The 57,517-nt window shown below is 65.8% G+C and carries 49 protein-coding genes (2 of these 49 running past the window's edge); 30 read left to right on the top strand and 19 right to left on the bottom strand.

Annotated elements, in window-relative coordinates; genetic code table 11:
• A protein-coding gene (locus ACOOF5_RS03835; protein ID WP_420436794.1) for a HipA domain-containing protein crosses the window boundary here: on the top strand, positions 1-1,229 show its 3' portion. It extends 112 nt beyond the left edge of the window; only the last 1,229 of its 1,341 coding nucleotides appear in the window; its start codon lies beyond the left edge, outside the window; it ends in the stop codon at positions 1,227-1,229.
• A gap of 141 nt (positions 1,230-1,370) precedes the next feature.
• Here the strand turns inward: ACOOF5_RS03835 and ACOOF5_RS03830 are convergent, their stop codons facing one another.
• The 4 genes from ACOOF5_RS03830 to ACOOF5_RS03815 form a co-directional block, all read right to left on the bottom strand.
• Positions 1,371-4,706 (bottom strand): helicase-related protein, encoded by a 3,336-nt coding sequence (locus ACOOF5_RS03830; RefSeq protein WP_420436792.1) that lies wholly within the window; start codon positions 4,704-4,706, stop codon positions 1,371-1,373.
• 5 nt (positions 4,707-4,711) lie between these two features.
• Complete coding sequence (locus tag ACOOF5_RS03825) at positions 4,712-6,598, bottom strand: Eco57I restriction-modification methylase domain-containing protein (protein WP_420440875.1); 1,887 nt, start codon at positions 6,596-6,598, stop codon at positions 4,712-4,714.
• Positions 6,561-8,087 (bottom strand): hypothetical protein, encoded by a 1,527-nt coding sequence (locus tag ACOOF5_RS03820; RefSeq protein ID WP_420436790.1) that lies wholly within the window; start codon positions 8,085-8,087, stop codon positions 6,561-6,563. The genes ACOOF5_RS03825 and ACOOF5_RS03820 overlap by 38 nt, the downstream gene beginning before the upstream one ends.
• Positions 8,088-8,297: 210 nt before the next feature.
• A complete protein-coding gene (locus ACOOF5_RS03815) occupies positions 8,298-8,957 on the bottom strand; it encodes an NYN domain-containing protein (RefSeq protein WP_420436788.1) in 660 nt (219 codons plus the stop codon).
• 273 nt (positions 8,958-9,230) lie between these two features.
• On the opposite strand from ACOOF5_RS03815, the gene ACOOF5_RS03810 reads away from it, so the two are divergent.
• The 4 genes from ACOOF5_RS03810 to ACOOF5_RS03795 all read left to right on the top strand — a co-directional run bounded on the left by ACOOF5_RS03810 (position 9,231) and on the right by ACOOF5_RS03795 (position 17,931).
• On the top strand, positions 9,231-11,729 hold the full coding sequence (locus ACOOF5_RS03810) for a GcvT family protein (RefSeq protein WP_420436786.1): 2,499 nt from the start codon (positions 9,231-9,233) through the stop codon (positions 11,727-11,729).
• Positions 11,730-11,824: 95 nt separating this feature from the next.
• Entirely contained in the window at positions 11,825-13,405 is a 1,581-nt protein-coding gene (locus ACOOF5_RS03805) for a trimethylamine methyltransferase family protein (RefSeq protein ID WP_420436784.1), read from the top strand.
• 147 nt (positions 13,406-13,552) lie between these two features.
• Positions 13,553-17,398 carry a Calx-beta domain-containing protein gene (locus ACOOF5_RS03800; RefSeq protein WP_420436782.1) on the top strand — a complete coding sequence of 1,282 codons (3,846 nt, stop codon included), beginning with the start codon at positions 13,553-13,555 and terminating at the stop codon, positions 17,396-17,398.
• Between the two features lie 11 nt (positions 17,399-17,409).
• A complete protein-coding gene (locus ACOOF5_RS03795; RefSeq protein WP_420436780.1) occupies positions 17,410-17,931 on the top strand; it encodes a shikimate kinase in 522 nt (173 codons plus the stop codon).
• A gap of 17 nt (positions 17,932-17,948) precedes the next feature.
• Here ACOOF5_RS03795 and ACOOF5_RS03790 read toward each other — a convergent pair whose 3' ends face one another.
• Positions 17,949-19,172 carry a CaiB/BaiF CoA transferase family protein gene (locus ACOOF5_RS03790; protein ID WP_420436778.1) on the bottom strand — a complete coding sequence of 408 codons (1,224 nt, stop codon included), beginning with the start codon at positions 19,170-19,172 and terminating at the stop codon, positions 17,949-17,951.
• A 114-nt stretch (positions 19,173-19,286) separates the two neighbouring features.
• Positions 19,287-20,369: a sucrase ferredoxin gene (locus ACOOF5_RS03785; RefSeq protein ID WP_420436776.1), complete on the bottom strand. Its 1,083-nt coding sequence runs from the start codon at positions 20,367-20,369 to the stop codon at positions 19,287-19,289.
• A gap of 139 nt (positions 20,370-20,508) precedes the next feature.
• Between ACOOF5_RS03785 and ACOOF5_RS03780 the strand changes: the two genes are divergently transcribed.
• From ACOOF5_RS03780 to ACOOF5_RS03765, 4 genes are all read left to right on the top strand, one after another.
• Positions 20,509-22,032: an FMN-binding glutamate synthase family protein gene (locus ACOOF5_RS03780; RefSeq protein ID WP_420436774.1), complete on the top strand. Its 1,524-nt coding sequence runs from the start codon at positions 20,509-20,511 to the stop codon at positions 22,030-22,032.
• A gap of 22 nt (positions 22,033-22,054) precedes the next feature.
• A complete protein-coding gene (locus tag ACOOF5_RS03775) occupies positions 22,055-22,888 on the top strand; it encodes a phytanoyl-CoA dioxygenase family protein (RefSeq protein ID WP_420436772.1) in 834 nt (277 codons plus the stop codon).
• 60 nt (positions 22,889-22,948) lie between these two features.
• Positions 22,949-23,533 carry a DUF4389 domain-containing protein gene (locus ACOOF5_RS03770; protein ID WP_420436770.1) on the top strand — a complete coding sequence of 195 codons (585 nt, stop codon included), beginning with the start codon at positions 22,949-22,951 and terminating at the stop codon, positions 23,531-23,533.
• A 100-nt stretch (positions 23,534-23,633) separates the two neighbouring features.
• Complete coding sequence (locus ACOOF5_RS03765; RefSeq protein WP_420436768.1) at positions 23,634-25,307, top strand: thiamine pyrophosphate-binding protein; 1,674 nt, start codon at positions 23,634-23,636, stop codon at positions 25,305-25,307.
• A gap of 89 nt (positions 25,308-25,396) precedes the next feature.
• Here the strand turns inward: ACOOF5_RS03765 and ACOOF5_RS03760 are convergent, their stop codons facing one another.
• The 5 genes from ACOOF5_RS03760 to ACOOF5_RS03740 form a co-directional block, all read right to left on the bottom strand.
• Positions 25,397-26,608 (bottom strand): acyl-CoA dehydrogenase family protein, encoded by a 1,212-nt coding sequence (locus ACOOF5_RS03760; RefSeq protein WP_420436766.1) that lies wholly within the window; start codon positions 26,606-26,608, stop codon positions 25,397-25,399.
• Positions 26,608-27,780: an Ldh family oxidoreductase gene (locus ACOOF5_RS03755; protein WP_420436764.1), complete on the bottom strand. Its 1,173-nt coding sequence runs from the start codon at positions 27,778-27,780 to the stop codon at positions 26,608-26,610. Before ACOOF5_RS03755 ends, ACOOF5_RS03760 begins: the two co-directional genes overlap by 1 nt.
• Before the next feature lie 66 nt (positions 27,781-27,846).
• Positions 27,847-28,902 carry an isocitrate/isopropylmalate dehydrogenase family protein gene (locus ACOOF5_RS03750; RefSeq protein WP_420436762.1) on the bottom strand — a complete coding sequence of 352 codons (1,056 nt, stop codon included), beginning with the start codon at positions 28,900-28,902 and terminating at the stop codon, positions 27,847-27,849.
• 233 nt (positions 28,903-29,135) lie between these two features.
• Positions 29,136-29,639: a DUF2269 family protein gene (locus ACOOF5_RS03745; protein ID WP_420436760.1), complete on the bottom strand. Its 504-nt coding sequence runs from the start codon at positions 29,637-29,639 to the stop codon at positions 29,136-29,138.
• A gap of 205 nt (positions 29,640-29,844) precedes the next feature.
• Positions 29,845-30,141: a hypothetical protein gene (locus ACOOF5_RS03740; protein WP_420436758.1), complete on the bottom strand. Its 297-nt coding sequence runs from the start codon at positions 30,139-30,141 to the stop codon at positions 29,845-29,847.
• Positions 30,142-30,357: 216 nt separating this feature from the next.
• Here ACOOF5_RS03740 and ACOOF5_RS03735 point away from each other — a divergent pair, with 216 nt between their 5' ends.
• The 12 genes from ACOOF5_RS03735 to ACOOF5_RS03680 all read left to right on the top strand — a co-directional run bounded on the left by ACOOF5_RS03735 (position 30,358) and on the right by ACOOF5_RS03680 (position 39,218).
• A complete protein-coding gene (locus ACOOF5_RS03735; protein WP_420436756.1) occupies positions 30,358-32,013 on the top strand; it encodes an HNH endonuclease in 1,656 nt (551 codons plus the stop codon).
• 130 nt (positions 32,014-32,143) lie between these two features.
• Positions 32,144-32,398: a hypothetical protein gene (locus ACOOF5_RS03730; protein WP_420436754.1), complete on the top strand. Its 255-nt coding sequence runs from the start codon at positions 32,144-32,146 to the stop codon at positions 32,396-32,398.
• Between the two features lie 3 nt (positions 32,399-32,401).
• Positions 32,402-33,277: an FAD binding domain-containing protein gene (locus ACOOF5_RS03725; RefSeq protein ID WP_420436752.1), complete on the top strand. Its 876-nt coding sequence runs from the start codon at positions 32,402-32,404 to the stop codon at positions 33,275-33,277.
• A gap of 1 nt (position 33,278) precedes the next feature.
• Positions 33,279-33,863 carry a (2Fe-2S)-binding protein gene (locus tag ACOOF5_RS03720; RefSeq protein ID WP_420436750.1) on the top strand — a complete coding sequence of 195 codons (585 nt, stop codon included), beginning with the start codon at positions 33,279-33,281 and terminating at the stop codon, positions 33,861-33,863.
• 1 nt (position 33,864) lies between these two features.
• Positions 33,865-36,246 carry an aerobic carbon-monoxide dehydrogenase large subunit gene (locus tag ACOOF5_RS03715; RefSeq protein ID WP_420436748.1) on the top strand — a complete coding sequence of 794 codons (2,382 nt, stop codon included), beginning with the start codon at positions 33,865-33,867 and terminating at the stop codon, positions 36,244-36,246.
• Positions 36,243-37,202 carry an XdhC family protein gene (locus ACOOF5_RS03710; RefSeq protein WP_420436746.1) on the top strand — a complete coding sequence of 320 codons (960 nt, stop codon included), beginning with the start codon at positions 36,243-36,245 and terminating at the stop codon, positions 37,200-37,202. Before ACOOF5_RS03715 ends, ACOOF5_RS03710 begins: the two co-directional genes overlap by 4 nt.
• Entirely contained in the window at positions 37,202-37,786 is a 585-nt protein-coding gene (locus ACOOF5_RS03705; RefSeq protein WP_420436744.1) for an SRPBCC family protein, read from the top strand. Before ACOOF5_RS03710 ends, ACOOF5_RS03705 begins: the two co-directional genes overlap by 1 nt.
• A gap of 10 nt (positions 37,787-37,796) precedes the next feature.
• Positions 37,797-38,048 carry a hypothetical protein gene (locus ACOOF5_RS03700; RefSeq protein WP_420436742.1) on the top strand — a complete coding sequence of 84 codons (252 nt, stop codon included), beginning with the start codon at positions 37,797-37,799 and terminating at the stop codon, positions 38,046-38,048.
• Positions 38,049-38,059: 11 nt separating this feature from the next.
• Positions 38,060-38,287, top strand: a complete 228-nt coding sequence (locus ACOOF5_RS03695; RefSeq protein WP_420436740.1) for a hypothetical protein — start codon at positions 38,060-38,062, stop codon at positions 38,285-38,287.
• 16 nt (positions 38,288-38,303) lie between these two features.
• The gene (locus ACOOF5_RS03690; RefSeq protein WP_420436738.1) at positions 38,304-38,567 is read left to right on the top strand and encodes a hypothetical protein; all 264 of its coding nucleotides are present in this window, start codon (positions 38,304-38,306) and stop codon (positions 38,565-38,567) included.
• Position 38,568: 1 nt separating this feature from the next.
• Positions 38,569-38,859: a hypothetical protein gene (locus ACOOF5_RS03685; protein ID WP_420436737.1), complete on the top strand. Its 291-nt coding sequence runs from the start codon at positions 38,569-38,571 to the stop codon at positions 38,857-38,859.
• Positions 38,856-39,218 (top strand): hypothetical protein, encoded by a 363-nt coding sequence (locus ACOOF5_RS03680; RefSeq protein ID WP_420436735.1) that lies wholly within the window; start codon positions 38,856-38,858, stop codon positions 39,216-39,218. Before ACOOF5_RS03685 ends, ACOOF5_RS03680 begins: the two co-directional genes overlap by 4 nt.
• A 146-nt stretch (positions 39,219-39,364) precedes the next feature.
• Here the strand turns inward: ACOOF5_RS03680 and ACOOF5_RS03675 are convergent, their stop codons facing one another.
• The 5 genes from ACOOF5_RS03675 to ACOOF5_RS03655 form a co-directional block, all read right to left on the bottom strand.
• Positions 39,365-39,832, bottom strand: a complete 468-nt coding sequence (locus tag ACOOF5_RS03675; RefSeq protein WP_420436733.1) for a hypothetical protein — start codon at positions 39,830-39,832, stop codon at positions 39,365-39,367.
• Positions 39,833-39,870: 38 nt separating this feature from the next.
• Positions 39,871-40,185, bottom strand: a complete 315-nt coding sequence (locus ACOOF5_RS03670; RefSeq protein ID WP_420436731.1) for a hypothetical protein — start codon at positions 40,183-40,185, stop codon at positions 39,871-39,873.
• Positions 40,186-40,190: 5 nt separating this feature from the next.
• Positions 40,191-41,357 carry a vWA domain-containing protein gene (locus ACOOF5_RS03665; protein WP_420436729.1) on the bottom strand — a complete coding sequence of 389 codons (1,167 nt, stop codon included), beginning with the start codon at positions 41,355-41,357 and terminating at the stop codon, positions 40,191-40,193.
• Between the two features lie 75 nt (positions 41,358-41,432).
• A complete protein-coding gene (locus tag ACOOF5_RS03660) occupies positions 41,433-42,326 on the bottom strand; it encodes an AAA family ATPase (RefSeq protein WP_420436727.1) in 894 nt (297 codons plus the stop codon).
• A 27-nt stretch (positions 42,327-42,353) separates the two neighbouring features.
• A complete protein-coding gene (locus ACOOF5_RS03655) occupies positions 42,354-42,635 on the bottom strand; it encodes a hypothetical protein (protein WP_420436725.1) in 282 nt (93 codons plus the stop codon).
• Positions 42,636-42,906: 271 nt separating this feature from the next.
• On the opposite strand from ACOOF5_RS03655, the gene ACOOF5_RS03650 reads away from it, so the two are divergent.
• The 4 genes from ACOOF5_RS03650 (at position 42,907) to ACOOF5_RS03635 (ending at position 48,151) form a co-directional block, all read left to right on the top strand.
• Positions 42,907-44,280 (top strand): MFS transporter, encoded by a 1,374-nt coding sequence (locus ACOOF5_RS03650; RefSeq protein ID WP_420436723.1) that lies wholly within the window; start codon positions 42,907-42,909, stop codon positions 44,278-44,280.
• A gap of 193 nt (positions 44,281-44,473) precedes the next feature.
• Positions 44,474-45,565: a Zn-dependent alcohol dehydrogenase gene (locus ACOOF5_RS03645; protein ID WP_420436721.1), complete on the top strand. Its 1,092-nt coding sequence runs from the start codon at positions 44,474-44,476 to the stop codon at positions 45,563-45,565.
• 72 nt (positions 45,566-45,637) lie between these two features.
• Positions 45,638-46,462, top strand: coding sequence for an SDR family NAD(P)-dependent oxidoreductase (locus ACOOF5_RS03640; RefSeq protein WP_420436719.1), 825 nt, complete (start codon positions 45,638-45,640; stop codon positions 46,460-46,462).
• 141 nt (positions 46,463-46,603) lie between these two features.
• On the top strand, positions 46,604-48,151 hold the full coding sequence (locus tag ACOOF5_RS03635; RefSeq protein WP_420436717.1) for an MFS transporter: 1,548 nt from the start codon (positions 46,604-46,606) through the stop codon (positions 48,149-48,151).
• A 46-nt stretch (positions 48,152-48,197) separates the two neighbouring features.
• Here the strand turns inward: ACOOF5_RS03635 and ACOOF5_RS03630 are convergent, their stop codons facing one another.
• A complete protein-coding gene (locus ACOOF5_RS03630; RefSeq protein ID WP_420436715.1) occupies positions 48,198-49,217 on the bottom strand; it encodes an alpha/beta fold hydrolase in 1,020 nt (339 codons plus the stop codon).
• A gap of 75 nt (positions 49,218-49,292) precedes the next feature.
• Here ACOOF5_RS03630 and ACOOF5_RS03625 point away from each other — a divergent pair, with 75 nt between their 5' ends.
• Positions 49,293-50,075, top strand: coding sequence for an enoyl-CoA hydratase/isomerase family protein (locus tag ACOOF5_RS03625; RefSeq protein WP_420436713.1), 783 nt, complete (start codon positions 49,293-49,295; stop codon positions 50,073-50,075).
• A gap of 56 nt (positions 50,076-50,131) precedes the next feature.
• Here the strand turns inward: ACOOF5_RS03625 and ACOOF5_RS03620 are convergent, their stop codons facing one another.
• Complete coding sequence (locus ACOOF5_RS03620; protein WP_420436711.1) at positions 50,132-50,998, bottom strand: carboxymuconolactone decarboxylase family protein; 867 nt, start codon at positions 50,996-50,998, stop codon at positions 50,132-50,134.
• 98 nt (positions 50,999-51,096) lie between these two features.
• Positions 51,097-51,861, bottom strand: coding sequence for a dodecin family protein (locus ACOOF5_RS03615; protein ID WP_420436709.1), 765 nt, complete (start codon positions 51,859-51,861; stop codon positions 51,097-51,099).
• 202 nt (positions 51,862-52,063) lie between these two features.
• On the opposite strand from ACOOF5_RS03615, the gene ACOOF5_RS03610 reads away from it, so the two are divergent.
• The 4 genes from ACOOF5_RS03610 to ACOOF5_RS03595 form a co-directional block, all read left to right on the top strand.
• Positions 52,064-52,273, top strand: a complete 210-nt coding sequence (locus ACOOF5_RS03610; protein WP_419840367.1) for a dodecin family protein — start codon at positions 52,064-52,066, stop codon at positions 52,271-52,273.
• 100 nt (positions 52,274-52,373) lie between these two features.
• Positions 52,374-54,806 (top strand): CaiB/BaiF CoA transferase family protein, encoded by a 2,433-nt coding sequence (locus tag ACOOF5_RS03605; RefSeq protein ID WP_420436707.1) that lies wholly within the window; start codon positions 52,374-52,376, stop codon positions 54,804-54,806.
• A 276-nt stretch (positions 54,807-55,082) separates the two neighbouring features.
• Positions 55,083-56,495, top strand: a complete 1,413-nt coding sequence (locus ACOOF5_RS03600; RefSeq protein ID WP_420436705.1) for a hypothetical protein — start codon at positions 55,083-55,085, stop codon at positions 56,493-56,495.
• A 154-nt stretch (positions 56,496-56,649) separates the two neighbouring features.
• A protein-coding gene (locus ACOOF5_RS03595) for a hypothetical protein (RefSeq protein ID WP_420436703.1) crosses the window boundary here: on the top strand, positions 56,650-57,517 show its 5' portion. 254 nt of this gene lie beyond the right edge of the window; only the first 868 of its 1,122 coding nucleotides appear in the window; its start codon is at positions 56,650-56,652; its stop codon lies off the right edge, out of view.

Here is a 57,517-nt window from a genome sequence, read left to right as displayed (position 1 = left end):
TGCCGCTCTCCGCGCGATTCCCGCTCAGCAGACGAGAGATCAAAGGCGCAGAAGTGCGAAGGTGGCTACTGAACCTCCTTCCCGACGACGACAACGTGCTGAATTATCTGAGATCCGAGCACGGGGCTTCCGGCCGCGACCCATTGAGACTGCTCGGGACGGCCATGGGATTCGACTGCGCCGGCGCCGTTCAGTTCTGCCTGCCAGATCGCATGGACGAGATGCTGTCCCGCGGCGGCGGCATCATGCCTGTCGCGCCCGAAGAGATCGCGGCATGGCTGAACGCATATCCCGTGCTGCCGTCGGTTATCGACCCGACCGGTGAAGAGTTCCCTGTCACGTTCAGCCTCGCCGGAATGCAGCCGAAGATCGCATTGAGGCGAACCGGCGACGGATCATGGGCGCGCACATGGGGGAGCCTGCCCACGACGCACATCTTCAAGGCGGCGCGTGCCGAATACCCCGACGAATGCGTCTTCGAACATCTCACGATGTCCGCGGCCGGCCGTCTCGGAATCCCGGCCGCGAGAACCGAAGCGGTCGACATCGACGGGACACAGGCGATCATCGTCGAACGGTTCGACCGAACCGACGACGGTCGGGCGCGCATTCACCAAGAGGACTCATGTCAGGCTCTCGGCAAGCCGCAGTCAGAGAAATACGAGAGCCTCGGTGGGCCCGGCGCGGCTGCTCTGCGGCAGATCGCGCAGAGCAGCGGAGCCGCGGCGTCGCGCAATGTCGACCGTTTGCGCGACATGCTCATCTACCGTTGGCTCGTCGTCGACAGCGACGCTCATGCGAAGAACTACAGCTGGCTGTTCGACGACGCCGGACAAGTTCATCTGGCGCCGCTCTACGACTCGTGCAGTTGGCTGCCGTACCGGCGCGGCATGAGGGTCGGGGACATCTCGCTTGCCATGCGCATGGGTTCTAGTGCTCGGATCGGAAGTTGTGACACGCCCGAAGCGCTCATGAGCCTCGCCGACAAGCTCCGTCGGCCGCGACCGGAGGTATGCGAACGGGCAGCGGAGCTGGCTGCTGCGCTGCCGGCGGCTGTCAGGGGCGCCGCGGAGGCTCTCCCGCCTATCCCGTTCGACTGGGGGCGCGTCGATGAGCATGTCGCAGAGCTGGACGTTCGGGCAAGCGAATGCGAACGAGTTGCGATGAAGGCATCGGAATCTCCTGCGGCGCGCACGGCCGGCAAGCCGGCTGACAGCGGCGATGCTTGACCAGGCCGAACGGTTCGTCGCGCCAGACGGGTCTTGATGACGGGGTTCGTCCGGCCTTCGGCTCGCGACCGGCCTGCTCCGGACGAGTCCAGCAACCCGAATCCCAACAATGACGAAGGCTCACCTACTTGGCAGCGGCGGTTAGTCGCCACGGTCTGACCGAAGGCCCATGCTGGCGACGATATTGGGTTCGACGTGGTCGCCTTGGGGGGCGGGGGGTACGCAGAGTCGGTCGTCGTTGTGGAGGTCGATGATGAGCGCGGCGAGGTCGTCGTCGCTGCGTTCTCGCAGTGCGCGAGCGAGCCGTTGGGTTGCCGACTCGGAGAGGGGGCGTGCGTTGATCGCGTCGAGCGCGGCTTCGAGGTCGGCTTTGGTGACCCAAAAGGTGTCGGTGAAGTTTTCGAGCTGGCCGTCGTAGCGGTTCCATATCTTGCTGCGAACGCCTTGCAGGGCGCTGCTGGTGCGGCCTGTCGGGGTGCGCAGCGCGCCGCTCAGCGCAGCTGCGACCAGATCGTGGTGTCCGTTGAGGCGTGGCGCCGACGGCGTGGACGGCTCGGACTCGGCGAGTCGCAGTGCTTCTTGGGGGGTGGCGCGCCGGCCGGTTCCGTTGGGACTTATGAACGCGAATGCGTCGGCGCCGGTGTGGGTCTGGGTGTGGATCACCACGCCGGGGCCCGCTTCGGCGGGACTGTCGTCGAGCGCTTTGGTCGCGTACACGACGTTGGGCAGCGAGGCGACTCTCTCCGCAAGGTCAGGGTGAGCGTCGACTGCGTGGCGCCAGATTTCGTATGCCATAGACACGGGGTCCACTTCGTCGACGCCGGCGCCGAGCCCGAAGCCCGACAATTCGTCGAAAACCCCTGAGATCATCTGCTGCTCGGAGTGGTGACCGAAGAACGCCTCGTCGGAGCCGAGCAGCTGCGCATTCTCTCCGAGCCGGCGCAGCACGCGCCCGCGCAGCTCTATCTCCTTCTCCACTGAGGCGTCAGGCATGAGCGACACCACCAGCACTTCAGCGGCGCGCTGCCCGATTCGGTCGACTCGTCCGGCGCGTTGCACCAGCTTGACGATCGCCCACGGCAGGTCGTAGTTGACCACGATGTGCGCGTCTTGGAGGTTCTGGCCTTCCGAGAGCACATCGGTCGACACCAGCACTCGCAGCTCGTCGCGCACCGGCTTTCCGTTGCCGCCGAAGCCGTTCGACACCGGCGAGAACCGTTGCGCTACTGAGGTGGGGTCTTCGGTGTCGCCGGTGACAAGCCCTGAGTCGCTGACACCGCGCCGGACGAGCTCTGACTGCACGTAGCGGGCGGTGTCGGCGGCCTCGGTGAAGATCAGCACTTTGGCGTCGGGGTGCTGCACGGTCAGCAAGTCCGTCAGAGCTGCGATCTTGCCGTCGCGATCTGCGTCCCAGTTTCCGAAGCGGTCCAGCAGGCTGCTGATGATGTCCGCATCGGCGCGCAGTTCGTGGATGAGATCGGTGCTGAACATGTGCGGCGGCGCCCAGCGGATCGCTTTGGGGTTCTTGGCGCTCAGCTTGTCGTATGCGCTCGCCGCGGTCTCTCCGCCGGCTCCGAAGAGCCCGGCACCGTCGCTGTCGTCGTCTTCGCCGCTGTCCTCGGGTTCTTGGTCGGTCTCGGCTGCCCACAGCGCGTTGTCCACGGACCCGATCGGCATGGGAAAGCCGTTCTCGAGCGCATAGGCCGCCACCAGGTTCCGCAGTCGATGACGCCGAAGGGTCGCCACGAACGCCGGCCCCGACGACGACAGCCGCTTGAACATCGTGATCCTGGTGAAGCCCGCCAGGTTGCCTTGCACCGAGTTCGCGAGGTCCTCGGCCAACTGCCGCTCGCCTTTGTCGCTGGGCACGAAGTCGTCGTCGATGTAGTAGCCGAGTTGGTAGCGGGGCAGCTTCAGGTCGCGGATCGCGTCGAGGGTGCGGTCCGAGGTCATCTCGAATGCCGGGTCTTCGGGGGTGAGGTCCCAGTCGACCGGCAGGGGTGTCCGCTTGGGGAAATAGAACGGCTTGCCCGTGCCGAACTCCAGATAGCGCCGGCCTCGCTCGTCGGTGAGCGCGTAGTTGTCCTCCACGAAGCGTCGCGTGCGGCGCACCATGTACTGCGACATGAGCGCTTGCCAGTCCTCCACATGCTCCGACCGTCTGAACGCAGCCAGCGAAGATGTCTGACCGTCGCACAGATAGGAGAAGTCGCCCTCGCCGATCTCGGCGATCGCCCGCTCGGGCCGCACACCCAGATCGGCGTCGGGACGGATGAACAGCGACAGCTGCGACGCGAGATCGCCGAGCTGCTTGTTGTACGGGGTCGCGGTTAGCAGCAGCGTCCGCGAGTCGTTGTTGGTGACGTAGTCCTTGATGACCTGATGGTCCCGACGCTTGTCGCTTCTCAGATTGTGCGCCTCGTCGACGATGACCAGCCGGTAGCGGCGGGCGTCAGGCAGGTTCCGGTGAACCATTGACAACGACTCGACCTTGCCGCGCACCTCGTAGCGATGCAGGTATGACTCCCACATCTCGGTCAGGTTCTTCGGGCAGATCACCAGCGTCTCGAAGCCCTGTTCCTCTTGGAGCAGCCGGGCGATCGCGGTGCCCACGAGTGTCTTGCCGAGTCCGACCACGTCGCCGATCATCGCCCCGCCCTTGCCCATCACGATCCGGGCGGCGATCTTCACGGCAGCCGCCTGGAAGTCCAGAAGCTCGTTCTGCATCGACGCCGGCAAGCCGTACTCGACAAGCCCCTCGCGTGCCTCCCGCGACAGGTGGTAGGCCATCTTCAGATAGACCAGATACGGGTCGAGCGGCTCCTCCGAAACCCACGACTCCTTGAGAATCTCCGCAAGCTGAGGCGCTGCGTCGGCGCTGAGCGGGTCGTTCCAGCGATCGTCGAACCAACGAGCAAGCTTCTCGGTGGCGTCGCCGTCCACCACGTCCACATTCAGTTCGCCCTGCCCACGCAGCCCCGAGATCGTCAGATTCGACGACCCGACATACGCCACACGAGGCGCCGCGGTGTCGCCGCGATGGCAGAGATACAGCTTGGCGTGCAGCCGATGCGCCAGATGCACCTTGACCTCGACAGCTCCCGACTCGATCTGGCACAGCAACGTTCGCAGCGCTGCCTCGTCGCCATAGGTCGGCAAGCCGACCTGCAACTGCTCCCGGTACTCCCCGACCGTCTCATTCCTCAAGCGAGCAGCGCCCGCGTTGTCAATCGGATCGCCCCGCCCAACGCGAGCCAACCGGGCCATCTCATCGGCCGGTGCCTCGTGCATGCCGACAAGAATCCGCGCCTTCGGACCGTCAGCCCGGTCCGGCAGGGCATCTACGGCCGCGGCCAACAGTCCCCAGCCACGCAAATTGAAATAGCCGATCGCCGCATCCAACCGGTACGACGCCGACAGCGAATCAAGCAGCTCGCTCTCAGCATCAAGAACGATGTTGTCAACGATCTTCGGCACGACGCCTATTCCTTGTTGCCGAACACCATGCGGTCACGCAGATTCCCCGCAGCTTCGAACGCGTCCTCGATGCCCCACGCCTGCGCCAGCAACCAGTCAGCCCTATCGGTCAGATACCGCAGCTTGGCCATGTTGTAGCGGTAGACCTTGATTCCGGCGTTCAGCTTCCAGGCTAGGTGCTTCGGCATTTCGCTCTGAAGCGATCTTGACAAGCTCAGTAAACTGTCAAATTCCATGTCACCCGGGGCTGGATTGCCCGCATGAACCGCGTCGCGCGCAAGCCATTCAATGTCACCCGGAAACGCTGCAAGCGTGCCCCGGGTGACATTGAATTCGTCTCCGTACATCATCCACCAGAGATAGGCCCAACGCCCTACCAGCGTCACCAGTGCGATGCCTCTTCGGTGCTCATCTCGAAAATGGAGCACACCGTCATGTGGTGAGAACGTTTCGCTGCCGCTCTTGTCGACGATGGGCGGCCGGTCGACATACGCACTGAGGAAGTACTGAGCCACCTTTTTGAAGTAGAGGGGGTAGGGCGACGTGGCAACCAAAGCGTCATCCACAGGTCGACGTTCACTCAACGCGGCGAAGCTACGAGACATGACACTTGGGTCGGCGAGCGGCCATTGAGCGTCGCTCCGGCGAGCGAATAGATTCGAATCTGGCTGCCCGTATTCAAGCGAGTCGAAGAGTCGGCCGCGCGCCTCTGAGAGCCAACGACGGCACGACGATGTATGAAAGCCCGGCGTGACACTGACGACGCCTGTGAGAATGGAGTTTCTCACCCTGACGGACCCGCTGAATAGACCGTCGGGTATGCGCGAATACGACGACACCCATATCGAGCCGAACTCCGCTTCACAGAATCGGCGAAGGCTCGCAAAGTTCTGGCTGAAGGCGAGCGAGTGCATCACGATCATGGCGAACCGGCCACGTGAGTTGAGCAGGGTGGCTGCGCGTTCCATGCAGACGGCGTAGAGGTCGGGGCACTTTTGGGTCGCGTAGCCGAGCCAACGGTAGCTGGTGACTCTTGACGTCTTGATGTACGGCGGGTTGCCGATGATGACGTCGAACCCGCCTTTTCGCCACACGCTGGGGAACTCGACGAACCAGTGGAACGGCTGATGCGAGTTCACCCAGTCGTCGACGTCGCTGACTTCGTCTCGCATCGCGTGCAGCAGCGTGTCGGCCATGTTGCGGGCGTCCTGCAGTTGCGCTTGGAGTCCTCGTTTCGCGTCTGAGTGGTCGAGTTGGCCGGTGTCGTCCGCCTCGGCGGCGATGTAGGCGTCGAAAGCGTCAGCGATGTGCTGAGCCGTGTCCTCGACTTGCTGGAGCTGGGTCACATGGTCGAGCTTGTGGCTGAACAGGCGCCCCCCGGCGTCCTCGGAGTCGGCGATGCCCACGAGCAGATTGCCGCACTTGATGTTGAAGTCGAGGTCAGGCAGTGGTTCGAGGTGCTCGACGTCATCAATCTGGGCGGCGAGTTTCAAGAACAGCCGGAGCTTGGCGATCTCCGGCGCGTCACGCATCAGGTCGACGCCGAACAGGTTGTGCAGGCAGATCGTCTTCAGCAGCCAGTACCGGCTGCTGGGGTGCGTTCGTGCTTCGGCGAGGAATGACGGCACCGCTTCATTGCGCGCCTCGAGCTCGACGGCGCGTGCCAGCACTTCGCTGTAGAGCGGTTCGAGCACGTCGAGCGCTGCGAACAGAAACGCCCCCGAACCCACCGTCGGGTCGCAGATGGTCAGCGAGCGCAGCACCTCGAACGCTGTGTCGCACTCGGTGGCGCTCGACAGCTGGCTCAGGTAGTCGCGCAGCAGCTCCGGGAGATCGAGATTCTCGGTGATCGCGTCATCGACGGTCCATGTCCGCTGTGGGTCGGACAACATTTCGACTTGGTGCCGGTAGCGCTCCCGCCGGTGCACCACGTCGCACCAGCGTTCTCCGGGCAACGCAAGGTGCTCGCCGGGGGGCGGCAACTCCACGTACTCGGCTGGGTCGCCGCTGTGCCACTGCCACGGCCAAGTATCCCCGACAGGCGGCAGGTCGCCGACGCCGCGTCCGTGCGTCCGTCCGTCCGTGCGTCCGTCCGTCCGTCCGTCCGTCCGTCCGTCCGTCCGTCCGTCCGTCCGTCCGTCCGTCCGTCCGTCCGTCCGTCCGTCCGTCCGTCCGTCCCGAGGTGGGCAATTCTACGCCGTGAGCGTTGCTGTCATGAAGGTAATCGTCGTCGGAGCCGGACAGCAGGAGCGCCGGGTCGTCCATCCCTGCGGCGACAAGACGATCAGCGACCGCTGGCAGGATCGTCGATGCTGCCATGTAACCGGTCACGTCCGGCTTGGTGTAGTACGCCCCATTCTCCTTCTGGCCTGCATCTGTGAAGTTGATGTACTGCTCGAATATGAAGCCGAGGATGTCCGGGTTGATCTCGTCCGTCGCGCCGGTGGGGGACTCGTCGAGATGCCAGCGCCAAGCGTCGAAGAAGTCGAACAGGGACTCGAATGCGTCGTCCTTGATCTCGATTTCGTAGGTCTTCTCGAGTTCGTGAGGCTCGAAGATCCCACCGTTGACGTACGGCACATCACCGATGATGCGTTCGATCTCGGGGTCAATATCCGAGCGTGATTCGCGCGGGCTTCCGAGACCTACATGGAAGAGCGGCACGAGGAACTGCTTGTAGAACGCGAAGAACTGGTCGGCGCCGTAGTGCTGCCGCACCATCGCCAGGCGGCTGCGGAGATAGCCCCGATCGCTGTCGAGGAACCCCTTGCGCTGGATGAAATAGATGAACATGACCCGGTTCAGCAAGACCGACGCGTACCACCTGCGATCCTCGTCCGCATCAATCCCCTCAACCGTCGCGGCGAAGTTCTTGTGGTGCTTCTGGAACTCCCGATAGAACGACTTGGTCACCTTGTCCGCGTTGAACGAACGCCGAATCCGGGCGAGCACCGACGTGGCGGTCAGCCCGTCCTCCTCGTCAAGGCTGAAACTTGCTTGAACGAGCCGCTGCAGCAGCGCCTCGGTAGGCGCCTTGGGGTCGTATCCATAGTCCACAAGGCGGTGCCCGACACCGCTTGGCCGCTGCTCGGGCCACAGCCACAGGTGCTCATCCGGCGACACGAACACGACGAGCTGGTCGCGGCTGAACCGCTTGACCCGCCGTACAACGCGGTGCTGCTCCGAACGCTCCGGCATCCCAGCGGGGCACTCCACCAACCAGGCGGTCACGCCCCGCTTGTCGGCGACCGGCACCGGCCTCAGATCGCTGCCGTCCACATGCGCGGTCTCGATCGCGCCGGGGTTGCCCCACCCCATCCTGCGAAACAGCGCACCGAAGTCCCCGCGCCGCAGCAGCGCTGCCAACTCCTGCTCACTCACCGTCGGCACCGTAGTTCGTCGCCAAGTACTGGCCCGGCGCTGGATCGTTCGACATCGAGGTAGCCGGGCACCACCTCGGCGCCGCGGCCTCGATCCTCTCGAAGCCTGCGTGGTAGTCGATGTCACGCGTGTGGTATACCCTGCCGACATATCCCCCCAGCCGCTTCCGGTGGCTGGGTGCAGGGCCCGCTTCGGCGGGCCCTTGCGCGTTTACCAAGAAGCTGGCTTTCGTATGGTGCCGCGGTCGTCATGGAGCACGGCTGGCAGTTGGCACTGTGCCAGCACATTCGGCCGCAGCTGCTTGAAGAAGGTGCCTCGCAGCAGCTGCGAGCGGTACCTCGCCGGGTGTGGATTGATGATTCCTACCTTGACGCCGGCATCGATGCGCGCGATGCGGACGGCCTCGCGAAGGTCCGAATCGTTGCTCACTACGACGGCTGTCCCGCAGCGCCCCGTGAACGCATCGCGTAGCAAGTAAGCAGCCAAGTTGACGTCGGAGCCCTTCTCCTCCGTCTTGATCACCTCGACAGTCCGGGGCCCATTCGACGTCGGGCTAGTCAGCGGAAGTCTCACCTTTCGCTGTACAAAGTGCCCGAAGTGGATCTCCAACGACGGCAGCGTCGCGAGAGCCCGAAGGTAGGTGTCCTGGCGGTCAGCCTGCTGCGGGTCGTCCGGGCGAGCGCTCACGCGAGCCGTGAAATAGCGGATCTTGACGATGTTGTCTCGGGGCAGCAGTCGCTGGCACAGCGCAGTGAAGTCGAGCCACTTATGCGGCGTCCCTTTGACAGCGCCGTAGTAGAAGTTGAATCCGTCGATGTAGACGATGGTCTCGCCCGGTCGGCGTAGCTCGCTCGTTCCACGGTCGCTCATGGCTCATCCGAGGCTAAGGCTTCACCGCTGGGGCACACCGCCGCGGCGCTTGCCAGATTCGACACCGACGGGCAGCTGTAGGCCGGGCGTCTGCGAACGATCTGACCCGACGCTCGCGTGCAGGGCAGAATGCGCGCACCGGCGCGCGGTGGGGTGGTAATTTGCGCGCACCACGTCGGCATGCCACGGGGTCCGAACCGGGGGGTTCGGCTCACCGCTGGCCCGGATCAATGGGGACCTGTGTATGGCTGAGCAGGCCCGGCATGGCTGAGCATGCCTGAACAAGCGCGCTGCGTGATCGTCGGCGGCGGGGCGATGGGCGCCGGCCTGCTGTATGCCCTCGCGCACGAGGGCTGGACCGACACGATCCTCGTCGAGAAGGGCGAGCTGACGTCGGGTTCGACCTGGCACGCCGCGGGGCTGGTTCCGAACTTCATCGGCGATCTGAACATGGCCAAGGTCCACCAGGCGGCTGTCTCGCTGTACCCCCGCATCGAGGCCGAGACCGGGCTGTCCGCGGGGTGGCACGGCTGCGGTGCGATCCGGCTGGCCCGCACGTCCGAGGAGGTCAACTGGCACCTCTATGTACACGCCATGCTCACCCAGATCGGCGTGGAGTCGCACCTCATCGGCTGGCGCGAGATCGCGGAGCGGCACCCGCTGCTGAGCGACCTCGATGACGTCCAGCTCGGCTTCTACACGCCCCACGACGGCTGGACCGACCCGTCGAGCTGCACCAACACCATGGCCAAGGGCGCTCGCGATCTCGGATGCCGCATCATGCGTCACACGCTGGTGACCGACATGTGCCAGCGCCCCGACGGCAGCTGGGACGTCACCATCGTGCGCGGCGGCGCCGACCCGGCCCGCCGCCGCAACGGATCGAACGGCGACGACGATCGCGACACCATTCACTGCGAGCACGTCGTCAACGCGGCGGGGCACTACGCACCGCAGCTCGGCGCCATGATCGGGCTCGACGTGCCGATCGTGTCGGTCATCCACCAGTACCTGGTGACCGAGACGGTGCCCGCTGTGGAAGCACTCGATTTCGAATTGCCGGTCGTGCGCGACCCGCGGGCCTCCTGCTACTACCGCCAAGAGATCGACGGCTTGCTCATCGGCCCCTACGAGATGTCCGGTGCCCGGCCGTACGGCATCGACGGCATCGACTGGGATTTGCACTTCCACCTGCCCGGTCAGGATCTCGACGTCCTCGAGGAATGCCTCGACTTTGCGCAGCAGCGCATCGGCGCGCTGTCCGAGGCCGGCATCAAGCAGGTGGTGTCGGGGCCGATCACCCACACCCCCGACTCGGGCTATCTCATGGGGCCGGCGCCAGGCGTGCGCAACTACTGGCACTGCAACGGGGCGTCGATCGGCATCACCCAGGGTCCGGGCGCAGGGAAGTTCCTGGCGCAATGGATGGTCCACGGCCAGACCGAGATCAACGTGCGCGGCATGGACCCGCGCCGCTTCGGCGATCACACCGGCCCCAAGTCGCCATTCGCCTTCGAGAAGGCCATCGACGAGTACCACGAGATGTACCAAGTGCGGCTGCCGGGGGAGCAGCGCGCGGCAGGCAGACCGGTCAAGACCACGCCGCTGTGGGGCCGCTTCGACGCGATGGGCGCGCAATGGCAGGAGATCTACGGGTGGGAACGCCCGCAGTACTTCTCGCCTGACGGCAGCCCCGAGGCCCACTCGTTCCGCCGCTCCAATGCGCATGACGTGGTGGGCGCCGAGGTGCGGGGCGTGCGCGAGCGGGTCGGCGTGGCCGATCTCAGCGCATTTGCCAAGTTCGAGGTGACTGGCGCCGACGCCGGTGCCCTGCTGGATCGGCTGTCGGCCAACCGGATGCCCGGCCGCGACGGCGGCATCCGTCTGACGCACATGCTGACCGCCCTCGGCGGCATCGAGTGCGAGATGACCATTGCGCGCCTCGCGCAGGACCGATTCTGGCTGGCCTCAGCGATCATGGGCCAGAGCCACGATGTCGACTGGCTGCGCGACCACATCGCGCCCGGCGAGCGGGTCGAGGTGCGCGACGCCACCGACGACACGGCCATCTTGGGCGTGACCGGGCCGCGTGCACGCGACGTGCTGTCGCCGCTGACCGATGCCGACTTGGGCAATGACTCGTTCAGCTGGCTGACAGCCCAGGAGATCACGGTGGCAGGGGTGCCCGTGATTGCGCTGCGGGTCTCCTATGTCGGCGAATTGGGCTGGGAGCTGCACGGCCCGATGGGCGAAGTGGCCCGCGTCTACGACGCCGTCGCAGATGCAGGCGATCCCTACGGCTTGGTGCACTTTGGCAGCTACGCCATGAACGTCATGCGCATCGAGAAGGCGTACAAGGCGTGGGGCAGCGAACTGACCACCGAGATCACACCGGTCGAAGCCCGCCTCGGGCGCTTCGTGGACTACAGCCGCCCCTTCATCGGGCGCGACGCGGCGCTGGCCCGCCGCGAATCGGAGAAGCAAGGCGAGCCGCTTTCGATGGTGCTCGTGTACTGCGAGGTCGACGCGACCGACAACGACGTGCGCGGCAACGAACCCGCCTTTGCACCGGGCAGCGACGAGCCCATGGGCATCGGCACGAGCGGCGCTTGGGGACACTCGGTGGGCCGCAGTCTGGCGTTCGTGTACGTCGATCCCCGATTCGAGGCGCCCGGCAGCACCTTCGAGCTCGACCTGCTCGGCGAACGGCGCACCGCCACCGTGCTCGCCGAGGCCGCCTACGACCCCCGCAATGCAGCGCTGCGCGCATGAACGAATAGGCGCTGCGCGATCGCATCCCTGCCCCTGCGTTTTGAGAACCCAGGGCACACCGCTCCCCACAACACCGATTGCCAACCGAGGTGCTCATGTCTGACACCGCCGCACCGTCACCGGAGACTGCCGAGGCGCCCAGGCGGCGTCGCGGCGGCGGCCGGGCCGGCCGCATCGCCGTGCGCGAGGCAGTTCCTGATCGCGACCGGCGACCGGTGCGACCAGGCCTGCCCGCAGGCCGCTTCAAACCGCTCACCGACAGCGACATGGGGCAGGTGTACGACACGGCGCTTGGGCTGCTCGCCGATGTCGGCATGGGCGACCCGCTCGACGAGTTCATCGAAGCAGCGACGCCTCACGGCGGGTGGGTGGACGACAACGGCCGCCTCCGACTGCCCCGAGGCGTGGTCGAGGGTGCCATGGAGACCGCTGCCAAGGAATGGATCTGGCACGGCTTCGACGACGACCAGTCGGTGCACGTGGGCGGAGAGCACGTCTACTTCGGCACCTCCGGCGCCGCTGTGATGATGTACGACCACGCGACCGGCACGTTCCGCGACTCGCTGGCAACCGACGTGTACGACTGCGGCCGTCTGGTCGACACGCTCGACAACCTGCACTTCTACGTGCGCACGGTGGTGGCCCGAGACATGGTCGAGACCCGCGACCTCGACATGACCACGGCATACGCCGTGATGGCCAGCACCACCAAGCCGGGCGGATCCTCGTGGTTCGAGCCTGAGTGGGTGTACGAGTCGGTCAAGATGTTCGACTTGGTGCTCGGCGGTGAGGGCGAATTCGCGAAGCGTCCGTTCATGGCGGCCAACAACACCTTCGTCGTCCCTCCGCTGCGTTTCGCCCACGACTCGGCGAGGTGCCTGGTTGCACAGGTGCGCACCGGCATGCCGATCAATCTGCTGTCGGCCCTGCAAGCCGGCGCCACCGCGCCTGCGGCGCTGGCCGGTGCGCTGGCCCAAGCGGTGGCGGAGTGCCTCGGCGGCTTGACCGTGGTGAACCTGCTGTCGCCGGGCCACCCGTGCCTGCTGGGCTTGTGGCCGTTCGTGTCGGATCTGCGCACGGGCGCCATGAGCGGGGGATCGGGCGAGGAAGGCATCCTCAACGCCGCTGCGGCCGAAGTCGGCCATTGGCTCGGGCTCCCTACCGGCGTCGCGGCCGGCATGACCGACTCCAAGGTGAACGACGCCCAGGCCGGTTACGAGAAAGGCCTGAACGTGGGACTCGCCGGGCACGCGGGCGCGAACATCGTCTATGAGTCGGCGGGGATGCTCGCGAGCCTGCTGGCGTGCTCGCATGAAGCGTTGGTGATCGACAACGACATGCTGGGCGCCATCAACCGCACCGTGCGCGGCATCGAGGTGAATGCCGACACGCTGTCGGCCGATCTCATCGCTGAAGTCATCGCAGGTCCAGGCCACTTCTTGGGCTCGCCGCAGACGCTCGAGCTGATGGAAACCGAGTACCTGTACCCGCTGGTGTCCAACCGGGATACGCCCGAAGACTGGACCGAGGCGGGCAGCCGGCCCGCCCACGACGTGGCGCACGACCACGTCGTTGCGACGCTCGAGAACCACTGGCCCTCACACATCAGCCGCGCCGTCGACGCCGCCATCCGCGACGCCTTTCCCATCGGTCTGCCGCCCCAAGGCCCCGCCTAGCCCCGACTTACGCGGGCGTTGCACACGGGCTCTCGAAATGGTCATCCACCCGCGAATTCGTGGCCTACGGTTCCGACACGCGGCCGGCGATCAGCCCAAATCTGTCGGCTCTGAGACACAGCATCTGCAACAGATCGGAGATTCCCCATGGCCCGTCACGTCGCTCGGATCTTCCCGCACCTGCGCTTGCGAATCTGGCGCTCCCTCGCGCTGGTCGCGATCATCACCTCCGCGCTGGTCGTCGCCCCCGCCTCATCGGGCGCCCAGCAGAACTCGGAGCAATCGATCGCCGACTGCATCTCGGACAGCCTGGTCGCAACGGTTCGCGGCTATTACGAGGCGAACAAGAACAAGCCTCCCGGCTACGGGGAGAACTGGAAGCGCGTCCTGATCGCTTTCGGCGATGTCTCCGATGGGAATCTGACTCCGTTCACCGAAGCTGAGGCACGCGCGGAAGTGCAACGCTGGTATGGCTGGAAGCCGGTGCAAGAGGCGCTCAAGTGCATCGAGACAGCGAATCCGCCGCCGCCCGATCCCGAGATCAGCATCGCTGCGGGCAGCGGTGTCACCGAGGGGACTGCTGCGTCGTTCACGCTCACGGCCAGCCCTTCGCCGGCGTCAGCCCTGACGGTCAGCGTCGCCGTCGCCCAGAGCGGCGATTTCGGCGTGACGACCGGGGCGCGGACCGTGACGATCCCCACCGGCGGCAGCTACACGCTGACGGTGGACACCACCGGTGACAGCACCGACGAGCCCGACGGGTCGGTGACAGTGTCGGTGAGCAGCGGCACGGGCTACACCGTCTCGTCGAGCAACAGCAGCGCCACGGTCTCAGTGTCTGATGACGACGACGCGCCTCCGCCACCCCCGCCGCCTGCGGATTGTGTTTCTGATGAGACGTTGGAGTCGGCGCGGGACTATTACGAGCTGCATCGTGATCGCGCTCCTGGTTATGGCCGCAACTGGCGTCGGGTGCTGATCGCGTTCGGCGATGTGGCCGACGATCAGTTGACTGCGTTCACTGCGGCTGAGGCGCTTGAGGGTGAGCAGCGATGGTTCGGGTGGAAGCCGTTCCGCGAAGCGTTGGAATGCATCGAGGCAGCATCGCAGAAGCCGCCGCCGGTGCCGGAGGTCAGCGTCACCGCGGGCATCGGCGTCACTGAGGGCTCGGCGGCGTCGTTCACCGTCACCGCATCACCGGTGCCGACTGCTGCTTTGACGGTCGATGTGACGGTGTCGCAGTCAGGCGATTTCGGTGTGGCGACTGGGGCGCGGACCGTGACGATTCCCACCGGCGGCAGTTACACCCTGGCTGTTACCACCACCGGTGACAGCACCGACGAGGCTGACGGGTCGGTGACAGTGTCGATCGACACCGGCACCGGCTACACGGTGTCGTCGAGTGCGGGATCGGCGATGGTCGCTGTTGCCGACAATGATCCAGCGGCGCAGCCGGCCCAGACAAATAGTCAGCCGACGGTCAGCATTGCCGATGCGTCGTCGAATGAGGGCGATGGCGTCGGCTTCGTGGTGTCGGTGAGCCCGGTGCAGAGCTCTGCGATCGCGCTCGACTACCAGACTGCCGACGGCACGGCAATCGCCCACTCCGATGTGGACGACTACACGGCTGCAAGCGGCACAGTGACGATCCCTGCAGGCAGCAGTTCCGCCACGATCACGATCTCGACGACCGAGGACTCCGACATCGAAATCGACGATGAGTTCACCGTCACCATCTCGAACCCCCCGGCTGGTGTCACCATCAGCGATGACACTGCGACAGGCACCATCCGAAATGACGACACAGGCAGCAAGGGTGCCGCGTATCACAGCGATAACAAGTACATCCGCTTGGATCTGGCGCAAGACATATTTCTCACAGTGTGGGAGGACGGTCAAAAAAAACCGTGGCAGTTTCGTCTGAAGGACCAACCGCCGCATGCGATCACCGTCCGACCAGTGATCCAAGGCGCCCGCAATGCACGATCTTTGGATATTTCACCCGACTATCTCGTGTTCACGCCGAGCAATTGGAACGAATACCAAACCATCAGGGTGCTTCACCTGGGAGACTGGGGCAGTATCATCGCCACGGCGCAAGTGTCGCTTGAGTTTGTCGAGTACCCCGGCTACGCGGCCATTTCCGACTTGTGGCTGAGCATGTACGGCGTCGACCGCAGCAATCCGATTACGCAGCGCAAGCCCAATCCGAATCTGTTGGCGGAAGGCGATCCCGCATCGTCGCTTACCTATCAGCTCAAGCTGGGCCGGATTCCCCGCAATCCCGTCACCGTGACCATCACCAACCCCGATCCGGGCGCGGTGACGGTGACCCCGACCAGTCTCGTCTTCAACCACGAAAATTACGACGAGTTCCAGGACGTAACCATCACTCCAGTTGCTGACAGCGACAACGACGACGAGGATGTGGTGATCACCGTCACGATCCCGGTGCCGCATCCGGAGAATGCTCAAGTGAAGGTTCGAGCTCTCACGGAGACGTTCCGTGTGGCAGTGGAGGATCGCTCGCCCGGCGTCCTCGTCGACCCGCAGAGCCTGACGGTCGACGAGGGCACGACAGCTCACTATGAAGTCTGGTTGAGAGCCGATCCCGGCAGTGGCAAGAGCGTGATCGTCACGCCGACGTTCACTGGCAGCGACGTCACCGTCAGCCCGACGACGCTCACCTTTACGGGCGGCTCGACCGGCAACTGGCAGACCCGCCAGCGCATCACCGTGACGGCGGTCCGGGACCCCGACGGCACCGACGAGATCGTCGCGGTCAGCCACGTCATCTCCGGTGACGGCGATGGCTACAGCGCCCAATCGCCGTCGCAGACGCTCACCGTGAATATCGATGATAACGAGGCAGTCGAGATGACATTGTCGGCGTCCACGGTGGCGGTCGATGAGCTGTCCTCGACGACATACGACCTCTCTCTGAATGCCGACCCGGGCGATGGCGCGAGCATCGTGATCACACCTGTGTCGAGCGACACCGACCGGCTGACGGTGAGCGGCCCGCTGACGTTTACCGGCGGCTCAAGCGGCAACTGGAACAGTGCGCAGACCGTCACCCTGAACGCGCCACTCGACGACAACTACATCAAAGACACCGTCACGATCACCCATGCAATCAGTGGTTTCGCTGGGGTGTCAGCGATGCCGAGCGTCACCGCGACCATCGCCGACGCCAGGCCCGTGTACGTCACCTGGACGCCCGATCCAGCAGGAGAGAAGATCGCCCCGAATTCCACGCTCAATCTCACCGAGGGCACACCCGGGGCTGTCTACCTGCACTTCGATCCGGCGCTGTTGAAAGAGGGGAAGTTCAAAGACGATTGGTTCGACCGGATGGCCAAGGGCTACCAAGGCCTGACCGGCGACGGCATCGGACCCTATATCGCGATCTGGGTAGGAGGGGTGAAAAATTTCTACTTCACAGCGGCTTCAGCTGGCGAGAACTGCGACGGCAAGTATCCGAGACCAAGATCGATCAACGCGAAATACTGCGACACCATTCCGGTCAAGAGCGACATCGACGCAGACACGAACGATGAGACCCGGTGGCTCGAGTTTCGTGTCGACAACTTCCCGGGCCTCAGCTACGCGGCGCCGCGGCGCTTGACCGTGAAGATCGAGGACACGTCGATCTCCATGCAGGCTTGGCCGTCCGCGCTGTTTCCCATCGAGGACGTAGCAGCAAGCCAGGACGTCTGGGTGCGGCTGCGGCAGAAGCCAGAGCCGGGCGTGACCGTCACTGTCCAGCCTGAGATCAAATCGTCCGACAGCACCAAGTTGAGCGTTGCGCCGGGCTCTTTGACGTTTGACGCGAGCGACTGGGATACGTTCAAGAAGTTCACGGTCACTGCATTGAGCGACGCGGACACCGCGAACGAGGACATCAGCTTCAAGCTGAAAGGCACCGCGTCCGACAGCAAAGTCGTCGTCCTTGACGCGAATATCGGGGTAACAGTCCTCGACGACGATTAGAGGCTGAACTCATGACGCGAGCCTCTGTCCGCAATATCGTGCTCACGGGCTTCATGGGTTCGGGCAAGACGACCGTGGGGAAGCTCGTTGCTCGCGAGCTCGGCTGGACGGTCGTCGACACCGACGACGTGATCGTGTCTCGGTACGGACCGATCGAGGAGATCTTTGCCGAGCGGGGCGAGGACGGGTTTCGGGCGCTTGAGCGGGAAGTCGCGGCCGAGGTAGCCGCAGGCCAGCGTCAGGTCGTCGCCACGGGCGGCCGGATGCTGCTTGACCCGGCGAACGCCGAGGCACTGTCTGGGGCAGGCCGGGTCTTTTGCCTGGTCGCCGATGTCGACGAGATCGTCCGGCGTTTGGAATCCGATGTCGAGGGCCCAGTGCGACCTCTGCTTGCGGGCGAGGACCCGGCGGCTGAGGTGGCCCAGCTACTGGCCGAGCGGGCAGAGGGCTACGCGCAGTTCGAGCAGGTACATACCGCGGGCCGAACGCCGCACGCCATAGCAGCGGACATCACCAGCCGCCTCGACGTCTGATCGGCATCGAGGGCGGCTCAGTCGCTGGCTACGACGCCGCGTTGGGTGAGATCGGCGATCTCGTCTGCGTCGAGACCGAGCAGGTCCGACAACACTGCGGCCGTGTGCTCGCCAGCACGAGGTGCGGGACCTCGCACGCCCACATCGGGGGAGTTGTGCATCCGGAAGGGCGCCGCAACCGTCTCGAATTCGCCGGCCTCGGGATGGTGGATGGTCTCGAAGGCGCCTGTTGCACGCACTTGCGGATCCTGGACCGCCGACGCGGTGTCGTTGATCGGCGCCCAGATGCACCGGTGCTCGTCCAGCCGGGGCATCCAGTACCCCGACGGCTTCGACTTCAACGTGTCCGCGATGTCGGCGACAAGGGCGCCCATCGCCCGGAACCGCTGCCGCCCGGTCTCGTAGTCGGGGTTCTCAAGCAAGTCATCACGCTCGATGGCCTTGCAGAATCGTTCCCACGCATTGCCCGTGTCGGGCATCGTGAAATGGATCCATCGGCCGTCGCCGCATTCGAACGCCTCGAGCATCGGAGAGAGCCCGCGATCCCGAGGGCGCTCGGTGTTGGGGCGCCCGTCGACCAGCGAGGTCGACAGGTCGATGGCAATCGTCCATGCCGCTGTGCGCAGCAGCGACGACTCCACGACTTGGCCTTCGCCGGAGACGTCTCGTGCCCGCAGCCCCGCCATGATCGCGCCGAAGAAGGCCAGGCTCGTGGTGTGATCGCCTTGGCCTGGTCGGGCGTGAGGTGGCAGACCGTCCGGCGGTGTGGATGCCCCGTACAACCCTGAGCGGGAGAAGAACGCAGTGACGTCGTAACCGGGCCGGTCGATCTCGTCGCCCACCTCGCCGTAGCCCGACAGCACGCCGATCACCAGGTCGGGCTTCAACGCCAGCAACTCGTTGGTGCTCAGGCCGAAGCGCTCACGGCGCTCAGGGAGCAGATTCATCACCACGACATCGGAAGCTGCGACCAGTCGCCGGGCGATGGCTGAGCCGTCGGGGTCCTCCAGGTTCAGCTGGATCGACTGCTTGCCCCGATTGATGAACTGAAATGCCACATCGGGGTTGTGCGCACCATCCGGCAGCTTCGCCTGCTTCATCAGCCCACGAATCGGATCGCCGCCGATGGCCTCGACCTTGATCACCTCGGCGCCGAGGTCGGCCATGATCGCAGCGGCCGACGGCGCCGCGGCGAAATTGGCGAACTCGACGACCCTGATGCCCTCCAGCGGTGATGTCATATTGGCTGCCCCTCGCTCGTCGTGATCCCGATGGTCCTGGTCTGGCAGATCACGACTCCGAAAGGCTAGATCGCACGGCTCACAGCTGTCCCGACGAAGGATCCGCCGGCGCCCTCAGTGCTCTCGAACGTCGGTGACGACGAACTCCGTCGACGGCTTGGCCGGCAGGCCTCCGAGTGCCCTGCACGAGATGGTCGGCACGGTCCGCCCTGCCTCCACCGACACTGTCCACGCTCGATTCGCCGCATCCGCCACGACCTCGACTGCCCAGCCTTTCGCCGCGGGTCGGAAGCTGACGGTGCGAGCTATGTCCTCGAGCGGCCATCCCACTTCTGCGAACACGGCGCGCTCGCCGACCTGCGCGGGACCCGTGGCGCCTCCCCACCATCCTCGACAGCGAGACGCCACCGCCGTTGCGTCGGCGGTGCGGTCCAGGATTGCGGCGATTTCCCCCGCCTCGATGTTGGCCCACATGCGGCCGTCGGGAAGCGTCATTGCAGTTGGAGCGAAACGGTGTCCCCCGGTGTGGCTGACGCGGTACACGGTGACATGCCCGCCTGCGGTCGGCGCACCGGCATATGGCTCGTTGACATCTGCAGTCCGGTAAGTGCGCATCACTGCCTCGAAGTCGGCGGCGAGGCGTGTGCCCTCGCTGCCGCAGCACACGTCGTGGCTGCCTTGAGTGCAGATGAGCACGACCCGCTCATCGGTGGCGAAACCGACCGGCACAAAGCCGGCGTCGTCGGGCTTGGGATCTGACGGCTGGCGCTGCGTGAGATGGGAGAACAGCTGCCGCAATCCAGCTGGGCCGTGTGCGTCGAAGTGTGCCGAGTGGGTGGTTGCGCCGACACGCCAGTGCAGCGCAACGGGAACTGTGTCGGCTCGGCCGCGTTCGCCTGGCGGCACGACGGCGAGCACCCGCGTGAATCCCACCTTCAACTCCATCATCGACGTGAAGCCTTCGAGCAGGCCGCTGGCGAAGACGGGCTTGGACCACGGCAGCGGCACTTCGACCAGCGCCACAGCGTCGGCGGCGATGGCGGTGCCGCCGGGATCGGTGCCGAGCGCGGTCGCGTGGGCCGAGCAGCGAGGTGCTTCGTGGGAGGCCGGCATGAGCGTGAGCACCTCGGGCGCGAGCGCGGGAATTCGGGCCGGCGGGGCCGTTGGGGGCGTATCGCCGTCGGGCACCGATGCCATCGGGCCAGCATAGGAAGCCCGTCGCGGCCGGGTCGCATGACACACGGCACCCTCCCCAGGGGAGGGCCTTGCGGGTCGCCGACGGCTCGCAGTCGGCCGCGGACATGGCGTGTCGCGTGCCCGCGGTAGTTTCGGGATCGTGCCGTGGTGGCTGTGGGGGTTGATCATCGTCGGGACATTTCTGGTGTTTGTGTTCATCCACGACAGCATCCAGAAGCGCCACTCGATCCTGCGCACGTATCCGGTCATCGGTCATCTCCGCTTTCTGCTGGAGAAGATCGGCCCTGAGCTGCGCCAATACATCGTCGCCCACAACGAAGAGGAGCGGCCCTTCAACCGCGATCAGCGTCGCTGGGTGTATTCGACGGCCAAGCAGCAGAACTCCTACTTCGGCTTCGGCACCGACGACGAGATCGAGAAACCGGGCCACATCACGTTCCGCCACAGCCCCTTCCCGCTCGGACGCTCTGTGCCCGATGATGCGCCGATCCCGTGCGGCAAGGTCATGGGCGCCTGGCGCAGCCGTGCCAAGGCCTTCCGCCCGGCGTCGATCGTCAACGTGTCTGCGATGAGTTACGGGTCGCTGTCTGGCCCCGCCATCGAAGCGCTGAACCGTGGGGCGAAAGCCGCCGGGTGCATGCACAACACCGGCGAGGGCGGCGTGTCGGCATTCCACCGCAACGGCGGCGACCTGGTGTTCCAGATGGGGACCGGATACTTCGGCTGCCGCAACCCTGACGGCACGTTCTCGATGGATCGCCTGCTGGAGACGATCGATTCCGCGCCGGTCCGCTCAATCGAGGTGAAGCTGTCCCAGGGCGCGAAACCGGGCGTCGGCGGTCTTTTGCCTGCGGCGAAGGTCAGCCCCGAGATTGCAGCTGCACGCGACGTCCCCGTCGGCCAGGACGTGGCGAGCCCCAGCCGTCACTCGGCTTTCGGCTCTGTTTCCGAGCTCGTGGATTTTGTGGAGGAGGTGGCGGGGGCTACCGGCCTCCCAGTCGGTATCAAGTCGGCGGTCGGTCAAGAGGCGTTCTGGACCGAGCTTGCGCAGCACATGGCCGACACCCATCGAGGCCCGGATTTTGTGACGGTCGACGGTGCCGAGGGCGGCACCGGAGCGGGACCGTTGGTATTCACTGACCACGTGGCGCTGCCGTTCTGGCGGGCGTTCGGCGTGGTGCATCACGCATTCGGCGAGGCCGGCCTCACCGACGACATCGTGATGATCGGTTCGGCCAAGCTCGGCTTTCCTGCCCCGGCAGCGCTGGCCTTCAACATCGGCGTCGACATGATCGGCGTCGCCCGCGAGCCGATGATGGCGATCGGCTGCATTCAGGCGCAGCGCTGCCATACCGATCACTGCCCGACAGGTGTGGCCACCCAGAACAAGTGGCTGGCGCGCGGGCTCGACCCGACCAACAAGAGCGTCCGGCTGGCGAACTACGTCATCGGCCTGCGCAAAGAGCTCTTCCGCCTCGCCGATGCGTGCGGGGCGGAGCATCCGGGGCTGATCGGCGCCGACAACGTGAACGTGATCAGCCCATTCGGCGATCTGGTGCCGGCCCATCACGCGTTCGGCGTGCAGCGCGAGCGCACCCACAGCCCGGCTCGCATAGCGGGCCTGCGAGAAGCCGTACGCGTCGGCGCAGGCGCCGACGGGTGACACAGCCAGACAGGGAGAACCGATGACCAAATCAACGTCCCATCACGCAGCCGACGCCATCACCGCGCAGCACAGGGCGGCGTACGAGGCTGACGGGGTGGTGAAGATCGCCGGGGCAGTGTCGGGGGATTGGATCGGCCGGGTCCTCGAGGTGGCCGACCAGCAGTTGAGAGATCCAGGCGAGTGGGTGTCCGACACCAACCCGGGCGCGTCCGAGAACCGGCTGTTCACCAGCCGCTACCGATGGGAGGTCGATCCGGTCATCGGCGAATTCGTCCGCAACTCGGGCACGGCGCAGATGGCGGCGGCGCTGATGGACTCAAAGACTGCCCGCCTCTATTTCGACCACCTGCTCATCAAGGAGCCGCTCACGGCCAACCCGACTCCGTGGCACCAGGACATCGGTTACTGGCCGTTCTTGGGCCGCCAGATCTGCTCGGCTTGGGTGGCGATGACCCCGGTCACGGTCGCGGAGAGCTCGCTCGAGTTCGTCCGCGGCTCGCACAGCTGGGACGCTTACTACGCGCCGGAGTCCTTCGACGGCAAGAAGGGCTTCATGGCCGACTTCGAGGGCGACAAGATGCCCGATGTCGAAGCCAACCGGGCCGACTACGACATCGTGGGCTTCGATGTCGAGCCCGGTGATGCGCTGTTCTTTTCCTCGTGGATCATCCACGGATCGCCGGGCAATGCGGGCGACCACCGGCGCGTGGCGCTGTCCACCCGATGGCTGGGCGACGACGCTGTCTGGTACCCACACCCTGGGTGCGATCCCATCATCACCGACGACGACACCGTCGCAGTGGCCGGTGAGTATCCTGCCGACGACGACCGGTTCCCGCTCGTCGCCGGGTAGCGCTTCGAGCGGCAATAGGATTGACCCGGTCTGCGACTGCCGACGCGATAGCGTCCGTGTATGGACTATCCGGCCTCCGCCTCCGTCGAAACCACTGATCGCATAGCCAATTGGCGACCGCTCGTGCATTGGATCATGTTGATCCCGCACATTGTGATCAATCTGGTGTTCATCTGCGTTTCGTGGGTGCTCACGATTCCGACCATGCTGGTGATTCTGTTCACCGGCAAATTGCCGGCTGGCATCGCGGGTTTCCAGATCATGCACATCCGCCACTACCAACGGATGCTCGCCTATCTGCACCTCATGCACGACCAGTACCCGCCGTTCGAATTCTCGATGTCGTCGCAAGACCCAGGCGGAACACCGATGGCGGTCAACGTGGAAGCGCAGCTGGAGAACCGCAATCGCTTGTCCGCACTGTTTCGCATGATCATCGGGCTGCCGCAGATCGTGTTCGTGCTCGTGTACTCGTACTCGGTCATCGTCGTGGTGACGATCGCCTACATCATCATCTTGTTCACAGGTCGCTGGCCCGCAGGCATGCGCAACTTCGTCATCGGGTTCTACCGGGCCCACACGCGGTATTTGGCCTTCATTCAGTTGCTCAACGACAAGCACCCGCCTCTCAGCGGGGCCGCGTAAAACTCCACCCCGCCTCTGGCGAATTTGCTGCCGCCGGTCGCACGCCCGGCCGCGGGGCTACGGTTCGGGCGATGAGCGATGCCCGGGGTGTGTGACGACGATGACTGAGATGACCGGCGGCGAGGCCGTTGCAGCGACGTTGGCGCGCTTGGGCGTACGGCATGTGTTCGGAATCGTCAGCGTGCACAACCTGCCGATCTACGAGGCGTTGTCGGTACGCGACGACATCGAGGTCGTCAAGGTCCGCCACGAGCAGGCTGCCGCGCATGCCGCCGACGCTTACTACCGAGCCACCGGGGAGATGGGCGTCCTGCTCACCTCCACCGGTCCTGGTGCGGCCAACGCGGTGGCGGGTCTGTATGAGGCGTCGTTCACGAGTTCGGCCGTGCTGATGGTGACCGGGCAGACCGAGTCGCGTTTCTACGGCAAGGGCAAGGGCTTTCTGCACGAGAACGACCAGCAGGCCGACATGCTGCGAACGGTGTGCCGCAGCGTGGCCTCCGTGCGGCATCCCAGCGAGATCTCGACCGAGATCGCCCGGGTCGCCGACGATGTGCGAACAGGTCGTCCACAGCCCGGCGCTGTGGAGATTCCGATCGACTTCCAGTACGCCAAGGTCGGCGATGCGCAGCTGGAGGGCTCGCCCGACGTGCCTCGGCTGCGCCCCGATGCAGCGCTGCTCGACGACGCAGCCGAGCGATTGACAAACGCTCAGCGTCCGCTGATCTGGGCCGGTGGCGGTGTCGTCAGCGCTGATGCGTCGGCGGAGCTGACTGCACTGGCCGAGCGACTTTCTGCTCCCGTCGTGACCACTATCGAAGGGCGCAGCGCCCTGAGCGAGCTGCATCCGCTGTCTTTGGGCTTCCGTTCCGACCGGCCGCAGATGGCAGATGTGTTCGCCGAAAGCGATCTGCTGCTCGCGGTCGGCACACGGTTCCAGAACTACGCCACACGGGTCTGGGCGCTGCGCCTGCCTGAAGAACTGATCCATCTCGATGTGGATCCTGGCGTGATCGGCCTGAACTACCCGGCGTCGCTGGCTGTCGTCGGAGACGCGAAGCTCAGCCTCGCGGGGCTGCTCGAACGGCTGGGCGACGGCCGTCCCACGATCGACGACGGCTTCGTGGAGCGGGCCCGCAAGCACCGTGTTGCTGACATTGAGGCGATGCGCGAAGAGATCGGCGCCGATCACGCAGCCATCTGCGACACGATTCGGCACATGCTGCCCGACGAGGCGCGCATCGTGCGCGACACCACCGTGCCGGGGTACATGTGGGGCAACCGGCTGTTGCCGATCGTGGCGCCGCGCACTTCCATCCGGGCGGCGAACGCGGCCATTGGCCCCGGCGTGCCGATGGCGGTCGGTGCGTCACTGGCCAGCGGGCAGCCGACGGTCGTGATCCAGGGCGACGGCGGCCTCATGCTGTCGATCGGCGAGATCTCGACGCTCGCCGAGCACGGCCTGCCGGTGATCGTGTGCGTCTTCAACGACGGCGGATATGGGGTGCTGCGCATCATTCAGGACGCCCTGTGGGACGAACACCACGGCACCGAGATCGGCGGCATCGACTTCGTCGGCGTCGCCGAGGCCATGGGCGTGCCGGCGCAGCGCGTGACCAGCGCTGCGGAGTTCGAAGGGGCGTTCGGCCGGGCCGTGGCTCGCGCCAGCGGCGAGTCCGGGCCGACGGGACCGACGCTCATCGACATCGATCTCACCGCGCTCATCCCGATCACCTTCCCGCTTCCCGCCCACCAACGCCGCCGCGAGAACTGAGCGTCGCGGCGGGCGTTTCACAGACCGAGGCGCACCGCAGCGGGCCGTCGATGTCGGCCGGCTGCGGCTGATGAGACAGAATCTGTCGGTTACAGGCCGGACGTGTCCGCGTCGGCGTCGAAGAATGTGCGGCCGGCCAGTTCCATGACCGGCATCGCCACCATGAAGTGGGCCGACGCGGTCTGCGCATCGCGCAGGTGGCGCTGCAGCGGCGACGCTTCGAACACGGCCGTGCCCCCGACGGCAGAGTTCATCGACTGCGCGACTCGCAAGCTTGCCTGCATGGCGTGGGTGGTGGCGGTGCGCAGGTTTCGCCGGATCTCCAGGTCTGCCAGCCCGTGCTGCGCTCGTTCCCACGCGGCGTCCATCTCCGCGTACAGCAGCGTGCGGGCGGCCCGCACCTCGGTGTCGGCAACTGCCACTGCCGAGTGGAGCGACGGCCGCCGGCCGAGCGTTCGGCGGGAGCCTTGTGGCACCTTCGAGGTGGCGACCTCGATGACCTCGTCGATGCAGGCGCGGGCCATGCCCAGGGCGATCGCACCGATCGGCAGCGCCAGCAGACCGAACAGCGGCATCCGATACAAAGGCTGGGCTGCGTACGGAGACTTCAGGATGGTGCGCTCATACGCAATGCGGTTGGCAGGAAGCCAGATGCCGTCGGCTTCGAAGGTGCTCGACCCCGAGCCTCGCAGCCCGTTGGTGTACCAATCGTCGTGGAGCACGATGTCCTCGGGACGGAAGAAGACCCGTCCCAGCGCCGGTTGCGCAGAATCGGTCGACTGGCTGGTGTCGATCTGCACACCGCCGGAAATCCACTCGGCGTTGTGAGAGCCCGACGCCCATGCCCAGCGGCCCTTCACGATGTACCCGTCAGCGCCGTCCGGCCCCGCGGCAGCGGTGGCTGTCCCCGAGGGCGCGAACACTCCGGCGGTGATGACGTCGGGGTTTGCCAGAACCTCCGCAAGCTGGGCGGACTCCAACGCAGCGAACATGATCTGCGACGTCGAACCGATAAAGGTGCACCACGCCGCCGACGCGTTGCCCATCGCCAGTATTTCGCTGATGTTTGCGACAACCGGTGGGGCGAGGCCCATTCCGCCGAGTTCTGGCGGCACCAGGGTCCGGTAGAAGCCGTCAGCTGCGAGCGCCCCCGCCAGGTCTTGGGGGAGTTGCCGCAGCCGGTCGATCTCGACGCTTCGCTCGGTCAGCGTGGGAATCCACTCCGCTGCGAGCGACAGCATCTTGTGGCCCTGATCAGCCGGCACCAGCTCGTCAACCCGGTCTGGGTCGGCGCCGCTCATCACGAGCTTTCTGCGGACTCGGCAGAGGGGCCGACTGCGGGGCTGGCGTCTAGCACGGCATCGCACTCGAACGGCACGCCGAGCTCGTCGCCGACTCGGCTCAGCGAGCGGACCACCGACGCCGGGTAGCTCACCGTGCCGGCGGCGCTGCGCCGGTCCATCTCGCGCTGTTCCAGCTCGCCCGGCAGGTACACGGTCTGGCCTGGCAGCACGTCCTCTTCCCCGGCGGCGCGGATCTGGGCGACCATGTCCTCGATGTCGTCGTAGTACTCGTCGCGGTTGCGGAACACGCCGGGGTCCATCAGCAAGAAGAACTGCCCCCGCCGTCCCACAGCCACATCGCCTGTGTGCGCCGAGCCAGCGAGGATGCCCGCTGCGATGTTGGAAGCTGTGATCATGCCGATGCCCTTGTAGCCGCCGATTGCGGGCACGATGCCGCGCATCGCCACGTCGGGATCGACCGTCGGGTTGCCGTCACGGTCCAAGAACCCCCATTCGACGGGAATGTCCCTTCCCTCCGAGCGGGCGCGCAGCACCTTGCCGAGCGCGACGGGTGTGATCGCCATGTCGAGCACGATCGGGGGCTGGTCTCGGCGCGGGAACGTCCACACGATGGGGTTGTTGCCGAACAGCTTGCGACGGCTGCCGAACGGTGCCAGGTTCGGCACCGAGGTGGTCGTTCCGTAACAGACGAAGCCGGCTTCGGCGGCGTGATAGGGGTAGTTCGCCCCGCAACCCCAGTCATTGGAATTCCGGATCACCCCGACCACCAAGCCGCTTTCGGCGGCGGCCTCGATGAGCTGCTCCATGAAGCGGGTGATGACGAGCTGGCCGAGTCCGTGGTGCCCGTCGGCCACCAGCACCGACGGCGTTCGGGTGACGATCTCGCACTGGGCCGTCGGGTCGGTGGTGCCGTCGCGGATCCAGTTCACGTACCAGCTCACCCGCTGGAAGCCGTGCGTGTCGACGCCCCGCCGGTCCGACCAGAGCTGGTTGTCGACGACAGTCTCTGCGTCGTCGGCAGCCATGCCGGCGGCCACGTACGCAGCGATGCCCCAGGGCCGCAGCTCGTCGAGCCGAAACGACACCGATGCACTGTCGTCGCCGTCCGCGGGCCGATCATCAGGTATGCCCCGCGGCAGTGTCTCTTGGGGTCTGCTTTGTTCGCTCATGTCTGTTCGCTCACCGTTCCGCTGAGTTCGATGCGTTTGTCTATCTGCCGTGGCGCCGGGCGTCCGCTAGAGGGCCTCGATGACTGCGGTTGCGAAGTCTTCGGTGGCTGCGGCGCCTCCCTGGTCGGCCGTGAGGTGTTCGCCGTCCTCGTAGACCCGGGCCAAGGCACGCTCAAGACGGTCGGCCGACGCGTCGAGCTCGAGGTAGCGCAGCATCATCTCGGTTGACTCCAGCGTGGCCGTGGGGTTGATGATGCCCAATCCGGCGATGTCGGGCGCCGTGCCGTGCGCCGACTCGAAATAGGCCCAGTCGTCGCCATAGCAGCCCGACGGTGCCAGGCCCATGCCGCCGATGGTTCCCGCGCCCAGATCGGAGAGGACATCGCCGTAGAGGTTCGGCAACAGCAGTACGTCCAACTCGTGGGGCCGCACCACCAGCCGGTGCGCCATGTCGTCGACGATGAACTGCTCGTACTCCAGGCCCGGGTATTCCGAAGCCACTTCGCGGGCGATGTCGCAGAACCAGCGATCAGTCGCAGGAAGCATGTTCGTCTTGGCCGAGACGGTCAGTTTGCCGCCGCGGCTCAGCGCCAGCTCCGCGGCGAAGCGGGTGACCTGCTCGGTACCGGGCCGGGTGATGATCTTCGCCGCGAATCGGCCCTCGGCGGCGTCGGGCGGCACGCGCGAGCGGCCCTCTGTCAGCCCCGCATCCACCAATGCCTTGGCAGGGCCCATCACGCCGACGTACATGTCTTCGAGGTTCTCCCGCACGATCACGTAGTCGATGCCTTCGGGTCGAGCCATCGGCGAGGCATAGCCGGGCCGCCAGCGAACGGGACGCACATTCGCGTAGGTGCGCTTGCCCCAGCGCATGTGGAGCGCGCCGGGCGTGGTGCCATTGGAGGCGCCGAACAGCACGGTGTCGGCAGCATCGATGCGCTCGCCGACCTGTGTTGTCCGCTCGTCGGGCGTGAGCGCCGCCAGCTCATCGCCGGCTGGCACATGGTCCCAGTCGATGGGCAGGTCCAACGCGTCGAGCACTCGTAGCGACGCCGCCATGGCCTCAGGTGCAGCGTCATCGCCGGGGATCACGCACACCCGGTGCCGCCGTTGGTCGGTCATGCGCGCTGACGCTACGTGGCTGGGTCGGCAGCCGCGTAGCGTCGCCCAAAAGAGTCGGAAAATGTGGCGGGAAACTGCGACGGCTGCGTGATGATGTGACCATGAGTTCGGCGTCAGCGGTCGGATCCGTTCAGCTCCGTCTCAGCGGGATGTCGCCAGACCCCTTGCTGGATCCAGTATTTCTGCGTCTCGAACGCCGATTCGACCGGCTTCGGGCCGAGTGGTCGAGCGAGCTACAGGCTGGGCTTGGTCACCATCACGGCGATGGCGGCCACGATGACCAGGTTGCTAACCATGGACCACAGCTCGGCCCGCTTGCGCAACCGTTGCGCGTCGGCGGACAGTTCGGGTTCCGCGTCCAAGGCTTCGGCCAGCTTGGCGCCGGTCGGACGCAGAGCGCCGTGGTTGATGCCCGCCCAGGCGAAATACAGGACGAACGCAATCGTCACCCAGTCCTGCCGGAAGTTCCACGGCCCGACGATCACGGCGACGATGCCGGCGATGCCGGCTAGGTATGCCGCGATGTCGATGAGACGGTTGGAGGCGAATTCAAACGAACGCCGGACGGCCGCGGCCGCGTCGGGTCCTTCGGTCCAGGCACGACGCAGCATGACGGTACCCATGGCGCTCCCGCCGAAGCCCACCACGGCGCCCGCCAGGTGAATGATCAACACCGTCTGGTACCAGCCGGAACTCGTACTGACCGCCAGCAGCGAGTCGTCTATGCCAAGTGCCATAGCCCTGAGTATCGCGCCGCACTACCGATGTTCGGCCGCGTCGATCTCGCTGTGTATCGGTATGGCCGCTTCAGCGCTCTCTGTTCCCGGCGATGTGTCCGAGCCGGGGCTGCATCCGGTTGGCGCGGAATAGCGGATCGGGGCTGACCTGCGCAGGCGATGTGCCGATCGCGGTCGGCTCTGATGCCAAGGCGCGATCCGAGATCTACAGCGCTACCACGCTTGCCAGCGTCGCGGAAGACGAGCCAGTGGCGATACCACTGCGGGCACCAGCACTGCAGCCGAGCCGATCCATGAGGAAGTAGATGGCGAGGGTTCCGAACCCGAGAATGCCGACTCCGAAACGGAGGCCGTAGTCGAGGAAGAGGAAGAACGATCGAGAAATTAACTCAATGAAGCGAAACGTTGAAACCTTAATTGGCGTTCGCTTCGCCTGATTCTCGCCAGCTTGACGGCTGCCGCCGACGGCATCGCACTCACAACAATGGCTTTGAACAAACACCATTGAGGTCTTGGGGTTTGCCGCGGGTCAAGTCGCGCGAACGATGCTCTGATTACCAAGAGTTACGCATGATTTTCGAGCACAAATCGCATGAACTGGTTTCTGGCGGACCCTTGCAATTCCGATCGCGCTGCGCCGATAGTGATAGTTGAATTGGGTCGAAAGTGGTGCGAGCGAACGTTTGTGATTGACCACATTTGTGTGTATACTTCTCTCATGCTCATCGAGCGATACCTTGAAGGCTCGACCTCCGGCCATTCACCCGTCATTGATGGAAACGATTCTGGCTTTTCTGGCGAACGATCCTCCCACGGGTGCCTCGCCGAGATCGATGACGTAATTGATCTGAATCCGGCTGACGCTTCTGACACCTCTGGCTCTTCGGCGGTGGCGGTTGATGATCAGGCCTATTGGGTTGAGTTGAACCGGGCGGCGGGCCGGGAGCGGGCTGCTGCGGCAGGTGCGGCAGGTGCGGCGCGTGGCGCGTTCATTGATGCTGATTGTGTGTCGGAGATGGGCTTGGAGTTGTTGGCGCATGACGATCTGGTGGATCGTGTCGTGGAGTTGGCGGCTGAGCGGTCTCGTGCTGAGGCGCGGTTCTTGGCTGCGGTGGGTGAGTTGGTGTGTCGTGACGGGGCGCGGTCGGCTGCGTGGCAGCTGCGCGAGTACACCCGGATGAGCACTGCGCAGGCTCGCAGCGAAGCTCATCTCGCCGAAGCGCTCACCGAGCATGCACTGGCCGACACATTCGACGCGTTGGCGGCAGGCGACATTCACGCATCTCACGCGAGGCTCGTCGCCCGGGAGGCGCCCAAGGTGCACAGTCTTGGTGAGGGCGATTTGCTGGAGCTGTGCGAGGTGTATCCCTCGGACATGATTGCTCGCCGCACCCTCGAGCATCGGCGCCAGCAGATGGCCGCCGAAGTTCAGGCCCAAGCTGATAGCGGCGAAGTCGACTCCGCCGACGCGGAGATGGCTTTGCAGCAGATGGAGCGTCGCTGCTCGCTGGTGCTCGGCGATGACGGAATGTGGCATCTGCGTGCCGACCTGGACTACCTCGCCGGCCGCCAGGTGAGCATGCAGCTCGCCGCGGCCGAGCGAGCTGTGCGCCGGCGCGACGACGCAGCCGGCGACAGTTTCGCCCAGCGCAACGCCGACGCGTTGTGCGATCTGATTCTGGGTCGTCAGCGTCCGGGGGCCAGCTTGGTGATCGCCGCCGATTACGACTTGGTCACCGGGCAGGTCGCGAATGCCCGCCTCGACGACGGCACGCCCCTGTCAGCGGCACAGCTCGCCGGGCTGGCTGTTGACGCCAGGATCCTGCCTGCGATCTTCAGCAGCGACTGGAGCGAGCTCGCCTTGGGCCGGGTGCGCAGCGCCTCTGAGGCGCAGCGGATCGTGCTGGCCATCCGCGACGGCGGCTGCATCGCGTGCGCGACCCACTCAGAACGCTGTCACGCCCATCACATCGACCACTACGAAGACGGCGGCGACACCGACGTTGCGAACCTCGCCAACCTGTGCGAGCCGTGCCACACCGACCACCACCAACGCCGCTGGCCCATCGAAACCCCGCCCGACGGACGACCCCGACGGGCACCCCCCCTACAGCGGCCCGACCCGACGCCGCCTGCCGACCACAACCCCGAACCGCTCGGCCGGCCGCCGCCTGGCGACCGAGTCGGCCAAGCACCGCATGGTGACCGAGTCGGCCGGCCACCGCATGGTGACCGACCCAGCTGGCGACCCCCTGACGACCGGCTCGACCGAACGGCACCCGCCGACCGCAGCACCGAACCGCCCCATCGAGACCCGACCCGATCACCCGGACCTCTCCGCGCACCGCACCACGAACCAGCAACCGCAGCCTGACTGACTCGTGCGAATCCGAACACGGGGCTGTTGGCGGCTGCGCAACCGGGTTCGTTCTGAACGTCCGGGGGAGCGGTGGTAAGTTCGCTGTGCAGCAGACACGGCCGGATCTCCGGGGGAAGGGGTATCCATGCCGATCGAGTCATCAGGCCACAGTGCTGGCAACCCGAGGATGTACGAAGTCATCGAGGGCGCGCCCAAAGAGGGCGCCAGCCCGACGGTTTGGGCGTGGCCGCAGCTCATCGACTATCTCAAAGTCGCAGGTCAGCCGGTCCAAGGCCCGTGGCCGCCGCACCAGGAGCTACGGCCGGATCCCGATGACGAGTCGATGCCGCGAGCCGTGCCGGACCCACAAGGGCCCAGCGGACCGTCGACAGGAGGCTGAGGCATGTACCCATCCCGCTTCCGCTATGAAGCCCCCTCGACAGTCGCCGAGGCCATCGCCCTGCTTGCTGCGGCAGACGGCGAGGCAAAGATTCTGGCCGGCGGCCAGAGCCTCATCCCGATGATGAAACTGCGGTTCGCTGCACCGGCGATGATCGTGGACATCAACGGCATCGGCGGTCTCGACTACCACCGGGCTGATGGCAACGGCACCTACCGCATCGGTGCGCTGTGCCGCCACGCCGATCTCGAGAAGTCGACGACGCTCGGCGACCATCAGCCCACCATGGCGGCGGCGGCACCTGTCGTAGCCGACCCGCTCGTACGCACACGAGGAACGCTCGTGGGCTCGGTGTGCCACGCCGACCCGCAAGGCGACTGGGCTTCGGTGATGGTGTCGCTGGAAGGCGCCATCGTGGCCCAAGGCCCGAACGGGCAGCGCACCATTGCGGTTGACGACCTCATCGACGGCCCGTTCCAGACAGTGCTCGCTCCCGACGAGATTGCTGTGGAGGCGGTGGTTCCCACAGCAGGTGGCGCCCGGGCCGGCGGCTACCTCAAGCTTGAGCGCCGTGTCGGCGACTTCGCCACCGTCGGCGTCGCGGTCTCGGTGGAGATGTCTGGCGACAGCGTCGCCAAGGCAGGCATCGGGCTGACTGGCGTCGGGCCCGCCACCATCAACGCTTCGAGCGCGGCGGCGGCTCTGGTGGGGACAACGCTCGATGCCGACGCCGTCGATGCCGCAGCTCAGCTCGCCGCCGAAGCGGCCCAGCCGCGCTCCGACCATCGGGGAAGCGCCGACTACAAGCGCCACGTCGTCGCAACGTTCGTGCGACGCATCGGGGCGCAAATCCAGCGGTCTGACCAGAAGGCGGCCTGACATGAGCACGTTGTTCGAAGAAGTCCGGCCGAGTCTCGGTGACCAAGGCGCCGATGACGCAGTGCCGGTTCGCCGGCTGGAACTGACCGTGAACGGCGAACGCCGCGCCGCCGATGTCGAACCGCGGCTGCTGCTGGCACACCTGCTGCGCAACGGCTTCCGCCTGACGGGCACCCACACCGGATGCGACACGACCAACTGCGGCGCCTGCACGGTGCTCTACGACGGCGTTCCCGTCAAGAGCTGCACGATGTTCGCCGTCCAAGCCGACGGTCACGAGATTCTCACCGTCGAGGGTCTTGCGACCGCCAGCGAGCTGCACCCAGTCCAGGAGGGATTCTCCGACGAGCACGGCCTGCAATGCGGCTTTTGCACCCCTGGCATGATGCTGAGCGCCAAGGCCCTGCTGGAGGAGAACCCGAACCCAACCGAGGACGAGATCCGCTGGGCACTGTCGGGGAACCTGTGCCGCTGCACCGGCTACCAGAACATCGTCAAAGCGGTGATGTGGGCGGCTGAGAAGTTAGGCGGCGGCGCCCCACCCAGCGAGGGCGGCGATGCTGCCGACGATGGCGAGGAGGGCTGAGATGGCGCTCGACGAGATCAAGATCGGCGGCCTCGGTGCCAGCCGGCGCCGGGTCGAAGACAGCCGTTTCATCCGCGGCAAGGGCAACTACATCGACGACATCGCTCTGCCCGGAATGCTGCACATGGAGATCCTGCGCAGCCCGCTCGCCCACGCCCGCATCCGGTCCATTGACGTCAGTGCCGCCTGGGCCGTTCCCGGCGTTCGCATGGTGCTCACGGGCGAGATGCTGGCCGCCCGGAATCTGGCATGGATGCCGACGCTCTCCTATGACACCCAGGCCGTTCTTGCCACTGACAAGGTCAGATTCCAAGGCCAAGAGGTGGCCTGCGTCGTCGCCGACGACCCCTACATCGCCAAGGACGGCTGCGAGGCCATCGTCGTCGACTACGAACCGCTGCCGCCCATCGTCAACCCGATCCAGGCAAAGGCGCCCGACGCCCCGCTGATCCGCGACGACAAGACCGGCCAGAACGACAACGTGGTGTTCGACTGGGAGGTCGGCGACCGCGCGGGCACTGACCGTGCCTTCGCCGAGGCCGACGTGGTCTCGGCCATCGAGATGCACTACCCGCGCTCGCACCCGTCACCCATCGAGGCGTGCGGCTCGATCGCGGATTTCGACCGGGCGACCTCGAAGCTCACCGTGTACATGACCACCCAGGCGCCGCACATCATCCGCGCTGCGGTGGCACTGGTGGCTGAACTGCCCGAGCACCTGATCCGCATCGTCTCGCCCGATCTCGGCGGCGGCTTCGGCAACAAGGTGCCGGTGTATCCCGGCTACGTCGTGTCGATCCTGGCGTCGATCTTGCTCGAATGCCCGGTCAAGTGGATCGAGGACAAGAGCGGAAACCTCATCTCGACGGGATTCGGCCGCGACATCTACCTCAAGGGCGAGTTGGCGCTGCGTAACGACGGTCGCATTCTCGGCGTGCGCATGCACACCGACTCCGACCACGGTGCGTTCTTCTCCGATGCTCAGCCGAGCAAGTTCAAGGTCGGCTTGATGCACTCGGCTTTCAGTTGTTACGACATCCCCACCGCTCATCTCACCGCTCAAGGCGTCTACACCAACAAGGCGCCGGGTGGGGTCGCGTACCGGTGCTCGTTCCGTGTCACCGAGGCCATGTACTTCCAGGAGCGCATGGTGCAGGCCGCCGCCGCCGACCTCGGAATGGACCAAGCCGAATTTCGCCGCATCAACTTGGTGCGAGACGACGACTTCCCCCATCGCACGCCGTGGGGGATGCTGACTGACTCCGGCCAGTACGCCAAGTGCCTCGACCTCGGCCTCGAAGCGATCGGCTACGAGGATTTCCTGGCCCAGAAGGAGGAAGCCCGCCAGCGGGGCCGGCTGCTGGGCATCGGCATCTCGACCATGACCGAGCCGCTGGGGGCCGGCAACAGCCGCGAATACGACATCTTGGGCATCAAGATGTTCGACTCCGCCGAGCTGAAGGTCCACATGACCGGCAAGGCGTTGCTGCGCACCGGCGCCAAGACTCAGGGCCAAGGACACGAGACCACCTGGGCGCAGATCGTCGCTCACGAGCTGGGCATTCCCGCGGAGGATGTGCTCGTCGAGGAGGGCGACACCGACACCGCCCCATTCGGCATGGGCACCTATGCATCGCGCAGCACGCCGGTGGCCGGCGCAGCGGTGTCCATGGTGTCTCGCAAGATCCGCGCCAAGGCCCGCAAGATCGCCGCCCACTTGCTTGAGGTGTCCGAAGAGGACATCGAGTGGGAGCTCGGGCGGTTCTCCGTCCGCGGCGCCCCTGATCGAGGCGTGACGATTCAGGAATGCGCCATCGCCGCATACAGCAACATGCCCGACGGCATGGAACCGGGCCTCGAGAACAACGCCTACTACGACCCGCCGAACCTGACGTGGCCGTTCGCCTGTTACATCGCGACCGTCGAAGTCGATCCCGAGACCGGGGTGTGGGACGTCCTGCGGGTGGTGGCGGTGGACGACTGCGGCGTGCGCATCAACCCGATGATCGTCGAGGGCCAGATCATGGGCGGGCTCACCGAGGCCTACGCCATGGCCAACATGCAGTTCATCACCTTCGACGAGGATGGCAACTGCATCGGCTCGAACTACATGGACTACTTGTTGCCGACTGCGTGGGAGACACCGGGTTTCGAGCTCCACGAAGTGGTGACTCCGTGCCCGCACCATCCCATCGGCGCCAAGGGCATCGGGGAGTGCGCCACGGTCGGCGGCCCTGCCGCATTCGTCAACGCCGTGATCGACGCCATCGGCGACGCCGGCGTGCGCAACATCGATATGCCGCTGTTGCCCGATCGGGTCTATGAGGCCATCACCCAGGGCCACGACGTCTCCGGCGCTCCGCCGGTAAAGACCGAGCCATGAGCGGTCCCAGTCTCTTCGGGCCCAGTGCCGTTGAGTCCCGCTCCGTCGAGGGCTGGGGCGTGCTTGAACGCGCCACAGAACTGGCTCGCGGCGGTGAGGCTTTCGTGCTGGCAACGGTTGTCTGGCGGGAAGGTCCGACGTCGGGTCACCAGGGGTCTCGTGCGATCTACACGGCTTCGGGCGAGCTCTACGGGTGGATCGGAGGCGCGTGCGCCGAGCCCGTGTTCATCCGCGAGGCCGTGGCAACGCTCGAAGCAGGGATGCCGCGTTTGCTGGCGCTGGGCGCGAGCGATCGATTCGGCGATCTCCCCCAGGGCACGACGGCAGTGCCGATGTCGTGCCGCAGCGATGGCGCCCTGCAGATCTACTTGGAGCCGGTCGTGGCCACACCCCACATTGTGATCGTCGGAAGCTCGCCCATGGCGACAACCCTCTCGGTGCTCGCAGCCCAACTCGACTGGCGTGTCGAACTTGTTGATCGTGCCGAGTTCAGCGAAGGGCTGCTCACGCCGCAGTCGATCGTCGTCGTTGCCACCCAAGGGCATGGCGACGAAGAGGTGCTGGCGGCTGCGTTCAAGGCCGATCCGGCCTATGTGGGCCTGGTGTCGTCCGCTCGGCGATCCGCAAGCGTCCGCACCCTGCTGGCCGACCAAGGCGTGCCCGAAGCTCAGCTCGGCGCACTGCGCGCCCCCGCCGGCCTTGATCTCGGCAGCACCTCGCACAAAGAGGTTGCCGTGTCGATCCTGGCTGAGCTGGTGCAGCTGCGTGCGGCGGGTGCGTTCGCGGCGACGGTCACGGCTCAACCGCCTGTGGCCCCAACGGCAATCGACCCCATCTGCGGCATGTCAGTCCAGATCGATGCGGCAGCTGCCTCGCTTGAAGTGGGAGACGAGGTCTTCTATTTCTGCTGCGCCGGATGCCGCGCTGCCTATGCGCGCGAACAGGGAGTCGCCTGATGCAGATCACCAACCAGTTCGAGGTGGCGCAGCCGCTCGGTGCGGTGTGGGACTTCTTCGGCAACGTGCCGCAGGTTGCGGCGTGCCTGCCCGGTACCGAGCTCACCGACGAGCTCGGAGACGACCGTTACGGCGGCACAGTGTCGATCAGCCTCGGCCCGATCAAGCTCGACTTCGACGGCGGTGCCGAGATCACTCACCGCGACGAAGATGCACGCACGATCTCGGTCGCTGCCAGCGGCGCCGATCGCAAGGGCCGGGGCCAAGCCACGCTTGAGCTGACCGCAAGCCTTGCCGAAGCTGCGAGCGGCACGGCAGTCGAGGTTGCGATGGACCTGCAGCTCTCCGGGCCCGCAGCGCAGTATGGACGCGGCCTGGTGGGCGACATCACTGCGGTGCTGCTGAGCGATTTCGCCGCCAACGTGCAAAATCGGCTCGCTGCGATCGCGGCGGGCCGCGACCCCGACGAGATCACCCCAGCCCAAAGCGCCGGCGGCGTCGCCATCGGCGTGCGCGCCGCGCAGATGGGGTTGGCGCGCGTGGTGCGTCGATTCGTCATGCCGTACCGCCCCGAGGCCGTCTGAGGAGGCTGCTGTGCTCTGGTGGATAGGAAACCTGATACTGCTGGCCGTGGTCGTGCCGATTGCGGTCGCACTGCTGAACCGGGTCCTGGCCGCCATCGAGCGGATCCGCAAAGCCAGCGACGACATTCTCGCCGGGGGCGTGGGGGTCATCGGCGAGCTCGACTCCACACGCGATCTGCTCGCGACCACTGACGAGACGATCGAAGAGGTAGCGGACGGTGCGGTGCGCTACGCCGGTTCGGTCGGGAAGCTCTTGGGCTGAAGGGAGATCTGATGCCTGCTGTTGCCTGGGTCACCGTCATCATCGGCGGACTCATCATCGTGGCTGCTGCGGTCGGGCTGCTGCGAGTGGTGCTCCACTTGCGAGCAGTCCACGCCACGCTCGCGCAGGTCGCGGGCGGCGTTCGGGTCATCGCGGAGCAGACCTCGACTGTCCCGACGGTGCTGCCGTCAGTCAATTCGACGCTCAAACCCGTCAGCGACTTCTGCGAATCGATCTGAGGGAGGCCATGCCGTGATGCAGCTACTCGCTCACGAATCCACAACCGGATGGACGATCGGCTACGTGATCGGCATCGTCGTGGTGATCGCCGTGGTCGCACTCGTCGTGCCGATCCTGATGCTTGCCCGTTCGATCGGCAATCGGGCTTCGGAGATCAACGACGCGCTGGAAGACGCAGCGACCAACACGGCGGCGCTGGCGGAACTGAACACCACGATCGAGGCGGCATCGACGATCGTCGCCGGCCTCAAGCGTGGTCGGGCCCGGTTAGGAGGCTGAGATGGGACTATTGGGGTTGACCGACACCCAGGAGAACCTGTGGTGGGGTGTCATCATCGGAGGCTTCGTCGTGATCGTGGCCGTCGTTGCCCTGCTCACCATGCTGGTGCTGCTCGTGCGCACGATCGAACGCCGGGTGGAAGTCATCAAGGACACGCTTGAGCGTGCCGCCGCCAACACCGGTGACACCGCTCTCATCGCGCAGACTGCCGAGCAAGTCGATGCGGTCCTGACCGAAGGCCTCGAACACCACCTGTTCTTGGGCCGTGTGCTCGACAAGGTGCGATCATGACGACACTCGTGGTTCTCTCGGTCATACTGATCGGCCTGCTGATTGCGGGGCTGGCCTTCTACCTGTTCATCGTCGGAAGTCAGTTGACCCGCATCGCGGGGCTGCTCGAAGAGTGCTCGCAGATCGTCTGGAAGATCAAGGCCGACGCTGAGGCTGTCGAGCCAGGCGTCGAGCGCATCAACAGCACCAGCGGCGTCATTGCGGGCGCGCTGCCGCTGCTGTACGGCATGGCCGAAGGCATCGTGGTCGGCGCCACGTACGAGCCTGAACCCGAGCCTCGCGAGCCAGTGCCGGCCCGCCCAGCGATGGGCACGCGCCGCAGCCGGCTGCACGACGCCGTCGGCTACCACCCCGAATAAGAGGCTGAGCCGATAGGTGCGCCCGCTGGAGAGGCGGCAGGACCCTCTGCTCCCGCGATCCAGCAGGTCGCAACGTCGCAGAGTCTCCTGCCGCCTCCCCAGCTATGGCGTCTGTGCCGACTGGCTCGCGTCCTCCGCGTCAGCGATCAGCTCTCGTCGGGCTCGGGTCTTCGCTCCGTCGAGCCGCTGGGATCGCGTGTGGTGGTGAGCGGGCCGGCGGTGGGGGCCCGGTAGCTGCCGATCCACTCGTCCTCCCACACCTGGTCGAACTGTTCGGGCGCGCAGCCGGGCCGATAGACGGCGATCAGCTCGCGGACTATCTGTTCGCGGTGCGAGGGCAGCCCGCCGGGCACCTCGTAGGTGCAGATGTGGAGATTCCACTTGTTGCCGGCGCGTCGCTCCCAGCACTTGGCGCGGGTGTGACCGAACGGCAGCCGGGCCTCAGCCAGGTTGTCCGCGTGGTCGACGTCGAGCACGGCGTAGTCGTACGGCTTGCCGTCAGGGTCGGCCCGGTACAGGATCGCGAACACGGCAGCGATCGCCGGCGGCGTCCAGCCGCCAAGCACCCGTGGCCCCTCGAAGGGATAGCCCGCGAGCGAGCCAAGCCGAATCATCGGGACTGGGTCATCGGGGGCGGGTCAACTGGTCCGCATCAATCGTCGATCCCAACTTCGCCTACCTCGAACTCGTCCTCCCCGATCACTTCCGCACGGGTCACCGGCCAAGCCGGCAGGTTCGCCGTCTGGGCAGCCGCGGCGAAGGCCTCCATGGCCGCCTCGACGGCGCTGTCGGCGGTGTCGGCCTCGATCACGATCTGAGCGCCGTACGCCGTGGCACCGACGCCCGATGCGATGCCGTCGAGCGGCGCCACCGCGTCGGCCAGCGCCACCACCTCGTCGAGTTCGACGGGCCGGTCGCCCTCTGCCTGGATGGAGACGCTCCACCTCTTCACCGGGCTCAGCTTCATCAGGCTCAGCCGATCTGGGGCAGCTTGAGGGCGAACGACTCGAGGCTGTCGAGGTCGTGGCCGGACTGGAGCGAGTCGATGAACGGGCCCGCCACCGACATGGCGAGGGTGTTCGGCAGGGTCTCGACGTCGTCGCCGGCGAGCGGGTTCATCCACACGATCCGGTGGCAGAGCCTGCTGAGACGCTCCATAGCGTCCGCCAGCACAGCTGGGTCGCCGCGGTCGAGCCCATCGGAGCAGACCACAACGGTGGCGCCCCTGCTGAGGCCATTGCGACCCCAGCGGCGCACGAAGGTGTCCAGCGATGCACCGATCTGCGTGCCGCCGTCCCAATCGAGCACGCGGGCCGCAGCAAGCTTCATGGCATCGTCGGGGTTGCGGCGGTCCAACGCAGGCGTAATGCGCGTCAGCCGGGTGCCGAAGCAGAAGACTTCGACTTTGCGGGCTGCCCGACGCATCGAATATGCGAACTGCAGCAGGTTGCGCGAGTAGTCGGCCATCGACCCCGAAACGTCACAGATGAGCACGAGTGGCCGGGGTCGCTGTGATCGTGACAGTCGGCGCAGCTCAGGTGCCGCGTGGCCAAGGCGCATGGCCTCGCGGGCCATCCGCCGGATGTCGAGCCGCGCACCCGAGGGATCCGGTTGCCGCCGTCGTGTTCGGCGTTGTGGCGGTTCGAGTCCGATGCGCGCCATGATCCGCCGCAGCGCCGCCAACTCTTCGGGGGTGCACTCAGCGAATCGTTTGTCACGCTGGATCTCGACACCCGAGGCCTGCAGGCCGAGCACCATCGGCCGGTCGTCTCCGGTTTGTTCGCCCGGCTCGCTATCGGGCACGTTCACGGTTCCGCTCAGTCCCTGGGCGACCGGTTCGGTCGAGACGGGTTCGGGTCTGGCCGGGGCCGGGTGGCCCAGGAAGTACTGGCGAAACATCTCATCAAAGACCGCCAGGTGCTCGCGGCGATGCACGAGCGTGGAACGGCCGCACCAGTAGACGTCAGCGAGGTCGCTGGGTGTGAGCTCGGCGACGGCTGTGCAGAACGTGACCACGTCGTCGGAGCCGACCGGCAGGCCCTCGTGCCGCAGAGCGTGGCCGAAGCCGACGAGGCGTGCCACGATCTCCATGGCATCTGCGCCGACGTCGTCTCCGGGCGCAGGCACTCCCTCAGGCATCGGCGTCTGCGCTGTCAAGATAGGGCGTGCTGCGGTCCTCAGGCATGAGCGACGAAGCCGATGTCAGACATCGCGTCACGCACCGGTCGCAACCCTGTCGAGTTCGGCGCCGACGAGTTCGAGGTCGTCTCGGTCCTTGATGACCGTACCGAGCGTGTCGGCTGCGGTGGCCGCGTCGAGCTCGGTGGTGCCCAGCACGCCCAGCGCATCCACCCAGTCGAGCGTTTCTGCGACGCCGGGGGGTTTGGTCAGGTCCATGTCGCGCAGACGCTGCACCGCAGCGACGACCTTGTGCACAAGCGTTTCGACGGCATCAGGCACGCGCAGCCGCACGATCTCGATTTCTTCTTCGACGCTCGGGTAGCCGATCCAGTGGTACAGGCACCGCCGCTTCAAAGCGTCGTGCAGTTCGCGTGTGCGATTCGATGTCAGCACCACGGTCGGCCGGTCGCTGGCTGCCACGGTGCCGACCTCGGGAATCGTGATCTGGAAATCCGACAGCAGCTCCAGCAGGAACGCCTCGAACTCGTCGTCGGCACGGTCGATCTCGTCGATGAGCAGCACAGCGTCGCTTCCGGCCCGGATTGCCGCGAGCAGCGGGCGCTCGATCAAGAACTCGGGGCTGTAGAGGCCGCTGGCCGTCGAGGCATCGGACAGCTCGCTTTCCGACAGCGCCCGGACGTGCAGCATCTGCCGCGCGTAGTCCCATTCGTACAGCGCCTGATGGGTGTCGATGCCCTCGTAGCACTGGAGCCGGATGAGCTGCCGCCCACCGATCCGCGCCAGGCACTTGGCCATCTCGGTCTTGCCGACACCGACCTCGCCCTCGAGCAGGATCGGTCGACCCAAGCGCAGCGCGATGAGCGTTGCCGTGGCCAGGCCGCGGCTCGCCAGGTATCCAGACGACAGAAGCTGCGCCTGCAGGTCGGCAACGCTTGCCGGTGTTTCGTTGCGGGGCTGTTCGCTCACCGTGGAGAGGCCGGGATATCTCCGGCCTCAGTCTCCTGAGCTTGGACCGAGGACCAAGTCGCGCACCGAGGTGCCGTCTGGGGATGACTTGCCCTCGCGCTCGAGCAGCTTCCGCCAAGACGTGGCGACATCGTCTGCCCCTTCGGAGAAGCCATCGAAGGTGAAATGGCGCGCGTTCCGGCAGACCTTGGCATTGCTTCGGTCCATGTCGAGTTCTGCGTCGTCGCCTCCCTGCCAGACATCCGTCAGAACGGGCTGTCGGTCGGGGGCCGCGTCAGTTCGCGCAGGCATCGGATCGGTCGATGTCACCGCCTCGATAGTAGCCGCGGGCGCGTAATCCCGATCAGCGCGAGGAGGCTGCGGGCCCATGCGCCGACTGCTTGGCTCTCGATGGCGCTGACCCGGGTCGCCGATGGCTGCGATGCGCAGATCCCACGGCTCACGACATAGAGGCATCGCGACCGGTAGAGAAACATCAGCTGCTGAAAGCAGAAATCACCGCCTACTCGGCGAGCGTTTCGGCCTGATCCCGCAGCCGGAACGGGCACCTCACGACACTCGCTCGTAGGATGCCGCGCTGATGCGCAGGGGGGCGGCCGCCACTGAGGCGCCGCGCCTCGAGTCCGAGTTCAGCGGCGGTGGAGCCTTCGCAGCGCGCGGGTTCGCGCCGCTGTGGTTCAGCGGCCTGTGCTGGCACTGGGGACGCTGGGCGATCGCATTCCTCGCGAGCTATCACGTCAACCAGATCACGGACTCTCCTCGGATGGTGCAGCTCACCGGCGCGGTCATGTGGGCGCCGCTGCTGCTTGGCGGCGCCATCGGCGGTGTCATCTCGGATCGCTTCGACCGCCGCCGCACGGTGCGGCTCCAGACGGCCTTGCTCGTGCCGTTTGTCGCCATCATCGGCTTCGCCGAGAGGTCCGACCAACTGGGCATCTTGCTGTTGTTCCCGTTCCTGCTCTTCGCCGGCATCGGCTGGGTCGTCGACATGACCAGCCGTCGTGCTCTGCTGCTGGACATCGTTGGCCCGTACCGGCTGCACAAGGCGATGGCGTGGGAGACGATGGCGCTGGCGTCCGGCGTCGCTGCGGGGCAGTTGTTGGGCGGTGCCGTTGCTGACCGTGCCGGCGTCGGGACGGCCTTCCTCGGTGTCGCTGGCATGCTCAGCGTCGGCCTGTTCCTGCTCATGTGGGTGCCCCGGGTGCCGCCAGCTCGACCTGCAACCGTGGCGACAGATCGATGGTCCGATGCCCTCAGGGACCGCATCTTCGAAGTTGTGCCCCTCGGCCGAGCCGGCGAGGCGCAACAGCACGGCGATACGTCTCGACCGCCGGTCGCCGCCCGCTCTTCGACGCTTGCAGAGCTTCGTGACGGCCTGCGGCTGGCTCGCACCAATCGCAGCCTGCTCAGCATCCTCGGCGTCACCGTGATGGCGAACTTCTTTATGTTCGCCTATTTCCCTGCAGTTCAGCTCATCGGAGACGAGGTCAACGCGACGGCGTCGCAGATCGGGATCATCGGTTCGATGACCGGCTTCGGGATGATCACCGGATCGCTGGTCACTGCCCGGTGGGGCGCCGGCCGCTGGGGGCTTGCGTACACATTCGGCGTCTTTGTGGCCATGGCGACGCTCATCGTGTGGGCGATGTCGCCGAATGTTCTCGTTGCCGTAATCACGCTGTACGTCGCCAGCTGCGGCAGCGGGCTCTTTGCCGCGACGCAGTCGACCTTGGTGCTCACCGCCGTGTCCGAGGAAATGCGGGGCCGCGCGATGGGCTTGTTGAGCATGGCGATCGGCGCGCTGCCGGTGGGCACCTATGTGCTCGGCGAAATCGCTCAGCAACTCGGTGCTCGCGCCGCAGTCGTGCTGATGGCCTCACTGGGCCTCGCCGGCATGACGCTGTGGCTGCTGATCCGTCCCGAGGTCGTCCGGCGCACCGGCCCCACAGCCTGAGCTTCCGCGTCGCAACGCTGTGTCTCACCTTCCGCGGCCCAACTCTTGCTTTGCGCTCTTGTTCGCTGCGCTCACGGGCCGCTCGGGCCACGACTTCGCCATTCGGCTCAGTCTCTGGGTCTGCCTACGGGTGACTACGCTGCGGCGTGGCCAAGTTGCGCCGCAGACGTGCGCGACGGAGGGGAAGCCGAACATGAAAGCTGCAGTGCTCAACGAGATCCCGGGTGAACTCGATATCGAGGACATCTCGGTCGATGCGCCCGGTCCCAACGAAGTCCTGTTGCGGGTTGTGCACGCGGGCCTGTGCCACAGCGATCTGCACTTCATGGATGCGCACTGGCCGTACCAGCTGCCCGCTGTCATGGGTCATGAGAGCGCCGGCGTCGTCCAAGCGGTCGGCGACAACGTCTCCTACGTGAAGCCCGGCGATCACGTCATCAGCTGCCTGTCCGTGTTCTGCGGCCACTGCGAACGCTGCCTGACCGGTCGCCCCAACATCTGCCAGAACCACGCCGCGGTAGCTCGCCCTGACGGAGCGGCGCCCCGGCTGTCCAAGCATGACGGCACCGAGGTCGGGCAGTTCGCGCGGCTCGGCGGATTCGCCGAGGAAATGCTGGTGCACCAGAACGCTGTGGTGAAGATCCGCGACGACATGCCGCTCGACCGTGCCTCGCTCATCGGCTGCGGCGTCACCACCGGTCTGGGCGCGGTGTTCAAGACCGCCCGCATCGAGCCCGGGGCCACCGTTGCCGTCTACGGCGCGGGAGGCATCGGCCTGTCCGCGGTGCAGGGCGCTCGTATTGCGGGCGCTGGTCGGGTGATCTCGGTCGATGTGGAGGACTCCAAGCTCGAGACGGCCCGCCAGGTGGGTGCGACCGACACCGTCAATGGAAGCGAGGTTGATGCCGTCGAGGCCATTCAGGAGCTGACCGGCGGTGGCGTGGACTACGCGTTCGAGTGCATCGGGTTGAAGAAGACCTGCGAGCAAGCCTGGTCGTCCTCTCGCCCGGGCGGCACCACTGTCATCGTCGGCATGATGCCGTTCGGCGAGAAGATCGAGATCACCGGCTACGAGGTGTTCATGCTTGAGAAGCGGCTGCAGGGCTCGATGATGGGCTCGAACGCCTTCCGGGTGGACATGCCGCGCTACGTGGACATGTATCTCGACGGCCGGCTGATGCTCGACGAGATGATCTCGGCGCATATGCCTCTGGAGGACATCAACGCCGGCTACGAGCAGATGCGCCAGCGCGTCGGCACACGCACCGTCATCGACTTCGACTAGCGCCAGGCACGGCGCGACGAGATCGTGGCAACGCACGAGACACACATCGACTACAGAGGCGAGTGAGGAGCTATGGAGGTCGAAGGCAAAGTCGCCGTCGTGACGGGGGCGGCAAGCGGGATGGGCCGAGCCATGGCGGACACGTTCGCCGCGGCGGGTATGAAGGTCGTGCTGGCTGACATCGAGGAAGCCCCGCTGAACGATGCTGCCGCCGAGGTGCGCGCGACCGGCGCAGAGGCCATCGCGGTGCGCACCGATGTGGCAAAGCTGGCTGAGATCGAAGCGCTCGCGGAGGCGACTGTTTCGGAGTTCGGCACGGCTCACGTTTTGTGCAACAACGCCGGCGTCGGCATTCCGGGCCCGGTGGGGGACATGTCCATTGAGGACTGGCGCTGGACCCTCGACATCGACCTGTGGGGTCCGATCTACGGATGCCACGTGTTCCTGCCGATCATCGAAGAGGCCGGTGAAGGCCACATCAACTCGACTGCATCGGTAGCGGGCCTGTATGCGGGTGCCTCGTTGGGCGCCTACAACGTGGCCAAGCACGGTGTCGTGGCGCTCATGGCCACGCTCGAGCGCGATCTGCGGCTGCGCAACTCGCCCGTCCGTGCCTCGGTGCTGTGCCCGGGACCGATCAACACCAACATCGTCTATAGCCAGCGCAACCGCGACCCCGAAGATGCCTCTCACCACGTCCGCACCGAACAGGGCGAGAAGTTCTGGGACATGATGAAGGGCTTCTTGGCCGAGGGCATGCATCCGGCCGAGGTGGGTCCGATGGTGCTCGACGCCGTCCGTACGGAGCGCTTCTGGGTGCTGACTCACCCCGACATGGGCAAGATCGCCCGCTATCAGGCCGATGCGATGCTCGAAGACGGTCATCTCACTCGCTGACTCGCATCGTTGTGCGCCACCGCCAACCATGGTGACGCTGAGGCAAACGACGCGGGAGGGCGTTTACTGAAACCGTGACGTCGACCGCGCGGCCCACAGGGGAACGCCCGCCCAGAACGCTGCCTTGTCGTTCCTGAGAACGTGAAGCCCGCAGGACCGGTTTGGCGCGTCCCGACGCAGTTTCCGACGGCTCGGCCGTCAGTGTTCACCGTCGTCCCGCAGGTGCTCGACGCGGCCGGGCGGCCGCTGCACCCGACGATCGCTCCGGTACCCGCTCGTTCTGAGGGTGGGCCTCCGCTCGCGACTGCTTCGGCATCGGACCGTTACCAGTGGCGACTGCTGGGGGTGATCGGGATTGCCGTGCTGGGATTTGGGTCGCTGATGACGCTCGTCAACGCTGCGTTGGTGCCGATTGCGGACGAATTCGGCACCACGGTGTCCACAGCCGGCTGGGTTATGACGGGCCTCATGTTGGCGATGGCGGTGTCGACCCCGGCGGGCGGGAAGCTCGCTGACATCTACGGGCATCGCCGCATGTTCATGGTCGGAATGGCGGGCATGACCGCCACGATGATCGCCAACTTCTGGGTCTGGAACATCGGCTCATTTGTTGCCGTGAGGGTCCTGTTCGGCCTGTGCGGTGGTGTGCTCATGCCCTCGGCCATGGCGCTGCTCATGCACGCATTCGGGCCCGGACGCCGCGCCCAGGCCGTCGGCTGGTTTCAGTTCGCCATGACCGGTGCGCCCTCAATCGGCGTCGTGGCAGGCGGGCCGCTGCTCGATGTTGTCGGATGGCGTGCCATCTTCATGCTGTTCGGCCTGATTGGCCTCGCGGGCACCGTGATTGCTGCGTTCGTCGTGAAGCCGATTCCTAAGGGCCAGCGAATCCCGATCGACGTGCTCGGCGCGCTGCTGCTGGGCACCGGGACACTGCTGGTTCTGCTGGCCATCACCCGAGTGCCGACCTTGACGCGTGCGGGCACGCCCGTGCTGTCGGATCAGACGCTGATGCTGATGCTGGGCGGGGCGATCGCGGCATTCGTCGTGTTCGTGCTGTGGGAGCTGCGCGCGCCGTCCCCGCTGCTCGATGTCCGCTTGTTCCGGTTGCCGAATTTCTCCATGCCGCTCCTATCTGCGGCATGCAACCAGTTCGCATACATGGGTGCGTTTGTGATCGTGCCGATTGTGCTGCAGGAGCGTTACCTGTATTCCGTCGGCATCGCGGCCTTGCTGATGGTGCCGCGACCGGGCGCGTTCGCGCTCGCGTCGCCATTCGGCGGCACATTGGTGACCAAGATCGGCGCTCGTATTCCGATGATCTTCGGGTCGACTGCCATGATCGGCTCGATGCTGGCCTTCGCAGCGGGCAGCAGTCCGGGTAACTGGGGACTGACGCTCGTCATCGTCGGACTCGTGCTGTCGGGGGTGTCAGCCGGTGTCGGTTCACCTGCGTATCAGATGCTCGTTGCCAACTCCGTGGAAGACAAGGACCTCGGCATCGCAAACGGCATGAATCAGACCGTCATGTGGATCGGCATCATCTTCGGCATCCAGTCGATGCTTGCATTCTCGGGCCAGGATCCCTCGCTCGGCCGCACGCAAGCCACCTTTGTCTTCGGCGCCATCGTTGCGGCGTGCGGCTTCATGGCACCGCTGTTCGCAACACGCCGCGCCACCCGCGGCACCTAACGCGTCGGGGTCTCGCCAGTCGCCAGACGTGCAGCCCAGCGTCGCGCTAGAGCGCGGCGAGGAATTCGAGCAGTTCGGCGTTGAGCTCGTCGGCGGCTTCCTGCTGCACCCAGTGGCCGATGTCGTCGAGGATCACTGACTTGTGCAGGTTGGGCATGGTTTCGGGAAACTTCGCGATGGAGCCGGCGCCCCACACCGTTGGTCCGTCTACTTCGCCGCCGACGAACAGGCTCGGCTGGGTGATCGCGGCGCCGTCGAAGGCGGCCATGTCCTCCCAGTCGCGGTCCACGTTGCGGTAGCGGTTCAGCCCGCCGGACATGCCAGTGCGCGTGAACTCTGAGGCGTAGTAGCCGAATTCAGACTCGGACATCCAGTGCGGCCAGCTGCCGGATTCGGGCCAGATGAAGTTGTCCGAGAGCTTCCCGCCGGGCACCACGCCGAAGCCCCCGCCAGATGCATCGCCCGACGCCACCCGGGCCCGCACACCGTCGCCTGAGGCGGCGTAGTACATGCCCAGCAGCCAGTGGGGCAAGTCGACTTCCATCTCGGCCTCGGCACGGCCCGGCTCCTGGAAGTACTCGATGTAGAACTCTTTGTCGCCGCCCATCATCCGGAATGCCGCGCTCGGCCTGAAATCGCTCCGGGCGTTGTAGGGAACGCTGACCAGCGTCAACGCGGTGAAAATGTCGGGCCGCAGCAGGGCAGAGCTCCAGGCGATGGGCGCCCCCCAGTCGTGCCCGACGATCACAGCAGAGTCTTCGCCAAGCGCCCGCACGACGCCGACGTTGTCGGCGACATGGCGCACCATGCGGTAGTCGTCTACGGCGGCGGGAGCGGAGGAGCGGCCGTAGCCGCGCACGTCGATAGCCACTGCCCGGTACCCAGCCGCAGCCACCGCGGGGAGCTGGTTGCGCCACGAGTACCACGACTCCGGGAAGCCGTGGACGAACAGCACCATCGGTCCCTCGCCCAGCTCGGCCACATGGATCCGGGTGCCCAGCGCATCCACGTCGTGGTGCTTGACCTTTGACAGGTCCTCGGTGACAGTGCCGTTCGATTCGCTCATGGCCGACATTCTGGCCCGTGATCGACCTGGGATGTCAGGCTGCAGCCCTCGAGTCGGTGGGCAAGGATGGGTGGCATGAGTTTGTTGTCGTTTGAGCTGCCGTCGCTGGAGACGATCGAGCTGGAGCCTGATGGGGAGACGCTGCGGGTCTGGCTGAACCGGCCGGAGTCGCGCAACGCGCACAACCAGCTGATGATCCGCGAAGTCGGCGACTTGTTTCTGGCTCTGAACGGGCAGACGCAGTACCGGGTCGTAGTGCTCGGCGGGCGGGGGAAGTCGTTCTGTGCCGGCGCTGACCGCAAGGAGCAGCCGCCTGCCGCGGCGAACGACCGCGAGGCTCGCTACATCAACCAGCTCGGGCGACGTGCGGCACGGGCCATCGAGGACTGCGAAGCCGTCACCATCGCACGGGTGCATGGCCACGCCATCGGAGGCGGGTGCTGCTTCGCCACCAGTTGCGACTTCCGGGTCACCTGCGCGGACGCACTCTGGTACGTGCCCGAGGTGGAACTGGGTGTGCCGCTGCCATGGGGTGCCACACCACGGCTGATTGCCGAGATGGGCATGTCGCGCGCCCGCCAGTTCGTGATGACCAGCGAGCGCATCGACGGGCGCAAGGCTGCAGAGTGGGCGCTGGCACACGAAGTGTGCGATGGAGAAGACGAACTCGACGCCGCCGTGGAACGCTGGGTGGCCCGCCTGCTCGACCTGCCGGCGCTGTCAGTGCAGATGGCCAAGCACCAGCTGCGCGGCTACGCCCAAGTCGCCCGGCTCGGCGACCTGTCCGAGTTCGACGGCGACGCCTCGGCCCGATCGATCACCAGCGAGGACGCCCGGGCCCGCTTCGGCACCTTCTAGCTGCGGGCGTCGATCTCGTCGCAGCTTTAGCTGCGAGCATCGTTCTCGTCGCAGCTTTAGCTGCGAGCATCGATCTTGGTGAAGGCCTTCTTCATGGCCTGGTAGCCCTCCACGGCACGGGGGATGCCGCCGTAGATGGTCATCTGCACCATGATTTCCTCGATCTCGGTGCGCGACAGACCGTGGTTGAGGCCAGCCGGCACATGGAATGCCAGCTCGTCGGTTCGGCTCAGCACGGTCAGGATCGATATGACGACGATGCTGCGATCGCGCCGCGACAGTTCCTCTCGCGACCAGAGGTCTCCGAACGCCCAGTGATAGGCGATGCGTCCGACTTCGCCGAGGTGTTCCACGAGACGCGCCATGTCTTGGGTGGGATCGGTTGATGCGCGGCCTGCCGTGAGGGTGCCGCGCACCTCCGCAGCGCGTCGCTCCCGCTCGTCGTCGTCGAGCTCAGCGGCGCCCGAACGCTCTGGCAACCGTTCGACCCCGTCGAGCGTGCGAAAGCGGTCGTCGACCACGCGAGACGCCGCCATCGCCATCGGGAAGCCCGCGTAGGCGGCCACCTGGATCAGGATCTCCTCGATCTCGGTGCGCGTCAGCCCATGGTTCAACCCGACGTCGGTGTGCAGCGAGAGTTCCTCGCTCGAGCCGATCGTGGCAAGAACGGTGATGACGATGAGGCTGCGGTCGCGGCGCGACAGCTCGTCCCGAGACCACACGTCGCCCATGACGACGTCGAAGGCGAACGTGCCCAAGGCGCCGAGACGCTTGGCCATCGCCCGCTGAGCTCGCTCAGCGTCGAACTCACCGTTGGTGAAGCGCTCGAACACCTCGAGTGCGGCGGCGCGCCGTTCGGCGTGCGTGCGTGATCCCGTCGTCGACATCGTTATCTCCTTGCGCAAGATCGTCAGATCATCCATGTACCAGCGCAGGTCATCATCGCCGCGATCGCGCTGGTCGTGCCCGGCTTGCGGGAGTGGCGCAATAGGCCCGCCGTACCAAACGGGCCCGAACCGGGCTACAGCTCGCCGGGCTCTCTGCCGGGAAGGTACGTGACTGGCAGTCGCGTGAGGCGGCGCACGCGCGACGGCAGGTCGGCTCCCACCAGCCGCGACGCCCCGGCGGGCAGAGTCGACAGGATGATGCCGTCGAAGCTGGCACGCGACAGCACCGCCTGGATCGCCCGCAGCGGATCAGGGTCACCAAGCTCGCCGCTTGCCGCGTATGACGCCGCCGCGATCTTCGCAAGCTGTGCGTCGAGCCGCTTTTGAGCCTGCTCCATGCCCAGCGTGTCAGGCCCCAAGTAGTCCGCAGCCGGCACATGCTCAGAGGGGATGCCCGTCACCGGATCGGCTGCCAGCATCGACAGTCGCCGGGCCCGGGCGTAGCTCTTCGAATGGGTCATCGGCACCAGCAGGTGGAATTCACACGGGCCGTGGGAGTTCAGCCGGTCGATCTCGGCGACGACCTCACCGGTGCCCAAGGTCTGGTTCGCGACGATGAGCCAACGCGTGACTTCTACATCGGGTGCACCCGGTGTCAGGCCAGGCCGCATCCGGTCGACGCGGAACGCCACGCGCAGCTTGATGCGGTAGAGGGCGATCTCGCCTTCCACAATCATCACGTCGCGCTCCTCGACGTGTGCCACTGACAAGTCCCGGATCGTCTTGGTTGCTTCAGCAACACCTCGACGTGCCGCGTCCTCCCAGGAAATCCGGCTTGCCGCGACCAGCACGATGACTTTCTCGACAGCGTTGCGGTTGCGCTGAGGTGATTCGTTCAAGATCTGGACCTGTTCGGTGTGCGGTTCGTTCCTGCGAGCGGGAAGCGATGTGCTCCGGTGGGGCAGACTGTAGGGCACACCGTGTTCGTGCGGCACACTGCGTGCCGGCGGGCGAGCAGAATCGGCAGTGGCGTCCTGCGGCGCCGGACTCGACGGCCCAGCAGTGGGTCGGGACGTAATGTCGGACCCCAAGGAGAAACCAATGAGCAGCGTCTACAACGTGATCGAGCTGATCGGTACGAGCGACGAGTCATGGGAGAAGGCAACGCAGAATGCGATCACCGAAGCCTCCAAGACCCTGCGAGATCTCCGCGTCGCCGAAGTGGTCGAGCAGGACGTGGTGATCGAGGCGGGCGCGATTTCAGCCTTTCGCACCAAGGTCCGGCTGTCGTTCAAGCACGAGTCGCCTTGAGCCGCACGGGTTCGGCCACGTTCGGCCAACAGCGCAGCCGTAGCGGCGCCCGCGGCTCGGGAGCGACCACAGGTCGCGCCCTCCGACGCTGCGCGCTTCGATGATCGCGCGCGGTCTCGACGGCATCCGTGTCGTCGAGCTGGGACAGATGGTGGCGGCGCCGTGGACGGCCAAGCTGCTCGCCGACCTCGGCGCCGACGTCATCAAGGTCGAGCCACCGCAGGGCGACGCCGCACGCCGCCGCGGTCCGTACCCTCCGGGCACGACAGATCGGGATGAGTCAGACCCCGACCTGATGGGCGGCCTGTTCGCTGCCATCAACACCAACAAGCGCAGCGTCGAGGCCGATCTCGACGATCCCGCCGGCCGCTCCACGTTGCACGACTTGCTCGCCGATGCGGACCTGTTCGTGCATGACCTTGTACCCCGGTTCGCGACAGAACATGGTTTGGTGTCCGAGTCGCTGCGGACGCAGCATCCGTCGCTCGTGACGATGTCGATCACGCCATTCGGGCAGACCGGTCCGTACGCAAACTGGCGAGCCACTGAGCTGCAGGTCGTTCACGGCGGCGGCTGGGGCTGGCTCACCCCCGGCTGCGTGGGAGACCCCGAGCTGCCCCCGCTGAAGCCCCACGGCCACCAAGCCGCGTTCCAGTCCGGCTTCGCTGCAGCGTGCGCGTCGCTCGCTGCGGTCGACCGGGCACAACGCACCGGTTACGGCGAGCACATCGATTTCGCCCAGATGTCCTATGTGGTCGGGATGCTGGAAGCGGCCTTCATCAGCTGGTCCTACCGGGGCGAGAACCCCAGCCGTCTGGGTGCTCGCATCCTCAACCCGTGGGGGATCTTTCCGACCAGCGACGGGCACATCTTCTTGGTGTGCGTCGAAGCCGACCAGTGGGAACGCCTGAAGGACTTCATGGGACGGCCGGAGTGGGCCGACATGGACATCTTCGCCACGCTCGAGGGCCGATTCGAGAACGAGGACCTGCTGCGGATGTGGCTCGGCGAGTGGATCGCCGCCCAGCCGGTGATGGAGCTGTTCCATCGGGGTCAGGCACAGCGGCTGGCATTCGCGCCGGTGAACACCGTCGCGCAGATGGCTGCCGACGAACATCTGGCTGCCCGCGACTTCCTCGTCACCTACGACCAGCCAGGACTGGGCGACATCACCGTGCCCGGCGCGCCGTCACGGCTCACGAATTCATGGTGGTCCATCCGTCGACCGGCGCCCGCTCTGGGCGAGCACAACGGCGCTGGCTTCGAGGGTGCAGCCACATCAGCACACGCGAGGCCAGCCCCCGCAGCGCCTTCGGTGACACCGCCGGATCGCCCGCTTGACGGCGTCACGGTCGCCGATTTCACGTGGGTCTGGGCGGGCCCGTACTGCACGCTGCACCTGGCGCACCTTGGCGCGACGGTGATCAAGGTGGAGTCGTCGGCTAGACCCGACCTGGGCCGCCGCCTGCCGACACAATCGGGCCGTCACAACCCGACGCTCGACACCAACGGTTACTTCAACCAGTACGGCCAAGCCAAGCAGAGCATCAGCATCGACCTGAGCACATCGCAGGGCCGAGCGCTGGCGAAGAGGTTGGCACTGTCGTGCGACCTAGTGGTGTCCAACTACGCCACCGGTGTCATGGACGAGTGGGGTCTCGGCTATGAGGCGCTGGCCGCGGAGCGTCCCGACGTCATCGTGGGCGCCATCAGCGGCTACGGCCAGCACGGCCCCTACCGGTCCTACATGGGCTATGGGCCCACCACGGGGCCGCTGTCGGGCTTGGCGTCGATGACCGGCTACCCCGGTGCGGATGCAGACGAGCTCGGCGTGTCACTCGGCGACCCCGCGGCGGGGATTGCCACGGCGTATGCCTTGGTCGCCGCGCTGGTGGCGCGCCGACGCACCGGCGAGGGCCAGTTCATCGACACGTCCATGTGGGAGGCCACCACGGCGTGCACCGCCGAGGGCTGGATGGAATGGGTGCTCAGCGGCACCCAACCGGCTCCGACGGGCAACCTTGACCCCCTGTGGTCTCCGCACAACCTGTACCGCTGCGCTGGCAACGACGATTGGGTTGCCATCTGCTGCGTCACCGAGACCGAGTGGGCTGCGCTGGCGAGGGTCAGCGGCATTGACCCGGCCGATGAGCAGTTCGCGACGGCCGCCGATCGCAAGACCAACGAGGCCGCGCTGGACGAGCTCCTGGGCGCGTGGACCCGCGAGCGCGACCAGTGGGATGTCACCGAGCTGCTGCAGGCCGCCGGCGTGCCCGCATTCCCGTCGCTCAGCTCCCGCTCGCTCGAAGCAAACCCGCACTTGGCAGATCGCGGTCTGATCGAGCGCCTGGATCACCCCGTGGTGGGCCAGATGAGCCACGTCGGCATCCCATGGCGCCTAGCTGCCGGCACCAACGGCGTGCGAGCGCCGGCTCCCACGCTGGGCCAGCACACGCACCAAGTGTTCGCCGAGGTTTTGGGGCTCAGCGGAGACGAGATCGCAGCACTTGAAGCGGCCGGCGCCCTGCGCTGATCGCGCCCCGGCAGCGCTGTCATCGATTCGGGCGAACCGGCCGAGTAGGTGCCCCAACGCCGTTTCGGCGGGGTGACCAACAGCCCACGAGGGGTGCCAAACCGGGTTAAGGGGTTCGTCGAGACTTCGAGTGTGCATGTCTTGTGGCAGCGCGAACCGATGCCGACGAAGCCTGTGTCATGGCACCTACTAAACGTCCGCTAAGGTCGCATCAGAGGAAGGCTCGCGGCGGGCCGTCGCGCCCGAGTCCGCCATCAGCTCGAGAGGAGACAGCCCATGCGACACCACACATACCGCCAAGCCCGCGGAGACCCACCGCACTTCAAGCGGTGGCGAGCCGTTGCTGCGTCCCTTGCCGTGTGCACTCTCGGGGCGTTGACGCCGGTGAGCGCTCATGCCAGTCCGACGACGGACGGAGGGCCAGAGACCAATCCGGTGGTTGCGTCGTATGCGTCGGATTACTCGGTCACGCTCGCCGAGGCACAGCAGCGGCTGGAGCGCATACCCGAACTGCAGGAAATCATTGCAGCTCTTCATGAGGCCGAGAGCGAACGTCTCGCCGGGTGGGGAATCGACCATCACGGCCCGATGATCGCCTGGGTGTGGCTCACAGGTACGGAACCGCCCACCAGCGCAGCCACCGCAATCGCGGCCGCGCACGACGACGTTCAGGTCCGAACAGGTGCCACGGTCACGTTTGCGGCGCTCGCCGCAGCCCAAGACCGGTTCGGCATCGGCGAAGGCATCGGTGCAGTCGGCAATACGGGCGCGGTAGGCGGCACCCAAGTCGACCTGAGCGACATGATCGCTCACACCGCCGTGAACCTGAGAGCCAACGCTCTCGAAATCGGCATCGACACCGCCGCAGCGGCACCCGAACCATCCGGAGCACTCGACTCAGCAGACGAACGAACACCGATCGGACCTCTCGGAACCGTCGACGACCTCGACAGCCCAGACACGACACTCGCCCATGTCGCGCAGCTCATCGCACCGCACATCAACGTTCCCTTCAACGTCATCGAAGCCGATCCAGTCGAAGATCAAGCCGCTTTCGAAGGCGGCCGGCGGATGGGGCGTTGCACATCAGGGTTCGCGGCGCAGCATCGCGGCACCGGCCGATACGGAATGATCACTGCCGGGCATTGCGACAGCACGTCTTGGTCAACACAGGGAGTAACGTTGACTCGCGCCGAGCATGCATACAACAGCACCATGGACGCGGCCTTTTATACCATTCCGCAGGCGCAATCCCATCAAGTGACCAACCAGGTGGTTTGCGTCAACGACTATGCAACTCAGGATACTTGCAGCATCCGTAGCGTCGGGCCGAGTCGTCTGCGCATGATGGATGTGCCTGTGTGCCACTCGGGCGACAAGTCTGGGGTGTCCTGCGGAACAGTCGACCACATTCGCTATCGTCCACGTCTTGAGAATGGATGCGATGGACACGGCGGGAATTGCAGTGCGGTATTCGGCCGCGCCGCGGGACCCGGGATGAAGGCCTGCAAAGGCGACAGCGGCGGGCCGGTGTACAGCTTTTCTACTGCCTATGGCATACACAAAGGTGGGCCGAAAGACAACCCGTGTACTGCCGTGAACTCTTGGATCTCCTTCAGTGCCATCCGCGACGTCCGTGATGATCTCAACGTGAATGTCATTACTTTTGGCCCGATTAACGTGCCGTAATGTGAATTGTGAATGGCGTTTTCCGCAGCGCTTCAATGGAGTCGCTAGCAGGCTCTCGTTAGCGACAACAACCGCCTTGCTGCTTCTTGCTTGTGCTGACACTCACATAGAGTCGGTAACATCTCATGTAGTCGCCGCCACAACCGCGGAGGACATGGGAGAAGTGTCCCCACAGAGTGGACCCGCCAGATTGAACGCAGCGAAACCGCAAGGGTCGTTAGATTCAGTCACAACAGCCGCCTATCCGCAAGCACCGCCGTCAGAGAATGTTTTGCCGTTCCCTTGGGCTGATTTCAACGAGATGTGGGACCCGCGTCCGTTTACCGACTCAGACTTGATGTTTGGTACTGGCACGCTTCATATCGAGGATAATTGCCTCTATATTGTGGTAGAAAACGAGATCCATTACGATCCACGTCATGAGGAACCACGGTACGTTCTTGTATTGCCGCGCAATTGGGTACAAGTCAACCCAACCACCAATGAGCTTTGGATTCATGGTGTGCATGAATCTTATGGTGCACGTTGGGGCCCGATTGCTATGGGAGAGCGTGTAGAAATCGGTAACCAACCGAGAACCCAGCGCAGTGAGAAATGCGACAATAGCTATCTCTGGTTCAGTAGCTATATCTTACCGTGCATCAAACACTTTGACCCAGGGCGGATTCTGTGCCCTGTCGAGGAATACGCCCGCGAATATGGAGTGTCGCGATCCGAAGCCGAGCGGCGGATTACGCGGTTGCCAGAGCTTGAAGAGATTTTGGCCGGCCTCAGAGCGGCCGAGCAAGAACGCTTGGGCGGCTGGGGAATCGACCACGACAGATCGCTTGTCGCATGGATTTGGCTCGTCGGCGACGAACCACCGAGCGCGGCTGCTCAGATGCTGGCTGCGAGGCACGCCGATGTGGAGGTCCGAAGCGGAGCTACGACCAGCTATGCAGCGCTCAAGGCTGCTCAGCAGAGTTTTGCAGAGGGGCGCAGCACCTATCTTCCGAATGGCACGCTTGGCGGCACTGTCGAGA

The organism is Candidatus Poriferisodalis sp., assembly GCF_965214215.1.
Taxonomy (GTDB): Bacteria; Actinomycetota; Acidimicrobiia; order Acidimicrobiales; family Poriferisodalaceae; genus Poriferisodalis.
The sequence above is the reverse complement of the archived record's forward strand: the minus strand, read 5'-3'. Positions and strand labels throughout refer to the sequence as shown.

Excerpts from the sequence above, each read along its gene's own strand:
- ACOOF5_RS03710 (WP_420436746.1), top strand. The coding sequence starts at position 36,243 with ATGAGCGGTCCCAGTCTCTTCGGGCCCAGTGCCGTTGAGTCCCGCTCC.
- ACOOF5_RS03650 (WP_420436723.1), top strand. The coding sequence starts at position 42,907 with ATGCGCAGGGGGGCGGCCGCCACTGAGGCGCCGCGCCTCGAGTCCGAG.
- ACOOF5_RS03620 (WP_420436711.1), bottom strand. The coding sequence starts at position 50,998 with ATGGATGATCTGACGATCTTGCGCAAGGAGATAACGATGTCGACGACG.
- ACOOF5_RS03795 (WP_420436780.1), top strand. The coding sequence starts at position 17,410 with ATGACGCGAGCCTCTGTCCGCAATATCGTGCTCACGGGCTTCATGGGT.
- ACOOF5_RS03775 (WP_420436772.1), top strand. The coding sequence starts at position 22,055 with ATGACCAAATCAACGTCCCATCACGCAGCCGACGCCATCACCGCGCAG.
- ACOOF5_RS03745 (WP_420436760.1), bottom strand. The coding sequence starts at position 29,639 with ATGGCACTTGGCATAGACGACTCGCTGCTGGCGGTCAGTACGAGTTCC.
- ACOOF5_RS03640 (WP_420436719.1), top strand. The coding sequence starts at position 45,638 with ATGGAGGTCGAAGGCAAAGTCGCCGTCGTGACGGGGGCGGCAAGCGGG.
- ACOOF5_RS03760 (WP_420436766.1), bottom strand. The coding sequence starts at position 26,608 with ATGAGCGGCGCCGACCCAGACCGGGTTGACGAGCTGGTGCCGGCTGAT.
- ACOOF5_RS03765 (WP_420436768.1), top strand. The coding sequence starts at position 23,634 with ATGACTGAGATGACCGGCGGCGAGGCCGTTGCAGCGACGTTGGCGCGC.
- ACOOF5_RS03690 (WP_420436738.1), top strand. The coding sequence starts at position 38,304 with ATGCAGCTACTCGCTCACGAATCCACAACCGGATGGACGATCGGCTAC.
- ACOOF5_RS03680 (WP_420436735.1), top strand. The coding sequence starts at position 38,856 with ATGACGACACTCGTGGTTCTCTCGGTCATACTGATCGGCCTGCTGATT.
- ACOOF5_RS03715 (WP_420436748.1), top strand. The coding sequence starts at position 33,865 with ATGGCGCTCGACGAGATCAAGATCGGCGGCCTCGGTGCCAGCCGGCGC.
- ACOOF5_RS03815 (WP_420436788.1), bottom strand. The coding sequence starts at position 8,957 with ATGAGCGACCGTGGAACGAGCGAGCTACGCCGACCGGGCGAGACCATC.
- ACOOF5_RS03770 (WP_420436770.1), top strand. The coding sequence starts at position 22,949 with ATGGACTATCCGGCCTCCGCCTCCGTCGAAACCACTGATCGCATAGCC.
- ACOOF5_RS03805 (WP_420436784.1), top strand. The coding sequence starts at position 11,825 with ATGTCTGACACCGCCGCACCGTCACCGGAGACTGCCGAGGCGCCCAGG.
- ACOOF5_RS03735 (WP_420436756.1), top strand. The coding sequence starts at position 30,358 with ATGCTCATCGAGCGATACCTTGAAGGCTCGACCTCCGGCCATTCACCC.
- ACOOF5_RS03630 (WP_420436715.1), bottom strand. The coding sequence starts at position 49,217 with ATGAGCGAATCGAACGGCACTGTCACCGAGGACCTGTCAAAGGTCAAG.
- ACOOF5_RS03785 (WP_420436776.1), bottom strand. The coding sequence starts at position 20,369 with ATGGCATCGGTGCCCGACGGCGATACGCCCCCAACGGCCCCGCCGGCC.
- ACOOF5_RS03755 (WP_420436764.1), bottom strand. The coding sequence starts at position 27,780 with ATGAGCGAACAAAGCAGACCCCAAGAGACACTGCCGCGGGGCATACCT.
- ACOOF5_RS03705 (WP_420436744.1), top strand. The coding sequence starts at position 37,202 with ATGCAGATCACCAACCAGTTCGAGGTGGCGCAGCCGCTCGGTGCGGTG.
- ACOOF5_RS03810 (WP_420436786.1), top strand. The coding sequence starts at position 9,231 with ATGCCTGAACAAGCGCGCTGCGTGATCGTCGGCGGCGGGGCGATGGGC.
- ACOOF5_RS03675 (WP_420436733.1), bottom strand. The coding sequence starts at position 39,832 with ATGATTCGGCTTGGCTCGCTCGCGGGCTATCCCTTCGAGGGGCCACGG.
- ACOOF5_RS03600 (WP_420436705.1), top strand. The coding sequence starts at position 55,083 with ATGCGACACCACACATACCGCCAAGCCCGCGGAGACCCACCGCACTTC.
- ACOOF5_RS03790 (WP_420436778.1), bottom strand. The coding sequence starts at position 19,172 with ATGACATCACCGCTGGAGGGCATCAGGGTCGTCGAGTTCGCCAATTTC.
- ACOOF5_RS03695 (WP_420436740.1), top strand. The coding sequence starts at position 38,060 with ATGCCTGCTGTTGCCTGGGTCACCGTCATCATCGGCGGACTCATCATC.
- ACOOF5_RS03725 (WP_420436752.1), top strand. The coding sequence starts at position 32,402 with ATGTACCCATCCCGCTTCCGCTATGAAGCCCCCTCGACAGTCGCCGAG.
- ACOOF5_RS03800 (WP_420436782.1), top strand. The coding sequence starts at position 13,553 with ATGGCCCGTCACGTCGCTCGGATCTTCCCGCACCTGCGCTTGCGAATC.
- ACOOF5_RS03645 (WP_420436721.1), top strand. The coding sequence starts at position 44,474 with ATGAAAGCTGCAGTGCTCAACGAGATCCCGGGTGAACTCGATATCGAG.
- ACOOF5_RS03825 (WP_420440875.1), bottom strand. The coding sequence starts at position 6,598 with ATGTTGTCCGACCCACAGCGGACATGGACCGTCGATGACGCGATCACC.
- ACOOF5_RS03670 (WP_420436731.1), bottom strand. The coding sequence starts at position 40,185 with ATGAAGCTGAGCCCGGTGAAGAGGTGGAGCGTCTCCATCCAGGCAGAG.
- ACOOF5_RS03605 (WP_420436707.1), top strand. The coding sequence starts at position 52,374 with ATGATCGCGCGCGGTCTCGACGGCATCCGTGTCGTCGAGCTGGGACAG.
- ACOOF5_RS03665 (WP_420436729.1), bottom strand. The coding sequence starts at position 41,357 with ATGCCTGAGGGAGTGCCTGCGCCCGGAGACGACGTCGGCGCAGATGCC.
- ACOOF5_RS03750 (WP_420436762.1), bottom strand. The coding sequence starts at position 28,902 with ATGACCGACCAACGGCGGCACCGGGTGTGCGTGATCCCCGGCGATGAC.
- ACOOF5_RS03610 (WP_419840367.1), top strand. The coding sequence starts at position 52,064 with ATGAGCAGCGTCTACAACGTGATCGAGCTGATCGGTACGAGCGACGAG.
- ACOOF5_RS03720 (WP_420436750.1), top strand. The coding sequence starts at position 33,279 with ATGAGCACGTTGTTCGAAGAAGTCCGGCCGAGTCTCGGTGACCAAGGC.
- ACOOF5_RS03625 (WP_420436713.1), top strand. The coding sequence starts at position 49,293 with ATGAGTTTGTTGTCGTTTGAGCTGCCGTCGCTGGAGACGATCGAGCTG.
- ACOOF5_RS03685 (WP_420436737.1), top strand. The coding sequence starts at position 38,569 with ATGGGACTATTGGGGTTGACCGACACCCAGGAGAACCTGTGGTGGGGT.
- ACOOF5_RS03730 (WP_420436754.1), top strand. The coding sequence starts at position 32,144 with ATGCCGATCGAGTCATCAGGCCACAGTGCTGGCAACCCGAGGATGTAC.